Origin of the sequence: Erythrobacter litoralis (assembly GCF_001719165.1) — a bacterium.
GTDB lineage: Bacteria > Pseudomonadota > Alphaproteobacteria > Sphingomonadales > Sphingomonadaceae > Erythrobacter > Erythrobacter litoralis.
Genome location: NZ_CP017057.1, coordinates 450,570 through 507,886, shown reverse-complemented (window position 1 = coordinate 507,886; position 57,317 = coordinate 450,570). Strand labels below are relative to the sequence as shown.

At 59.1% G+C, this 57,317-nt stretch carries 48 protein-coding genes and 11 pseudogenes; 30 read left to right on the top strand and 29 right to left on the bottom strand.

The features are described 5' to 3' along the window. Nucleotides 1-39: 39 nt before the first annotated feature. The 3 genes from rpoZ to Ga0102493_RS02345 all read left to right on the top strand — a co-directional run bounded on the left by rpoZ (nt 40) and on the right by Ga0102493_RS02345 (nt 2,511). Nucleotides 40-384: a DNA-directed RNA polymerase subunit omega gene (rpoZ, locus tag Ga0102493_RS02355; RefSeq protein ID WP_034905319.1), complete on the top strand. Its 345-nt coding sequence runs from the start codon at nt 40-42 to the stop codon at nt 382-384. A 203-nt stretch (nt 385-587) separates the two neighbouring features. Beyond that, complete coding sequence (locus Ga0102493_RS02350) at nt 588-1,319, top strand: ParA family protein (protein WP_034905317.1); 732 nt, start codon at nt 588-590, stop codon at nt 1,317-1,319. 112 nt (nt 1,320-1,431) lie between these two features. Then, nucleotides 1,432-2,511, top strand: coding sequence for a DUF3667 domain-containing protein (locus Ga0102493_RS02345; protein ID WP_034905314.1), 1,080 nt, complete (start codon nt 1,432-1,434; stop codon nt 2,509-2,511). A 70-nt stretch (nt 2,512-2,581) separates the two neighbouring features. On the opposite strand, the gene ftsH is transcribed toward Ga0102493_RS02345, so the two are convergent. Then, nucleotides 2,582-4,558 (bottom strand): ATP-dependent zinc metalloprotease FtsH, encoded by a 1,977-nt coding sequence (gene ftsH, locus Ga0102493_RS02340; RefSeq protein WP_034905312.1) that lies wholly within the window; start codon nt 4,556-4,558, stop codon nt 2,582-2,584. Nucleotides 4,559-4,687: 129 nt separating this feature from the next. Continuing rightward, nucleotides 4,688-5,326, bottom strand: a complete 639-nt coding sequence (locus Ga0102493_RS02335) for a TetR/AcrR family transcriptional regulator (RefSeq protein WP_034905310.1) — start codon at nt 5,324-5,326, stop codon at nt 4,688-4,690. A gap of 92 nt (nt 5,327-5,418) precedes the next feature. Here Ga0102493_RS02335 and Ga0102493_RS02330 point away from each other — a divergent pair, with 92 nt between their 5' ends. The 4 genes from Ga0102493_RS02330 to Ga0102493_RS02315 are packed head-to-tail and all read left to right on the top strand — an operon-like array spanning nt 5,419 to nt 9,769. Further along, nucleotides 5,419-6,555, top strand: a complete 1,137-nt coding sequence (locus tag Ga0102493_RS02330; RefSeq protein WP_034905308.1) for an ABC transporter permease — start codon at nt 5,419-5,421, stop codon at nt 6,553-6,555. Further along, nucleotides 6,552-7,286, top strand: coding sequence for an ABC transporter ATP-binding protein (locus Ga0102493_RS02325; RefSeq protein WP_081845717.1), 735 nt, complete (start codon nt 6,552-6,554; stop codon nt 7,284-7,286). Before Ga0102493_RS02330 ends, Ga0102493_RS02325 begins: the two co-directional genes overlap by 4 nt. A 42-nt stretch (nt 7,287-7,328) precedes the next feature. Next, nucleotides 7,329-8,321: an efflux RND transporter periplasmic adaptor subunit gene (locus Ga0102493_RS02320; RefSeq protein ID WP_051698227.1), complete on the top strand. Its 993-nt coding sequence runs from the start codon at nt 7,329-7,331 to the stop codon at nt 8,319-8,321. Continuing rightward, nucleotides 8,318-9,769 carry an efflux transporter outer membrane subunit gene (locus Ga0102493_RS02315; RefSeq protein WP_034905306.1) on the top strand — a complete coding sequence of 484 codons (1,452 nt, stop codon included), beginning with the start codon at nt 8,318-8,320 and terminating at the stop codon, nt 9,767-9,769. Before Ga0102493_RS02320 ends, Ga0102493_RS02315 begins: the two co-directional genes overlap by 4 nt. Here the strand turns inward: Ga0102493_RS02315 and Ga0102493_RS02310 are convergent. Genes Ga0102493_RS02310 through Ga0102493_RS02300 form a run of 3 tightly spaced genes read right to left on the bottom strand, consistent with a single transcriptional unit; the run spans nt 9,737 to nt 11,914 of the window. Beyond that, nucleotides 9,737-10,336, bottom strand: a complete 600-nt coding sequence (locus Ga0102493_RS02310; protein WP_034905303.1) for an exopolysaccharide biosynthesis protein — start codon at nt 10,334-10,336, stop codon at nt 9,737-9,739. The two genes, Ga0102493_RS02315 and Ga0102493_RS02310, sit on opposite strands and share 33 nt — an antisense overlap. Before the next feature lie 37 nt (nt 10,337-10,373). Next, the gene (locus Ga0102493_RS02305) at nt 10,374-10,832 is read right to left on the bottom strand and encodes a MaoC family dehydratase (protein WP_034905301.1); all 459 of its coding nucleotides are present in this window, start codon (nt 10,830-10,832) and stop codon (nt 10,374-10,376) included. Next, nucleotides 10,832-11,914 (bottom strand): CaiB/BaiF CoA transferase family protein, encoded by a 1,083-nt coding sequence (locus Ga0102493_RS02300; RefSeq protein WP_034905298.1) that lies wholly within the window; start codon nt 11,912-11,914, stop codon nt 10,832-10,834. Before Ga0102493_RS02300 ends, Ga0102493_RS02305 begins: the two co-directional genes overlap by 1 nt. Before the next feature lie 383 nt (nt 11,915-12,297). Here Ga0102493_RS02300 and Ga0102493_RS02295 point away from each other — a divergent pair. The 3 genes and pseudogenes from Ga0102493_RS02295 to wecB form a co-directional block, all read left to right on the top strand. Continuing rightward, a pseudogene (locus Ga0102493_RS02295) lies at nt 12,298-12,779 on the top strand (transposase); the annotation flags it as partial. A 133-nt stretch (nt 12,780-12,912) separates the two neighbouring features. Continuing rightward, entirely contained in the window at nt 12,913-14,217 is a 1,305-nt protein-coding gene (wecC, locus tag Ga0102493_RS02290; protein ID WP_081845716.1) for a UDP-N-acetyl-D-mannosamine dehydrogenase, read from the top strand. Next, a complete protein-coding gene (wecB, locus tag Ga0102493_RS02285) occupies nt 14,214-15,383 on the top strand; it encodes a non-hydrolyzing UDP-N-acetylglucosamine 2-epimerase (protein ID WP_034905296.1) in 1,170 nt (389 codons plus the stop codon). Before wecC ends, wecB begins: the two co-directional genes overlap by 4 nt. Nucleotides 15,384-15,884: 501 nt before the next feature. Here wecB and rfbB read toward each other — a convergent pair. From rfbB to Ga0102493_RS02255, 6 genes are all read right to left on the bottom strand, one after another. After that, nucleotides 15,885-16,940 carry a dTDP-glucose 4,6-dehydratase gene (rfbB, locus tag Ga0102493_RS02280; protein WP_034905294.1) on the bottom strand — a complete coding sequence of 352 codons (1,056 nt, stop codon included), beginning with the start codon at nt 16,938-16,940 and terminating at the stop codon, nt 15,885-15,887. Next, nucleotides 16,933-17,790, bottom strand: a complete 858-nt coding sequence (gene rfbD, locus Ga0102493_RS02275) for a dTDP-4-dehydrorhamnose reductase (RefSeq protein ID WP_034905292.1) — start codon at nt 17,788-17,790, stop codon at nt 16,933-16,935. The genes rfbB and rfbD overlap by 8 nt, the downstream gene beginning before the upstream one ends. Beyond that, nucleotides 17,787-18,332 (bottom strand): dTDP-4-dehydrorhamnose 3,5-epimerase, encoded by a 546-nt coding sequence (gene rfbC / locus Ga0102493_RS02270; RefSeq protein ID WP_034905289.1) that lies wholly within the window; start codon nt 18,330-18,332, stop codon nt 17,787-17,789. The genes rfbD and rfbC overlap by 4 nt, the downstream gene beginning before the upstream one ends. Further along, nucleotides 18,329-19,234, bottom strand: coding sequence for a glucose-1-phosphate thymidylyltransferase RfbA (rfbA, locus tag Ga0102493_RS02265; RefSeq protein ID WP_051698224.1), 906 nt, complete (start codon nt 19,232-19,234; stop codon nt 18,329-18,331). The genes rfbC and rfbA overlap by 4 nt, the downstream gene beginning before the upstream one ends. A gap of 668 nt (nt 19,235-19,902) precedes the next feature. After that, nucleotides 19,903-20,112: a hypothetical protein gene (locus Ga0102493_RS02260; RefSeq protein WP_081845714.1), complete on the bottom strand. Its 210-nt coding sequence runs from the start codon at nt 20,110-20,112 to the stop codon at nt 19,903-19,905. 558 nt (nt 20,113-20,670) lie between these two features. Further along, nucleotides 20,671-21,003: a PEPxxWA-CTERM sorting domain-containing protein gene (locus Ga0102493_RS02255; protein WP_081845713.1), complete on the bottom strand. Its 333-nt coding sequence runs from the start codon at nt 21,001-21,003 to the stop codon at nt 20,671-20,673. A 360-nt stretch (nt 21,004-21,363) separates the two neighbouring features. Between Ga0102493_RS02255 and Ga0102493_RS02250 the strand changes: the two genes are divergently transcribed. Continuing rightward, nucleotides 21,364-21,744, top strand: a complete 381-nt coding sequence (locus Ga0102493_RS02250) for a hypothetical protein (RefSeq protein WP_051698222.1) — start codon at nt 21,364-21,366, stop codon at nt 21,742-21,744. A gap of 1,032 nt (nt 21,745-22,776) precedes the next feature. On the opposite strand, the gene Ga0102493_RS15620 is transcribed toward Ga0102493_RS02250, so the two are convergent. Continuing rightward, entirely contained in the window at nt 22,777-23,256 is a 480-nt protein-coding gene (locus Ga0102493_RS15620; RefSeq protein WP_161490032.1) for a GNAT family N-acetyltransferase, read from the bottom strand. Nucleotides 23,257-23,551: 295 nt separating this feature from the next. Between Ga0102493_RS15620 and Ga0102493_RS02230 the strand changes: the two are divergent. Both Ga0102493_RS02230 and Ga0102493_RS16590 read left to right on the top strand, forming a co-directional pair. Then, a pseudogene (locus tag Ga0102493_RS02230) lies at nt 23,552-23,903 on the top strand (IS5/IS1182 family transposase); the annotation flags it as partial. A 90-nt stretch (nt 23,904-23,993) separates the two neighbouring features. Continuing rightward, a pseudogene (locus tag Ga0102493_RS16590) lies at nt 23,994-24,796 on the top strand (IS5 family transposase). A gap of 245 nt (nt 24,797-25,041) precedes the next feature. Here Ga0102493_RS16590 and Ga0102493_RS02215 read toward each other — a convergent pair. The 5 genes from Ga0102493_RS02215 to Ga0102493_RS02195 all read right to left on the bottom strand — a co-directional run bounded on the left by Ga0102493_RS02215 (nt 25,042) and on the right by Ga0102493_RS02195 (nt 31,303). Next, on the bottom strand, nt 25,042-26,295 hold the full coding sequence (locus tag Ga0102493_RS02215; RefSeq protein WP_069297437.1) for a glycosyltransferase: 1,254 nt from the start codon (nt 26,293-26,295) through the stop codon (nt 25,042-25,044). Between the two features lie 179 nt (nt 26,296-26,474). Beyond that, nucleotides 26,475-27,653, bottom strand: a complete 1,179-nt coding sequence (locus Ga0102493_RS02210; RefSeq protein ID WP_081845711.1) for a DegT/DnrJ/EryC1/StrS family aminotransferase — start codon at nt 27,651-27,653, stop codon at nt 26,475-26,477. A gap of 156 nt (nt 27,654-27,809) precedes the next feature. After that, entirely contained in the window at nt 27,810-28,820 is a 1,011-nt protein-coding gene (locus Ga0102493_RS02205) for a glycosyltransferase family 2 protein (protein ID WP_034905272.1), read from the bottom strand. Nucleotides 28,821-28,917: 97 nt separating this feature from the next. Further along, nucleotides 28,918-30,093, bottom strand: a complete 1,176-nt coding sequence (locus tag Ga0102493_RS02200) for a glycosyltransferase family 2 protein (protein WP_081845710.1) — start codon at nt 30,091-30,093, stop codon at nt 28,918-28,920. Next, the gene (locus Ga0102493_RS02195; RefSeq protein WP_034905270.1) at nt 30,086-31,303 is read right to left on the bottom strand and encodes a glycosyltransferase family 4 protein; all 1,218 of its coding nucleotides are present in this window, start codon (nt 31,301-31,303) and stop codon (nt 30,086-30,088) included. Before Ga0102493_RS02195 ends, Ga0102493_RS02200 begins: the two co-directional genes overlap by 8 nt. A gap of 301 nt (nt 31,304-31,604) precedes the next feature. Here Ga0102493_RS02195 and Ga0102493_RS15610 point away from each other — a divergent pair, with 301 nt between their 5' ends. Next, a complete protein-coding gene (locus Ga0102493_RS15610) occupies nt 31,605-32,105 on the top strand; it encodes a serine O-acetyltransferase (protein WP_199796945.1) in 501 nt (166 codons plus the stop codon). Between the two features lie 158 nt (nt 32,106-32,263). Here Ga0102493_RS15610 and Ga0102493_RS16335 read toward each other — a convergent pair. After that, nucleotides 32,264-32,730, bottom strand: a pseudogene (locus Ga0102493_RS16335) (transposase); the annotation flags it as partial. Nucleotides 32,731-33,063: 333 nt separating this feature from the next. Continuing rightward, on the bottom strand, nt 33,064-33,915 hold the full coding sequence (locus Ga0102493_RS15605) for a DUF1996 domain-containing protein (RefSeq protein ID WP_081845707.1): 852 nt from the start codon (nt 33,913-33,915) through the stop codon (nt 33,064-33,066). Nucleotides 33,916-35,460: 1,545 nt separating this feature from the next. On the opposite strand from Ga0102493_RS15605, the pseudogene Ga0102493_RS02170 reads away from it, so the two are divergent. The 3 genes and pseudogenes from Ga0102493_RS02170 (at nt 35,461) to Ga0102493_RS02165 (ending at nt 38,181) form a co-directional block, all read left to right on the top strand. Then, nucleotides 35,461-36,227, top strand: a pseudogene (locus Ga0102493_RS02170) (IS5 family transposase). Between the two features lie 217 nt (nt 36,228-36,444). Next, entirely contained in the window at nt 36,445-36,684 is a 240-nt protein-coding gene (locus Ga0102493_RS16585; RefSeq protein WP_161782494.1) for an integrase core domain-containing protein, read from the top strand. A 216-nt stretch (nt 36,685-36,900) separates the two neighbouring features. Beyond that, nucleotides 36,901-38,181 carry a glycosyltransferase family 4 protein gene (locus Ga0102493_RS02165; RefSeq protein WP_034906974.1) on the top strand — a complete coding sequence of 427 codons (1,281 nt, stop codon included), beginning with the start codon at nt 36,901-36,903 and terminating at the stop codon, nt 38,179-38,181. 75 nt (nt 38,182-38,256) lie between these two features. Here the strand turns inward: Ga0102493_RS02165 and Ga0102493_RS02160 are convergent, their stop codons facing one another. The 3 genes and pseudogenes from Ga0102493_RS02160 to Ga0102493_RS15880 form a co-directional block, all read right to left on the bottom strand. Beyond that, complete coding sequence (locus Ga0102493_RS02160; protein ID WP_034906976.1) at nt 38,257-38,475, bottom strand: hypothetical protein; 219 nt, start codon at nt 38,473-38,475, stop codon at nt 38,257-38,259. A gap of 59 nt (nt 38,476-38,534) precedes the next feature. Next, nucleotides 38,535-39,170, bottom strand: coding sequence for a class I SAM-dependent methyltransferase (locus Ga0102493_RS15595; RefSeq protein ID WP_161490029.1), 636 nt, complete (start codon nt 39,168-39,170; stop codon nt 38,535-38,537). 445 nt (nt 39,171-39,615) lie between these two features. Further along, a pseudogene (locus Ga0102493_RS15880) lies at nt 39,616-39,763 on the bottom strand (IS5/IS1182 family transposase); the annotation flags it as partial. An 81-nt stretch (nt 39,764-39,844) separates the two neighbouring features. Here Ga0102493_RS15880 and Ga0102493_RS02150 point away from each other — a divergent pair. Then, a pseudogene (locus Ga0102493_RS02150) lies at nt 39,845-41,044 on the top strand (IS3 family transposase). 10 nt (nt 41,045-41,054) lie between these two features. On the opposite strand, the pseudogene Ga0102493_RS02145 reads toward Ga0102493_RS02150, so the two are convergent. Beyond that, nucleotides 41,055-41,359: pseudogene (locus Ga0102493_RS02145) on the bottom strand (IS5/IS1182 family transposase); the annotation flags it as partial. Nucleotides 41,360-41,444: 85 nt separating this feature from the next. Between Ga0102493_RS02145 and tnpA the strand changes: the two are divergent. From tnpA to tnpC, 6 genes are all read left to right on the top strand, one after another. Beyond that, on the top strand, nt 41,445-41,894 hold the full coding sequence (tnpA, locus tag Ga0102493_RS16580; protein ID WP_034905943.1) for an IS66-like element accessory protein TnpA: 450 nt from the start codon (nt 41,445-41,447) through the stop codon (nt 41,892-41,894). 2 nt (nt 41,895-41,896) lie between these two features. Further along, complete coding sequence (tnpB, locus tag Ga0102493_RS02135) at nt 41,897-42,253, top strand: IS66 family insertion sequence element accessory protein TnpB (protein ID WP_069297434.1); 357 nt, start codon at nt 41,897-41,899, stop codon at nt 42,251-42,253. A gap of 31 nt (nt 42,254-42,284) precedes the next feature. Next, nucleotides 42,285-42,419 (top strand): hypothetical protein, encoded by a 135-nt coding sequence (locus tag Ga0102493_RS16445; RefSeq protein WP_257784822.1) that lies wholly within the window; start codon nt 42,285-42,287, stop codon nt 42,417-42,419. A 136-nt stretch (nt 42,420-42,555) separates the two neighbouring features. Next, nucleotides 42,556-44,058 (top strand): IS21 family transposase, encoded by a 1,503-nt coding sequence (istA, locus tag Ga0102493_RS02130; RefSeq protein ID WP_034901634.1) that lies wholly within the window; start codon nt 42,556-42,558, stop codon nt 44,056-44,058. Continuing rightward, nucleotides 44,055-44,891 carry an IS21-like element helper ATPase IstB gene (istB, locus tag Ga0102493_RS02125; RefSeq protein ID WP_034901636.1) on the top strand — a complete coding sequence of 279 codons (837 nt, stop codon included), beginning with the start codon at nt 44,055-44,057 and terminating at the stop codon, nt 44,889-44,891. The genes istA and istB overlap by 4 nt, the downstream gene beginning before the upstream one ends. An 89-nt stretch (nt 44,892-44,980) precedes the next feature. Continuing rightward, on the top strand, nt 44,981-46,459 hold the full coding sequence (tnpC, locus tag Ga0102493_RS02120) for an IS66 family transposase (protein ID WP_034901639.1): 1,479 nt from the start codon (nt 44,981-44,983) through the stop codon (nt 46,457-46,459). Nucleotides 46,460-46,470: 11 nt separating this feature from the next. Here tnpC and Ga0102493_RS16575 read toward each other — a convergent pair. The 5 genes and pseudogenes from Ga0102493_RS16575 to Ga0102493_RS02110 form a co-directional block, all read right to left on the bottom strand. Then, nucleotides 46,471-46,749, bottom strand: a pseudogene (locus tag Ga0102493_RS16575) (IS5/IS1182 family transposase); the annotation flags it as partial. A gap of 74 nt (nt 46,750-46,823) precedes the next feature. Next, nucleotides 46,824-47,128: pseudogene (locus Ga0102493_RS16570) on the bottom strand (transposase); the annotation flags it as partial. 51 nt (nt 47,129-47,179) lie between these two features. Then, nucleotides 47,180-48,538, bottom strand: a complete 1,359-nt coding sequence (locus Ga0102493_RS02115) for a hypothetical protein (protein WP_034901642.1) — start codon at nt 48,536-48,538, stop codon at nt 47,180-47,182. Between the two features lie 154 nt (nt 48,539-48,692). Beyond that, nucleotides 48,693-48,868, bottom strand: a pseudogene (locus Ga0102493_RS15875) (IS3 family transposase); the annotation flags it as partial. A 295-nt stretch (nt 48,869-49,163) separates the two neighbouring features. Next, on the bottom strand, nt 49,164-50,546 hold the full coding sequence (locus Ga0102493_RS02110) for an oligosaccharide flippase family protein (RefSeq protein WP_069297433.1): 1,383 nt from the start codon (nt 50,544-50,546) through the stop codon (nt 49,164-49,166). 276 nt (nt 50,547-50,822) lie between these two features. Here Ga0102493_RS02110 and Ga0102493_RS02105 point away from each other — a divergent pair, with 276 nt between their 5' ends. The 6 genes from Ga0102493_RS02105 (at nt 50,823) to Ga0102493_RS02080 (ending at nt 55,843) form a co-directional block, all read left to right on the top strand. After that, nucleotides 50,823-51,869, top strand: coding sequence for a WavE lipopolysaccharide synthesis family protein (locus tag Ga0102493_RS02105; RefSeq protein WP_161490028.1), 1,047 nt, complete (start codon nt 50,823-50,825; stop codon nt 51,867-51,869). 35 nt (nt 51,870-51,904) lie between these two features. Further along, nucleotides 51,905-52,627 carry a PI-PLC domain-containing protein gene (locus Ga0102493_RS02100; RefSeq protein WP_083228513.1) on the top strand — a complete coding sequence of 241 codons (723 nt, stop codon included), beginning with the start codon at nt 51,905-51,907 and terminating at the stop codon, nt 52,625-52,627. A gap of 1 nt (nt 52,628) precedes the next feature. Next, on the top strand, nt 52,629-53,252 hold the full coding sequence (locus tag Ga0102493_RS02095; RefSeq protein ID WP_034901646.1) for an HAD family hydrolase: 624 nt from the start codon (nt 52,629-52,631) through the stop codon (nt 53,250-53,252). A gap of 10 nt (nt 53,253-53,262) precedes the next feature. Then, nucleotides 53,263-54,777, top strand: coding sequence for a glycosyltransferase family 2 protein (locus Ga0102493_RS15585; RefSeq protein WP_081845548.1), 1,515 nt, complete (start codon nt 53,263-53,265; stop codon nt 54,775-54,777). A gap of 155 nt (nt 54,778-54,932) precedes the next feature. Beyond that, nucleotides 54,933-55,478: a glycosyltransferase family protein gene (locus tag Ga0102493_RS02085; protein ID WP_236922277.1), complete on the top strand. Its 546-nt coding sequence runs from the start codon at nt 54,933-54,935 to the stop codon at nt 55,476-55,478. Further along, nucleotides 55,475-55,843 carry a nuclear transport factor 2 family protein gene (locus tag Ga0102493_RS02080; protein WP_034901654.1) on the top strand — a complete coding sequence of 123 codons (369 nt, stop codon included), beginning with the start codon at nt 55,475-55,477 and terminating at the stop codon, nt 55,841-55,843. Before Ga0102493_RS02085 ends, Ga0102493_RS02080 begins: the two co-directional genes overlap by 4 nt. Nucleotides 55,844-56,363: 520 nt before the next feature. On the opposite strand, the gene Ga0102493_RS02075 is transcribed toward Ga0102493_RS02080, so the two are convergent. After that, entirely contained in the window at nt 56,364-57,197 is an 834-nt protein-coding gene (locus tag Ga0102493_RS02075) for a 2OG-Fe(II) oxygenase (RefSeq protein WP_034901656.1), read from the bottom strand. Nucleotides 57,198-57,317: the final 120 nt, after the last annotated feature.

Here is a 57,317-nt window from a genome sequence, read left to right as displayed (position 1 = left end):
AAGCTTTCCCGTAGCCTCCGGACATGAAGAGACACGCCCATGGCACGCGTTACCGTTGAAGATTGCGTCGACAAGGTTCCGAACCGCTTCGACCTCGTCCTGCTCGCCGCCCAGCGCGCGCGCGAAATCTCCGGCGGGAGCGAACTGACCGTCGACCGCGACCGCGACAAGAACCCGGTCGTCGCCCTGCGCGAAGTTGCGGAACAGACGGTCCGCCCGAAGGACCTGCAGGAATCGCTCGTGGTCAGCCTGCAGAAGATCCTGCCAGACGACGAGGACGATGCCGACGAAATCGGTTCGCTCAGTCAGTCGGCCGAAGCGCTGCGCATTACCGCCTCGGCTCCGACCCGTTCGACCTCGATCGGGGCGGATTACGACGGTTGAGCGCCCGGCGCCCCGACGCGAATTGAAACAGGTGAAAGGCCGTCCTTGTGGCGGCCTTTTTCTTTGTGGCATCATCTTGCGCCGAATGACAACATTCTGACCCGATCGGGCAGCAGCTTGCCTTTGGCCCGCGAAGATGTAACCCGATCCGATGTAACCGAATTGCAACAACGGACCGGCGGCAAAGGAGCGCCAGCGGCCTCATGGCTACGATCGCGATCTACAGCGTCAAGGGCGGTGTCGGAAAGACGACCTTCGCGGTCAATCTCGCCTGGTGCGCGGCGCAGATATCGCGGCGGCGCACCCTGCTGTGGGATCTCGACGCCTCGAACGGCTCGGGCTTTTTGCTTGGGGTCGATCCCAAGAAGAAGCGCAGCGCCGACACCGTCTTCGCAGCGGAGCGCAATCCCGCAAAGCTGATCCAGAAGACCGCCTACAAGGGCCTCGATCTGCTCCCCGCCGACGAAAGCATTCGCACGCTCGGGCGGCAGTTCGACACGCTCGGCAAGAAGAAGCGCCTCGCCAAGCTGACCCAGACGCTGGGCAGGGATTACGACCGGATCGTGTTCGACTGCCCGCCGGTTCTCAACGAGGTGAGCTCGCAGGTGATGCGCGCCGCCGATCTGGTGATCGTGCCCCTGCCGCCCTCCCCGCTTTCCGCGCGTGCCTTTGATCTCGTGGTCGATGAGGTGCGCGGTTCGGGCAAGGGGCACCCTCCGATCCTGCCCGTGCTTTCGATGCTGGATCTTCGCCGGACGCTGCACAAGCAGGCGCGCGAGACCAATCGGAACTGGCCCGTCGTCCCGCTTGCGAGCGCGATCGAGCAATGCGCGGTCGAACGCAGACCCGTCGGCGCCTTCGCCCCGCGCGCGCCAGCGGCGCGCGCCTTTGCCCATCTGTGGGCCGCGATCGAGCGCAAGCTCGCCGACAAGTGAGGCTCTGAGCGGTGCGCGGATTTGGCATCCCAACCAGGCAGCCTATAAGGATGCGGGGGCGCCTGCACCGCAGATCCGCCTTTGACTTTCCATGTCGAGGCGGGACCAATTGATGAGCGATGTGACGGAAGGACTGGGAGGCGTCGTCGAGGGCGCGCTGGTCGGCGGCGCCGTCGAACCCGTGCGCGGCCGCCTTGCCGACCATGGGGAGAGTGTCACCTGCGCCAATTGCGCCGCCGTATTCATCGGGAATTACTGCCCCAATTGCGGCCAGAAGGCGCATATCCATCGCACCCTTACCGCGATCGCGCACGATCTCGTCCACGGCGTGCTCCATCTCGACGGCAAGCTGTCGCGCACGCTGCCGCTGCTCGCCTTCCGTCCGGGCAAGCTGACGCGCCGCTACATCGAGGGCGAACGCGCGAGCTTCGTCAGCCCGATGTCGATGTTCCTGTTCAGCGTCTTCGCCATGTTCGCGGTGTTCCAGATGGTCGGCATTTCGACGCCGACAAACATCGAGGTCGACCGCGCCGCGCTGGCGATCCAGGACAGGAGCGCCGAGGCGGCGAGCGAGCTTCGCACCCAGATCGAAGCGCTTGAGGAGGGCGATCCGCGACGCGCTGAACTCGAAAACGAATTACGCCTTGTCGAACGCATCGAAGCCGGCATGGGCTCGAACGGGAAATCGGAACAGGTCAGCGAGGATCCGGACCCCGACGCCGCGCTGGATTTGCGCGATCTGAAGCTGCAGGTGACCGGCGTCGACTTCATCGACGAGGGTATCGTCCAGAAATGGCGCGATAATCCTGGTCTCATGCTCTACAAGCTGCAGGCGAACGGCTACAAGTTCAGCTGGCTGCTGATCCCGCTCTCGATCCCCTTCGTCTGGCTTCTCTTCGCATGGCGGAGGAGCTTCAAGGCCTATGACCACGCGATCTTCGTGACCTATTCGCTCTCCTTCATGTCGCTCCTTTTCATCACGCTCTCGCTGCTCAATGCGGCGGGTCTCGAACTGGGTTGGACCGTCCTGCTCTTCGCCACCGCAGCGCCACTCCATGTCTACAAGCATATGAAGTACAGCTACGGATTGTCGCGCTTCTCAACCCTGTGGCGGTTTTTCGCCCTGCTGGTCTTCATCCTGTTCGTCCTGATGCTCTTTCTCCAGGCGCTGTTCCTGCTCGGAGGGTTCTGAGACGGCGCATGCGAAAAGGGCGCCCGGATCGCTCCGGACGCCCTTTGTCGTGTTACGGTGAAGCCTGGTTTCAGGCGCCCTGCGGTTCGGGTCCGCCTGCATCCTCGGCGCCCTTGCCGCCGAAGCGCTTGCCCGCCTTGGGGATCGCCGAGCCGTGTGGCGGCCGGGTGTAGGCCGGGCCCCTCGGCTCGTTCGGACGGTCGATCTTGCCGGTCTCCAGCAGCGTCTTGATCTCGTCGCCGGTCAGTGTCTCGTATTCGAGCATCGCCTGGGCAAGCAGGTGGAGCTGCTCTTCGTTCTTGGTCAAAATATCGGTCGCACGCTTGTGTGCACCTTCAACCAGCGACTTGATCTCGGCGTCGATCAGCTTGTTCGTCTCGGCGCCTGCCATGGTGCGCTGGGTCTGGCCCATGCCGAGATAGCCTTCCTGGCTGCTCTCGTACTGGAGCGGGCCGAGCTTGTCGCTCATGCCCCACTTGGTGACCATGTTGCGCGCCAGATCGGTCGCGTACTGGATGTCCGAGGACGCGCCCGAGCTGACCTTGTCGTGGCCGAAGATGATCTCTTCCGCCACGCGCCCGCCCATCGCGACCGACAGGTTCGCGTGCATCTTGTCGCGGTGGTAGGAGTAGCTGTCACGCTCCGGCAGGCGCATCACCATGCCCAGCGCGCGGCCGCGCGGGATGATCGTCGCCTTGTGGATCGGGTCCGACGCCTCTTCGTGGACCGACACGATCGCGTGGCCGGCCTCGTGATAGGCGGTCATCTTCTTTTCGTCGTCGGTCATGACCATGGAGCGGCGTTCGGCGCCCATCATGACCTTGTCCTTGGCGTCCTCGAATTCCTGCATCGCGACCAGCCGCTTGTTGCGGCGCGCGGCGAGCAGGGCGGCCTCGTTCACGAGGTTGGCGAGGTCCGCACCCGAGAAGCCCGGCGTGCCGCGCGCGATGGTGCGCGGGTTCACGTCGGGGGCGAGCGGGACCTTCTTCATGTGCACGCCGAGGATCTTCTCGCGCCCGTCGATATCGGGGATCGGAACCACGACCTGGCGGTCAAAGCGGCCCGGACGCAGCAGCGCGGGGTCGAGCACGTCGGGGCGGTTCGTCGCCGCGATGATGATGATGCCTTCGTTAGCCTCGAAACCGTCCATCTCGACGAGGAGCTGGTTCAGCGTCTGCTCGCGTTCATCGTTCGAATTGCCGAGCCCGTGACCGCGCGAACGGCCAACGGCGTCGATTTCGTCGATGAAGACGATGCAGGGCGCGTTCTTCTTGGCCTGTTCGAACATGTCGCGCACGCGGCTCGCGCCGACGCCGACGAACATCTCGACGAAGTCCGAACCCGAAATGGTGAAGAAGGGAACACCCGCCTCGCCCGCAATGGCGCGGGCGAGCAGGGTCTTGCCGGTACCGGGCGAACCGACCAGCAGCGCGCCCTTGGGAATCTGGCCGCCCAGCTTGGAGAAGCGCTGCGGGTCCTTCAGGAATTCGACGATCTCCTGCAATTCCTCGCGCGCCTCGTCGATGCCCGCGACATCCTCGAAGGTGACGCGGCCCGACCGTTCGGTCAGCATCTTGGCCTTGGACTTGCCGAAACCCATCGCGCCGCCGCCGCCGCCCTTCTGCATCTGGCGCAGGGCGAAGAAGGCGATGCCGAGGATCAGGATGAACGGCAGCGACTGGATCAGCAGGAACAGGAGCACGTTCTGCCCCTCGCGCGGCTTGCCTGAGAATTCGACGCCGTTTTCTTCCAGCAGGCGGGTGATTTCCGCGTCGTTGGGAACCGGGACCGTCTGGAACGTCTCGTTGTTGCGCAGCGTGCCGGTGATCATGTCCTCACCGAGCTGCACTTCCTGGACCTCGCCCTCGATCACCGCCTCGCGGAATTCGGAATAGCGGATCTGCGTGCCCGAAGGCTGGCCGGCATTGCCAAACAGGGAGACGACCAGCAGCAGGGCGAGAAAGATCCCGCCCCAGATCATCAATTGCTTCACCCAGGGGTTCGGCCCCTCGGGAGGCTGCTGGTTGGGATCGTTCTGGTCGGCCATCGGCTGGATTCCTTTCTCAGCTGATAATGTAGGTCCGCGCGAATGAATGGCAAGACAATGCGTGACCGCGTGCAACGTGCGCTTTTTCGCGGGCTCGGTTGCGGATTTTCGATGATGCCTCCGGCGACGCTAGCGCGGGCCGTAGGCTGCCAGGAAGACATCGACCGCCCGTTCGATCCGCCGAAGGCTTTCGCCGGGGTCGGCAGGCGCGCCGAAACGGCGGTCGAGATCGCCCATGCCCTTGCACATCGAGACGAATTGCTCTGCAGCGCTCGCCGGATCGTCGACAGCAAGTTCGCCCGCCTGCGACGCATGTTGCAGAAACGCCGCGCAGGCGCTTTTCATGCGCCAGGGCCCGGCCTCGAGAAAGGCGCGCCCGATGTCCGGATCGGTTTCGGTCTCCGCCGCGATCCGCCGTTCGAACTGGATCATCTCGGGGCGCGAAAGGAAGGCGACCATCGCCTTGCCGATCGCTTCGAGGCGCTGGCGGATGGTGCCCTCCCTCGCCTGCTCGATCGAGAAATGGCCCCGTATCTTTTCGCATTCACACTCGACCGAGGCGGCGAACAATGCGCGTTTGTCGCCGAAATGATTGTAGATGGTGACCTTGGAAACGCCTGCATGGGCGGCGACCTGTTCGATCGAAGTGGCGGCGAAACCATGTTCGAAGAAGCTGTCGGTCGCAGCCTCGAGAATCGCCGCGCGCTTCGCCCTGTCGGACGGGCGACCGATCCTTTTCGATGCAGGTGGCGGAGAAGCGATTGACAAAATGAACGACCCCGTTCAATTAAACGATGCCGTTCAATAATGGCGCGAGTCGCTCCATCACACAAGCCCGCCACGGACAGAAGGTTCCTCGCATGCTCTGGATCGCCATCCGAATGCTGACCGGCGATGCCCAGAAATTCTACGGCCTGCTGTTCGGTATCGCCTTCTCGACGCTGCTCATCACTCAGCAGCTGACGATCTTCGTCAATCTGGTCGAACGCGGGGCGAGCGGGGTCTACAACGCTCCCGAGGCGGAAATCTGGGTGATGGACCCGGTCAGCCGCACGACCGAGGTGAACTATGCCATGCCCTCGACCGCGCTCGACGAGGTGCGCTCGGTCGAAGGCGTCGAATGGGCCGTTCCCCACCTGCGCGCGCCGGCCTCGGTGCGCACCAGCACGGGCGATCTCGAAGGGGTCCAGATCATCGGGGTGGACGATGCCACGCTGATCGGCCTGCCCGAACGGCTGGTCATCGGCGACAAGCGCATTCTCTATCAGCCGGACACGGTGCTGATCGACGATTTCGGCGTCTTCAACCTGTTCGGCCCCGAAGAGGAGCCGATCGGCGCCCGGCTAGAACTCAACGACCAGCGCGCCGTCATAAGGGGCGTGACGGATTCGATCCCAACCTTCACGAGCCAGGTCACGCTCTACACAACCTACAGCCGCGCGCTGAACTATGTCCCAGGGACGCGCAACCGGCTCACTTTCGTGCTCGCCGGGGTGGGCGAAGGCGAAACGGCACAGGCGGTCGCCGCGCGGATCGAGCGGCAGACCGGCCTCAAGGCGGTGACCCGCCCCCAGTTCGCACAGAGCGGGATCGACTTCATCATCGAGAACACCGGCATCCCGCTCAATTTCGGGATCACCGTGGCATTGGGCTTCATCGTCGGGGTGGCGATCGTGGGACTGACCTTCAGCCTCTTCATCCGCGACAATATCAGGCAGTTCGGCGCGCTGAAGGCGATCGGCGTCACCAATGCCAAGATCGTGCGGATGGTCGCCGCGCAGGCGGCGATGGTTGGGTCGATCGGCTATGCGCTCGGCGTGGTCGGCACGGTCGCCTTCATCTGGGCCTTTTCAGGCAATCCGACCTTCAAGGGTTTCTACATCCCCTGGCAGATCCCGCTCCTCAGCCTGGCGGCGGTGGTGCTGATCCTCGCGCTTACCGGCTGGCTGGGCCTGCGCAGCGTGCTCAGCACCGAACCGGCGGCGGTGTTCCGTTGAGCGCGTCCGCGCCCGCCCCTGCCCGCACGCATGAAGCCGCGATCAGCGCGCGCGGCATAGTGCGCGATTTCGAGGCGGGACAAACGACGATCCGCGTCCTCCACGGGATCGACACCGACATCCGTTCGGGCGAAATGACTTATGTCGTGGGCGAGAGCGGGTCGGGCAAGACGACGCTGATCTCGATCATGTGCGGCATCCTCTGGCCGACCGAAGGAGAGGTGCGGGTCTTCGGCACCGACATCTACGCCCTTTCCGATACGGAACTCGTCAATTTTCGCCTGAAGAACATCGGCTTTATATTCCAGCAGTACAATCTCATCCCCTCGATCGATGTCGCCGCCAATGCCGCCGTGCCGCTGATCGCGGGCGGGATGGGTGTGAGCGAGGCGCGCGAGCGGGCGAAGGCGCTGCTCGACAAGCTCAACATCGCCGACCAGGCCGACAAGCTGCCCAACCAGCTTTCGGGCGGCCAGCAGCAGCGCGTCGCGATCGCCCGCGCGCTTGTCCACGAACCGCGCCTCGTGGTGTGCGACGAGCCGACCGCCGCGCTCGATGCACGCTCCGGCAGGCGGGTAATGGACCTGCTTCGCGAAGTCGCAGTGGCCGAGGACCGGGCCTGCATCATCGTGACACATGACAACCGCATCTTCGATCTCGCCGACCGCATCCTCGTGCTCGAGGACGGACGCGTCATTCATGACGGCGCCGACATGCCCGAGGATCAGTGATGCCCCGCCGCTTTTTCCAGTTCCCCATCCGCCGAGAAACGCATGTCCCTTCTTCCCGCTAATGTGAGCTTCTCCCGCCAGGTGCTGCCGCTGCTCGCGCTTGTAAGCATCATCTTCGGCGTACTCTACATCGCCTCGATCCTTCCCGACCGCACCACCAGCGAGCCTGCTGAACAGCCGCCCAAGCCCGCCGGCGCACTTGCCGAAGGTCCGCGCGTCGCAGGCACCGGTCTCGTCGAACCGGCGAGCGAAATCATCGATATCGGCTCGGCCCTGTCCGGCCTCGTCACATCCGTCCGGGTCGAGCCGGGCGATATGGTGACGGCGGGCGAGACGCTGTTCACAGTCGATCCGCGCGCCGCACGGGCCCAGCTCGCCGAAGCCGAAGCAGCGATCCGCGAGGCGCATGCCGCCATCGCCGAGGCAAGCGCCGCACGGGCGACGGCGCGCGAACAGCTCGCGCTCTACCGCGAGATCGACGACCCGGCCGCCGTCAGCCGCTCTGAGGTGATCCGCGCCGAGGGCGAGGAAGCCGCCGCGGCCAGCCGGCTCCAACTCGCCCGCGCACGGCTTTCCGTTGCGCAGGCTCGTGCCCAGAGCGTGCGCACCGAACTCGACCGCCTGACAGTGCGCGCGCCGATCGCGGGCGAGATCCTCGCGGTCAATATCCGCCCGGGCGAATTCGTCGCCACGCAGGGCGGAGGCAGCAGCGTGCCCTTCATCCAGATGGGCCGGACGGACCCGCTTCACGTCCGCGTCGATATCGACGAGAACGAGGCGGTGCGGGTGAGGATCGGAGCGCCCGCGATCATCTCCCCGCGCGGGGCGGCAAAAATCCAGGTGCGTGCGAATTTCGTGCGCGCCGAACCGCAGGTCGTGCCCAAGCGCCAGTTGACGAACAGCGCAGCCGAGAGGGTCGATGTGCGCGTGCTCCAGCTGATCTATGCGCTTCCCTCCGATGTGCCCGAAGCCGAAGCATTCCGGGTCGGGCAGCAGGTCGATGCCTTCATCCCGGCAAAGGGCGGCCAGGAGTGACGCCGCGCCCCTCCCCCCGGCTTGCGCTCGCGCTCGCGCTGCCTCTTGCGCTCGGCGCCTGCGGTCTCAAGCCTGCGCCCGAGATCGCGACGCCGCCGCCCGAGCTTCCCGGCGCTTTCTTCCACGCTCCCACGGGCGAGACGGGCGCATCGCTGGCGAGCCTGCTGCCACGCGAGGACCAAGCCTTCGCCGCCCTTGCCGAAACGGCGATGGAACGCGCTCCGAGCCTTGCCGAAGCGCTCGCCCGGATCGATCTGGCGCGCGGTCGCGCGGCACGCGCCGGGGCGGAACGCCTGCCCAATGTCACCGCCGATGCGAGCCTGCGCGAACAGCGCATCAACCCTGCGCAGTTCGGCGAAGCTGGAGCAAGCGGCCTGATCCCGCGCAACCTCACGCAATATGGCGCGAATGTCGCGGCAAGCTGGGACCCGGACCTTTTCGGCCAGCTGCGCGCGAAAGAACGAGCTGCGCTCGCCCGGATCGACGCTTCGAGCGCGCAGGCAGCAGCGGTGCGCAACGCGCTGCTGGCCGAGATCGCCGCGAGCGTGATCGACTGGCGCACGCTCGATGCGCGCCGCGCCGCGCTCGAGGCGGACGAAGCGGCAGCGTCGCGGCTCGCCGCGCTTGCCGCCACGCGCGAGATGGCTGGACTCGCCCCTGGCTTCGACCGGGTCCGTGCCGAGGCGCAGGCGAGCGCCTCGGGATCGCGGCTCGCTGCTCTCGAAAGCGAGCGGGTGCGGATCGTCGGGCGGCTGGTGGCGCTGACGGGCATGGACGCTGCGGGCGTCTCCTCGGCCCTCGCTGCCACCGGACCCGCCGCCGAAGTCCCCGAAGCGCCGATGGCGCTGCCCTCCGAATTGCTCGCCAACCGCCCCGACGTACTCGCCGCGAGCGCGGAACTGGCCGCGAGCGATGCCGATCTCGCCGCCGCGGCGCGCGCGCGGTTTCCGCGGCTCACCCTTTCGGCGGTCATCGGCCTGCTCGCCTTCGACCCCGAGAACCTGTTCGACAGCAATTCGATCGTCGGCAACCTTACTGCCGGAGTGGCCGGGCCGCTGCTCGATTTCGGGCGGATCGAGGCCGAAATCGACAGCGCCGCAGCGGGCAAGCGCGCCGCCTTCGCGGCCTATCGCGGCGCGGTGTTCCAGGCACTGGGCGATGCCGAGGCCGCCTACGGCCTGATCGAAGCGAGCGATGAAGAGGCGCAGAAGGCGGTCCGCGAGCGTGACCAGCTCGATCGCGCCGCCGCGCTCGCCGATGTGCGTTACCGCGCAGGGCTGGCCGATTTCCTCACGGTGCTGGAAGCGCGCCGCGCCGCCGATGCGAGCGGCGAACGCGCGGCAGCGGCGATCGGACGGGCCCGGCGCGCGCGGGTGCTGCTGTGGCAGGCGCTGGGCGGCGATCCGCCGGCCGCATCACCAAGCGAGGGTGGTGCCGCCGTAGAATAGCGCCGCGATTGCAAGCGCGCCTCCGATCAGCATCACCAGCCCGTCGCGCACCAGCATGGCGAGCGACAGGAGAGCGATGGCGAGGAAAGGCCCGGCGGCAGCGAAGGGCACGAACTCGAGCACCGGCACGAAACAGCACAGTACGACGATCAGCGCAGCGACGACGCGCAGCGCCGGCCCGCTGGCGAAGGCGGTGAGGCGCTTTTTTGCAAGACGGTCGAGCACATCCGCAACCTTGTGGAGCTTGCTTTCGCCCTTGCTCAGCCTGCCCGACCCGACCGAGCGGCCCCGGATGAAGTCCGGCAGCCAGATCGCCTCGCGCCCGAAGGCCTGCTGCCCGGCGACCAGGGCGATCGAAAGCGCGATGAAGGTTGGAACACTGGGGATCGTCCCGACCGGCGTGATCCCGACCAGCGCGAGGATGAGCATGAAAGGCGCGAAGCTGCGGCTGCCGAATTCGCGGGCGAGATCGCCCACGCCGACCGCATCCTCGCGCTCAGCGACATCCTCGATGCCGTCGACGACGTCGCCGATCGACCTGACGCTGCGACTTTGATCCTCGGCCATGCGCGTTCCTTCCGAAAAAGGAACGAACGCGGCACGGTTAGGTCCCCGAAGGTGTGCGCTGGAGCAGCGCCGTGCGCTCGCAGCGGCACACGGTCTCGCCACGCTGGTTCACCATTTCATGGAGGAAGGTGACGATCCCCGCATCGGGTCGCGACTTGCTGTCGCGCAATTCCTTCACCTCGGTCACAGCGTGCAGAGTGTCGCCGATGAACACCGGCTTGGGCGTCACGACATCGGTGAAGCCGAGATTGGCGACCAGCGTGCCCAATGTCGTTTCGCCCACCGACAGGCCGACCAACAGCGCGAAGGTGAAGGTCGAATTGACGAGGATCTGCCCGAACCCGCTGGCCTTCGCCGCCTCGGCATCGAGGTGGAGCGGCTGCGGATTGTGGGTCATGGTCGAGAACAGGAGATTGTCGGTTTCCGTCACGGTGCGGCGGATCGGATGCTCGATCCGTTCGCCCACCTGCCATTCGTCGAAGTACTTGCCCGCCATCAGGTGCCCGCCTTCCAGCGGGCGACCACCTCGGCCCCGTCCTCGGCGCTCGACCGGACCGCGCCCGGCGTCCGGCTGAAACGCGGGGCGGGGGCGGTGTGCCATTCGCCTTCATGTTCGACGAAGGTCTCGCGCGCTTTCATGTGGGGATGTTCGCGCGCCTCGTCCATGTCGAGCACCGGGGCGAAGCAGGCATCCGTCCCTTCGAGAAGTTCGCACCATTCGTCACGGGTCTTCGTCCTGAACAGCACAGCGAGTTTTTCGCCGTTTTCGTCCCATTTCGACAAGTCCATCTGCCCCTCGGCAAGCTCGACTGGCGCACCCGCTTTCGCCAGCATCTCGGCATAGAATTGCGGCTCGATCGAGCCCAATGAGATGTCCTTCCCGTCGGCGCAGGTAAAGCAGCGGTAGAAATGCGCCGCCCCGCCGAGCATACCCTTGCCCCTTTCAGTGGTAATGAAGGGCCGTCCGCGTACTCCGAAGAAGAAACTCATCAGGCTGGTCGCGCCGTCGACGATCGCCGCATCGACCACCTGCCCCTTGCCCGAACGTTCGCGCTCGTAGAGCGCGGCCATTATCCCGAAGGCGCAATACATCGACCCGCCGCCGAAATCGCCGACGAGGTTCTGCGGCGGGACCGGGGGTTCACCCGCTTTCCCCACCGCCGAGAGCGCGCCGGTCAGGGCGATGTAATTGATGTCGTGGCCCGCCGCGTGGGCTAGCGGGCCGTCCTGCCCCCAGCCGGTCATCCGGGCATAGACAAGACGCGGACTGGCGGCGAGCAGTTCATCGGGACCGAGCCCGAGCCGCTCCATCACGCCGGGGCGGAAACCTTCGATCAGGACGTCCGCCTTAGCCGCCGCCTCGCGGCAGAAGGCCGTACCCTCCTCGCTCTTCAAATCGACTTGGACCCGGTGCCGGGCGCGCTCTACGACCGGGTTCGACGCCGCGCTGCCGGGCCGCTCGATCTTCACAACCTCCGCGCCCAGATCGGCGAGCAGCATGGCGACATGCGGACCCGGACCGATCCCGCTGAACTCAATGACTTTCAGGCCGGAAAGCGGCCCCTTGGCTGCGCTCATTCAGATACTCCTCTCGTGGACGGCTTTTGGCGCGTGGCAAGAGGTAGGGCAAGGGGTTCTGCTAGGCCATTCCTGAACGGCTTGCTGATGTTTTCAAGCCCGCAAGAAAGAAGCAGCCAGAGCCTATTTGCAACCGGCTACAAGCCATGCCCGGTGGCAGGACCCATTCGATTGGGTTCGTTAAGAAATCGATGTTCCACCGTAGAGAATACCGTTTCAAATTAGTCATTCGTGCACCAGCGGCACCTGCTCGATACTGGCCTTGAATCAGTGGACGGCCCTCATCGCAAGTACTTCGATGGTTCCTGAGCCTAAGCCGGCGTTTGAGCAAGCCGCCGCGTGGCTTTCATCAATGGATGCGAAGCTGACGCGGAAGGCAACCAACGTGGACAGCCATCAACATGACCCGCAGCCATGGCCGCTGCCAGAAAGGCGCGCGTCTGCGCACGGGCTTGCCGCGCGGGCATCGCAAGCTAGTCGCCAGCCCTGCGTATGACCGGCGTGGCCGCGCCAAGGGCGCTCTACGGACCGATCAACGGCGACTGGTTCGAAGCCTACGTCACCCAGGTGATCGTGCCCTAGCTGCGCCCCAGTGACATCGTCATCATGCAAAGCCTCTCGAACCACAAGCGGGCAATCTTGCAGGAGAAGATCGAAACGGTCGGGAAAACCCTGCGCTTCCTTCCGCACTATAGCTCCGACTTCATTCCGATCGAGAAGGCGTTCTCCCGTCTCAAGGCAATGCTGCCAAATGCTGGAGAGCGCACCGTCAGGGCCGTGGGATCTAATCGGCAGGCTAGTCGACATCTTCCAGCCAGACGAATGCACCAACTACTCCAGATCATGCGGCTATAAACCGGAGTGATCGGAAAACGCTCTCACTTAGAGTGAATCGCCGGTTCGCTGTCTATGCGCGATGGTCAAAGCCGCGACAAGCCTAACGCGATCTTAAGCCCTGCCGGTCCATTGCGTTCGCACAAGACGGAAGCGATGGACCGATGAACGCACCCTTCGAGACAGCCAAGGCGCTGGACCCTGATGCGACACCGGGCGTGCGGATCGAACACGAGGTGGCCGTGATCGGGCTCGGCTATATCGGCCTGCCGACCGCGGCGGTGTTGGCCAGCCATGGCTGGAGCGTGTGCGGCGTCGACATTTCGGAGCGGGTCGTCGAGACCGTAAATGCGGGCGCCGTCCATATCGAGGAGCGCGATCTCGACAGGCTCGTGCGCAGCGCGACAAAGGCCGAGCTGCTTGTCGCATCGACCGAGGTGCCAACGGCGCATTTCTATATGATCGCGGTTCCGACCCCGCTCGGGCCGGACAAGACGCCCGACATATCCTTCGTGGAAGCGGCAGCGCGCGCGATCGCGCACCGGATCCTGCCCGGTGCATGCGTCATCATCGAAAGCACCTCGCCGATCGGGACGACCGAGCGCGTAGCGGAAATAATCTCCAAGGAGCGCCCCGATCTCGCCGTGCCCGAATTCGGGGACGATGAAGGCGGCGACATCGCGCTCGCCTACTGTCCCGAGCGCGTGCTGCCAGGCAAGATCGTCACCGAGCTGGTCTACAACGACCGCGTCATCGGCGGAATGACCGCGGCCTGCGCCGAACGCGCCGCGGCGCTCTATCACAGCTTTGTCAAGGGCGACTGTCTTGTCACCAATGTGCGAACCGCCGAAATGGTGAAGCTGGTCGAAAACAGCTTTCGCGACGTCAACATCGCCTTCGCCAACGAACTGTCGATGATCGCGGACGCGATGGAGATCGACGTGTGGGAGGTCATCCGCCTCGCCAATCGCCACCCGCGCGTCCGCATCCTCCAACCCGGGCCGGGCGTGGGCGGGCACTGCATCGCGGTCGACCCGTGGTTCCTCGTCGCCGCCGCGCCAGACAGGGCCCGGCTGGTGCGCACCGCGCGGGAGGTCAATGACAGCAAGGCCGTGCACGCTGAGCACCGGATCCGCGCCCTGCTCGATGCCGCGCCCGGTGGCAAGGTCGCCCTGCTCGGCATCGCCTTTAAGCCGGACATTGATGATTTCCGCGAAAGCCCAGCGCTAGAGATTGCCGTTTCGCTTGCCCGCGACCAAGGGGACCGGATCCTCGTGGTCGAACCTTTCACCGCGGATCTTCCTGAGGAACTCTCAGGGACGGGCGTCAGACTCGCAACGCTTGATGAGGCGCTTAGGGAAGCGGAAATCGTCGTCGTGCTCGTTGACCATACCGCCTTCAGACATCTCACACCCGAGGACCTCGCCGGGCGCATCGTGTTCGACACCAGGGGCATGCTCAAAAGATGAGCGCCGAAACCGGCCGCCCTCGCATGCTCGTGACCTTCGGCACGCGGCCTGAGGCGATTAAGATGGCCCCGGTTGTCGATGCGCTGCGCATGGACGGGCGGTTCGACGTGCGCGTGGTTGTGACTGCCCAGCACCGCGAAATGCTCGACCAAGTCCTCGAAATCTTCGGGATTGTGCCCGACCTTGATCTCGACCTCATGCAGCATGGGCAAAACCTCGACGAACTTTCGGCACGCATCGTCACCCGCTTCGGCGCAGCGCTCGATACGGAAAAGCCCGACCGTGTGCTTGTCCATGGCGACACGCTGACGACCATGATGGCCACGCTTGCCTGCTATTTCCGGCGCATACCGGTCGGTCATGTCGAGGCTGGGCTGCGGAGCGGGAATATTTACGCGCCATGGCCAGAAGAGGGCAACCGCAGGGTGACGGGAGTGTTAGCCGACCTGCATTTTGCACCGACCGAGTCTGCGGCAGATGCGCTTCGTGCCGAAAATGTTCCTGAAGACGCGATTCATGTCACCGGCAACACGGTGGTCGATGCGCTTCTGGCAACTCGCAACAGGCTAGCCAAAAAACCGGGTCTTGCACCAATAATCAATGCACTAAGGGATCAGTACGCGGATCGAAAGATCATCGCAGTCACAGCCCATCGGCGTGAAAATTTTGGCGAGGGCATGCGCCAGATCAGCGCGGCCATGCGACATCTGGCTCAACGCGGTGACGTTGCAATCATCTATCCGCTCCACCCCAATCCGAACGTGAAAAAGATCATGCGGTCAGAGCTTTCGCAGATCGCTAACATCGCCCTTATTGATCCACTCGACTATCCCGAATTCGTGGCCATGATGGAAGCGAGCGAGATCATAATCACGGATTCGGGTGGCATTCAGGAGGAAGCGCCCAGCCTCGGCAAACCGGTGCTTGTGCTGCGCGAGACGACCGAGCGGCCAGAAGGAATAAGTTTGGGCACGGCCAAGCTGGTCGGCACCGATAGCGCCAGGATTGTCTCCGAAGCTTCTCGGCTGCTGGATTGCCCTTCCGCCTACAAGGCCATGTCCTTGACGCACAATCCATACGGAGACGGCACTGCAAGCCAAAAAATAGCAGAGGTCCTCGCGCAGCAGTCAGGGCTACAGGTCAAGGACGCACAAGCCGTCTCTTGAGCTAGGGCGCCCAAGATGTGCTCTCGCTTGATGGGCTCGCTCTTACCAGTCTGCGAACCCACGCTCCTCCTTCTTCTGGGGAGGTTCCGGATTTGGCAGTCTGCAATGATAGGGACGATCCAAAAGTTCCGGATGACGATCAGATATCGGAACTTTCTTGGAAACTACAAAAGCGAGTCTATCGAATGAAGCGAAATCATGACTAGCACGATCAAAAGCACCATAATCACGCAGCACACGACGACAGATTGAAGGCGCAGCCACTTCTGGAGGTCTCTTTACGTCAACAGAAGAGGCAAGATGGAGGCCTTCCTGATGCTCCTCGACAACCGCATCCAGAACGCCGGCCGACTTGGCTCAGCCGATTACCTTGTGGATAGCGCGCGGTCGCGCCGGATCCGCCACCTATGTCAAGCAGGCGGTCGCTCGTTGGCACAAGGTGGACGATGTCTCGGCGAAACTTTGAATCATAATCTTGCGGGGTGCCAATGGTCTGGCCGGTCAATTGGCCGAGAGGATTGAGCGCCACCAATGCTCACTGTCGAGATACCAATGAAGGGTTTGCCGCAATCCCTCATCAAAACTGCGTTGAGCGGCGTAATTCAGTTCGGTCCGGACCTTTCGGTCGTCGATCGAATAGCGACGATCATGTCCGGCGCGATCGGTCACATAAGTGAGAAGGCTGTCCGTCTTTTGCCCGCGGGCGGCGGGCGCTTTTGGGAAGCGAGCAGCCAATCCGTCGACTTCTTCGAAAGCGCGATCGACCTCTCGGCAGATTGCCGCGATGACGTCAAGGTTCGGCAATTCGGCGCCCCCACCGATATTGTATGTCTCGCCAGGCTTCCCGCGCAAAAGACAGGCCTCGATCCCGCGGCAATGATCTTCGACATGCAGCCAGTCGCGCACATTCATCCCGTCGCCATAAATGGGCAGGTTGCGCCCATGCAGCGCGTTCAGGAGGAAAAGCGGAATCAGCTTTTCGGGATATTGGTAGGGCCCGTAATTGTTCGAACAATTGCTCGTGGTCACGTCCAACCCATAGGTGTGGTGATAAGCTCGCACCAGGTGATCGGAGGCAGCCTTTGACGCCGAATACGGCGAATTAGGCGCATAGGGAGTGGTCTCGGTAAAGGCCGGATCATCGGGGCCGAGAGAACCGAACACCTCATCGGTTGAAATGTGATGGAAACGATGCGGCTGGCCGCAGCCTGAAAGCCAAACTGCTCGCGCCGCCTTGAGCAGGCTATTGGTTCCGAGGATATTGGTATCAATGAAAGCATCCGGCCCGCTGATCGAACGGTCCACATGGCTCTCGGCGGCGAAATGGACTACCGTGCTGATATCGTAATCGCGCAGTAGACTTCCGACCAGATCGATGTCGCGGATGTCGCCTACCACTAGCTCGACATTGGGCACGCCTTCGATGGTCGAACGGTTTCCGGCATAGGTCAGAGCATCGAGCACGATTACTTCGTCACCGGGGTGGTTCGCATTCCAGTAGTGCACGAAATTGCCACCGATGAAGCCGGCGCCACCGGTGACGAGCAGATTAGCCAAGTTTCGCCTCCTCATCGAGCATCAGACGCAGATTATCGCGCCAATGACACGGCGTATCTCCCAGAAATGCGCGGGTTGCGCTGCAATCAAGCACCGAAAAAGCTGGCCGCCGCGCCGGGGTGGGGTAATCGGCTGTGGTGATCGGTCGTATCGAAGGGGCGCGAGGGATGAGGCCACGCTCAAGGGCTTCCTCCGCGATCGCGACGGCGAATTGGTGCCAGCTAGTGGTTCCCTCATCGCAGTGGTGGAACCTGCCAGTTGCTCCCTTTTCCACCAGCGCCCAGATGCTACGCGCAAGGCCAGTCGCCCAGGTCGGAGCGCCTATCTGGTCCGCGACGACAGAAAGCTCTGCGCGCTCTTTCATCAGCCGGATCATGGTGCGCACGAAATTCGCGCCGCCTGCTTCATAGACCCAAGCCGTGCGCACCAGCAGGTCTTCAGGTCGCAGGTGATCCTCGCCCTCCGCCTTGGTGCGGCCATAGGCCGATAGCGGATTGCGTTCGTCGTCGGGTCGGTAAGGACGGTTCGTCATGCCGTCGAACACGAAATCGGTCGAAACATGGACGAGCTTTCCGCCCGTATCAGCCATCGCGTCAACCATCGCGTGGACGGCCGCTGCATTGACAGCGTGGGCGACGTCTTCCTCGCTCTCAGCCTTGTCGACCGCTGTATAGGCTGCTGCGTTGAGAATCACATCAGGCGCTTCTACTACCAGCCGAGCGGTCAGCATCGAAGCTTCGGTAAAGTCGCAATCATCGGCGTCGATTGCGTTGACCTCCGCCCATGCTGGGGCGAGCCGCGTCAATGCGCCACCGAGTTGGCCATTGGCACCAGTAATCAAGACTTTCATGAATACACCGCTAGATCGGCAAGCGGGAGGCCCCGCGCGTCCTTTTCAGAGATGATGGGATCCAGGCCCTCAACTGGCCATTCGACCCCGACATCGGGGTCATCCCATGCAAGCGTATATTCGGCTTCAGGCGAATAGGGTGCCGTACACTTGTAGAGAAAATCAGTGTCGTCTTCGAGCGTTAGAAACCCGTGAGCAAAACCCTCGGGCACCCAGAACATGCGCTTGTTCTCAGCGCTGAGTTCGACCCCAACCCATTTCCCGAAATTCGGAGATGAGACGCGCAGATCAACCGCGACATCGAATACCGCGCCGTGAGTCACCCGCACCAGCTTGCCCTGAGCGCCCGGGTTCTGGAAATGCAGCCCGCGCAGGACGCCTTTCTGCGAGCGGCTGTGATTGTCCTGCACCCAGCGCATAGCGAGACCTGCTTTACGGAAAGCTGACTCTTTCCATGTTTCCATGAAGAAGCCGCGATCGTCACCGAAGACGCGAGGTTCGAGGATAAGAGGTCCAGATATGGCGGTCGCCACAACTCTCATGCCGGGCGCGGCTCACGGAGCAATTGCATCAGGTATTCGCCATAGCCAGACTTGCGCAGAGGCTGGGCGATTTCTTCGAGCTGAGCATCATCGATGAAACCCTGTCGCCAGGCGATCTCTTCCGGACAGGCAATCTTGAAGCCCTGCCTCTCTTCCGTGATCCTGACATAGGTGGCAGCGTCAAGAAGAGATGCATGCGTGCCGGTATCGAGCCACGCGAACCCGCGCCCCATGAGTTCCACGGACATCGCATCGTCATCGAGATAGAGCCGGTTGAGGTCGGTAATCTCCAGCTCCCCACGAGCCGAGGGCTTGAGTTCTCGCGCGCGATCGACAACGGTTTCGTCGTAGAAATAGAGGCCCGTAACGGCATAATTGGATTTGGGCCGGGATGGCTTTTCTTCGATCGAAACGGCCCGGCCCGAGGAGTCGAACTCTACGATCCCGAAGGCTTGCGGATTGGTGACACGGTAGGCGAAAATGCTGGCACCACAGTCGCTGGATCCTGCGCGTCTGAGCAGCTCGGGAAGTCCATGACCATAGAAGATGTTGTCACCGAGGATCAGCGTGCTTGGTCCTCCTGAAACGAAATCCGCTCCGATGTGAAAGGCCTGAGCCAACCCTTCTGGCTTCGGCTGTACCGCATAGCTCAGGCAAACCCCCAAGTCCGAACCGTTGCCGAGCACCCTTTGAAACTGATCCGCGTCCTCCGGCGTCGTGATGATGAGGACATCCCTGATACCAGCCAGCATCAAGGTACTCAGTGGATAATAAATCATTGGCTTGTCGAAGACGGGCATCAGTTGCTTCGAGACGCCGCGAGTAAGCGGATAAAGCCGGGTTCCTGAACCACCCGCGAGAATAATACCGCGTCTTTTCTTAGTGATAGCTTCGTTTTTCACGTCTTCGATACCCCCGAAGTCCGAGCGCGAACCACCGCATCGCAGTATGGCAAGCGGGGGTCAATGACCAACCGAAAAGCCCTCCAAGCGATTACGACGGAGGTGCCGAAAAACCAACCGGGAAAAGACTGCCTAGCGGCGGTCTTAGTTGAAGTTTTGTAGACCTAGGAAAGAAGGCCCGCACCCGTCCTCGGGAAGATGCAGTCTATTCTGCGCAAAGCTAGTGGCCGATCGGCCCAGGAACCACTAGATCCGGTGTGGAATCGTGGGTCGACGGATCGCTTGAGAACGGAACCATGCGTGGGAAACGATTACCGTTCGAGATGGCAAATCTGAGACGTCAACTGTCCCCAAACCGGGCGTAAAGCTCCAAGACAACCCATTCGCCGAGGCAGAGATGCGGCACTGCGAATTTCGGCCAAACCGATCTGGCGAAACTTGCAGACCGTCCGGTACGCGTGCTCCGTACTCGCAAAGCAAATTTAGCCGAGATTGAATGTGCGCAGGGTGCGAGCACTCAGCGAGGCGGAGCCTTGTAGACAATGCGGAGGCTGCGCTTCAGGTGAGCCTGCGCTTCTACGAGCTCGCCACGAACACGTAGATCATACGCCCTCGGCCGGTCGGACGACGCTTGGGGATGGTAAGCTGGACGCTCGAAAGCAAACAATTCACATTAGAATAGCGCGGAAGACTGCCATGCGGGATGGGCACCTTGCCTTTGGCGGGATGCAGGCGGCAGTGCCACGCTCGCCCGGGGCATGGCGGAACTTGTCGGCATCATAGCCCCGGCGGGCGAGCAACGCCTTGGCCTTGGGGAGGGCATCGATCATCAGCGCACCGCCCTTGTAGTCACTCACCTGCCCTTCGCTGAGCAGCATGATTAGCGGGTGCCCTTGCCGTCGCAAACAGCGTGAAGCTTGGAGTTCAAGCCACAATCGGTGCGCCCGATGCGTCGGGATAGAGCCTCCTTCCTGGCAGGCTTGCGGCCGTGCGATGGGCCTTCAGATGGGTGGTCAGATGGGTGGTGTCGATCATCAGCCGATCCGGCTTACCACCCTTGCCGTCAGCTCAGCGGAGATGGGGTTGAAGACGCCTAGCCGCTCTAGTGGATCAGCTGGCCGTAGATCGTACTGCGCGGGCCATTGGGACAGGCTTCTCGCGCCAACAAGGCCATTCCAGATCACGAAAATGATGCCGGTGGCGATATCTGCCGATGATAGACCCGCAGAATCCCGTGCGACAACGGAAAACAAGGCTTTACCCGGCGCATCTGGGCCTCGCTTAACAATTACAGCTCCGACATCAGTCGCACCTTCTCGATGCTGCGACTGGAGCCGAAAGAGTGCGAAGCACGATCAGTAGGCCGCCATCAATGCACGTAGTTTAATGGATTCTGGACCTAGGCGCAGCGACATACAAACCAAAATGTCGCCTGCTTAAGCAAACTGGTAACGGACGCGGTTAGAGCGCCGGCGGCGGAGTGCGAAAGCGACTGCTCCGAAGCCAAGAATCATGAGCGCCCATGTCCCCGGCTCACGGTCAGCCAACATTGGGCTCTGCCGCATCGCCGCCACTTGCTGACTTTGATCGGGGGCAGCAAGTCCGAGCGTGTCCGGAGTGGCGTTCACAGCCACGGTCAACTCCGGACTCTCGCCGCGGGCAACTCCATTAACAGTGCTGATTTTGGCCGTCGCAAATGCCAGCAACCCCACAATAACGACGACAAAAAGCATCGCCGCCCGAACGGACGGAATCCAAACACCATTCATTGTCAATTACCCCCAGAATCTAAGACCACAGCCTGACCAGCGCCCGCGGGATCTAACGTCCCTATGGTCTCCCGGCAGATTCAGTTCAGTGGCGCCCCGCACTCATCTGATTCTGCCGATTGGAAGGATTAGCACCATGTTAGCCCGAGTCAACAAATGGTGAATAACGTCCACCGTTCAGATGCGCACATGTGGGAAACCCTGTTTATCCCTATAATACAATGATTTGTGTCGATATTGCGACCTTGAATTCGCCACTGGAACCAAATGCGCGATTAACAGAACTTTTGTGTGAGCGTGGCAGTGCCCCATTCTGGAACAACAAAGTGTCCCAACGTGGGACAGTGAGGGCATTCTACCGTGACCTCGGCCGGAGAAAGCGGCGGACGGCTGCTGCGGCGGGTGATCGACATCAACAACATCGCCGCCGATACCCGGGCCGATAGCGCCTCTAGCAGCACCAAGAACGAGGCATGGCAAAAGGCCAACATGTTCAAGAGTTGCATCCATCGCCGCAAGCCCAAGGGCAAGCCGATGCCTCAGTACATGGCGCGCGCCAACTCGGCGAAGTCAGCGATCCACGCCAAGGTCGAGCATGTCTTCGCCCATCAGAATAACCGCTGTGGCCTCTTCATCCGCATCATCGGCATCGCCAGAGCGCAGGCCAACCTCACGCTTGCCAACCTCGCCCGAAACTTCGACCGACTGATCTTCCATGAGCGGTGTGCAGCCACGGGATAGTTCCGCCTGAAATCCGCAGAAGCGGCTGAAACACCCATCAAAACCAGCGCACAACGGACAACTTGACCGCACAAACGGTCATCCTGCAGGTATCAGGTGCACCACGGCCAATCATGTGGCCAAAAACTACGGTTCTCGCGAGTGTCCAGCTCCTCCAACGGCGGCGACACCGCGGGCATGAGAGCGAGGACCTCGCCAAGTTAAAGAGTGCCCGAAGACATCACGTTGAGCTGTGTAGGTAAAGCGACGCAAGGATCGGCCAACAGACCAAGCTCACACGGCTCTGGCCCTAGCGCGGTACACGTCCTCCGGCACTGCGCGATAAGCGGCGCTCCTCAGCATGGATATTCTGCGCTATCTCTCCCGCTGAAGGCAGGGTCCCCGGCCTCGCCATGCCTCGCTGCAACACCGCGACAATCAAAATGCACTTCGAGAAGATCGTCTTTCATGTCGCCTGTGGCGCCCAAGCTTTGGTTACCCTTGATCAGGCTGGATGGCATGGCTCCTGCGACCTCGTCCTTATGCCCAACCTTGCCCTGTTGCCGCTGTCGCCGTGATGTCCTGAGCTCAACCTGATCGAGAACGTCTGCCAGGTCAGGAAACACAATTGGCTGTCGAACCTCACCTTCAAATCCCTAGCAGACTACGTAGACCATGGCTTCTTCACTTGGAACAGCGACGCCAATCAACCTCGGCGTGTCATGTCTATCGGCATGTGTCAGTAAACCGATGGGTCCTGATCAGTGCTCCTCGCAATTAGCGGGATGCATGATTTGATGGTAACGTTAAGACGGCTTCCCCGTTACCGCGTCGCTACCAGTCTACCTATCCTCTAGGGTCGCATTTCAGAAACTGCATCCCAAAATCGACGTCGATCCGTGAGGAGATGTTCAAGCACAACTAGGAAATTATCAAATCCAATTTGACACCGGAACCGCTGCTGACGGCGCGACCTTCTTGATATGATCTTGCCTGTGGCTGTACAAGCTATTGACTCCCAAAGGGCAGCAGTCCGCCCGCGTTCTCGGCCAGCTAACGATTAAGCTGGATGCCATACACCTCGATGTTCGGATCCTGATCATCGACATTGGTCTTGTGGAACCCGGCTTTGAGGGCGATTCGCGCCGAAGCCGCGTTGTCGCGGTGGATGCGCGCAATAAGCATGGTGATTGACGGGAAACGCGCGGTGACCTCTTCGACATAGGCGGCAACCATGCGGGCGCCGATGCCACATCCCCAATGGTCACGGCCGAGCCAATAGCTGACCTCGGCACTTTCACGTACCGAATCAGCTGGCGCAAAGAAGATCCGAACCTGGCCGACGGGCACTCCATCCGCAAGGACAGCACGGACATCGTGGTGCTTGGTTTCGTTCGACAACTCAATCAGAGATGCCGCCAAGTCGTCGGTAAACGGGTCAGGATAGGGCTCGGGAAGAAGTGCCCAAACATACGGATCATCGAGAAGGGCCTTGTACTGCGCCAGATCTTGAGCCTGCCACCGACCAAACATGGTTATTGGCTCTCGAGCCGTATGTCTATTTTTATATTGCATGTAAAACTGAACGAATGGATCGCCTTTAGTAAAGACCTACTGTAGAGTCGGCTCATCATCGATATCGTCAACGCAGTTCAATGGCACCCACCCCTTTTGAAAGGGGATCATAAGCGACTTCGCGCCCGGAAGCCTTGAGCATTCCAAGTTGCGCCTTCGACAACAAAGCTTGTGAACGCAAAACCTGGCTCAAAGAGCTGCCAATTGGATTATTCAGAAAGACAGATTTTACTATCACAAGAAATGCCCATGGCTGCCCGAGCTCATCAGCAAGCAGAATATAGGCTCGGGGGCGTATTGCGGCGGACACAGCCTATCGGTCGAAGGAGAACGAGGCCTTCCTCGAGCGCGGCATGTTCAAGAGCAACATCCACCAGAGGCGCAAGCCGCGTAGACCTTTGCCCGAGCACGTCGCCCGAGCCAATGCCAGGCGCTCCGCTGTCCGCTCTGCGGTCGAGCACGTGTTCGCCGGGCAGAAGCACCGCATGGGGCTGTTCATCCGGACCATCGGTATCCAGCGTGCCCGGATCAAGACCGGGATGGCAAACCTCGCCGATAACTTCCAGCGCCTCGCCTGGCTCAAGGGGCGAAGTGCGCCTGCATGATGCGAAAAGGCCGCGCTGAGCGGCGCACCGGCCCAGAAAACCGAGGAAATGAGTCCCCAAAAGGCCGCCCCTCAAAGCCTGAAGTTCGTCATCAGACCACTCGCGCCGCAATCATGCCAGAAACAGCAGGTTCTTCGAGGTGTCCAGGTGATCGGGCCGCTGCTGCCGCCTGAGCGGGGACGTTGGGCGCGTCCCGCCGGGGATAATCGGCGCTTTCTCAATGGCATGCTCCACATGCTGCGGGTCGGCTGCCCTTGGCGCGACATGCACGAGCGCTACGGCAAGTGGAACTCGGTCTATGTCCGGTTCGGGCGCTGGGCCGAGCAGGGCGTCTGGGATGCGCTGCTGCAAACGCTGGTTGATCTTGGCCTGACCGACGACTGGCAGCACATGATCGACAGCACCGGCGTTCGCGGCCATGTCTCGGCAGCGGGCGGAAAAGGGGGGCTTGTGCGAATGCTCTTGGTCGATCACGCGGCGGCTTTACGAGCAAAATCCACGCCCGCTGCGACAATCAGGGACTGCCTCTCGGCTTCATCCTGACCGGCGGCGAGGCCACCGATTGCACCGCTGCTGAGCTGCTGATGGAGATCCCCATCGCCGCACCCAAGGCGCTGCTGGCGGACAAAGGCTATCACGGTGATCGCTTCCGGGAGAGCCTGCTGATCCGGGGCATCCTGCCAATCATCCCGCCCCGTTCGAACCGAAAGGTGCTCGAGCATCTCGACTATCGCCGCTATCGTGACCGCAACCGCGTCGAGCGGTGCTTCGGCAAGCTCAAGCAACAGCGCCGTATCGCCACCCGCTACGACAGGACGATCCTCTCCTTCGAGAGCTTCCTCAACCTCGCCGCCACTCGCCTATGGCTGAGGTCTTTTGTCAACACGGCCTAATCCCAGAGAGGCTTCCACGAGTTCTGACTCGGTGCAGCTTCCGGCGGCATAGATTTTACGGGAATTTCTATGCGAGATCAGGAGTTCCGCAAGGATGCCACGAACGCTTTCTCAAGGCCTTCTAGACCGGGCCGGCGCTGGTATTGGCGGCGGCAGGAGCATTTACCCCAGTTGCGTTAACGGGCCACAGCGCCGTAGCACGATTGACGCAGAAGGAAGTGGAGAACTTCTTTCGCATCCGAACATTATACAAAATCATTTTTTCTTGGATGACGGCTCAGATTCTTGAAGTGGTCAACTCTACGTGAAAACGTGGATTCGAAACAGTGCTGCTTAGAGAAGGAGACCCCTATCTGTGCAGCTCTGACAAGGCGATCGCGGTTGCGGTGTAGATCCGCAATGACACTTGCAAGTTTTTTTGAATCACCCATCGGGGCAAGGAAACCGGCCCCGGATATTTCCACGATGCCCTTAAAGGCCTCATTATCGTAGCCTGCGATTGGTACTCCGCACGCCATGGTCTCGGAATAAGTGCTCGATGGATCGCCTTGCATGTGGCAGCAAACGAATAGATCCGCAGACTGCTTCAAAAATGGCACCCATCCTTGATCGAAATCGACCGGCGGAAAGATCGAAATCTGATCCTCAAGCCCATAGCGAGAGATCGCCGAACGAAGTTTGCTCTCTTCTGGGCCAGCCCCGTAGATCGCTAACTCAAACGGGACGCCAGCTTGGCTTAGGTGTCGTGCAACTCGCGGGAGCTGCAGCACCCCCTTCATTGGGACAAATCTTCCGCCAAAGACCAGCCGAAGTGGTCTCCCGACTTGGACCTCCAGAGTTTTTCGAGCTAGCTTTTCAGATGTAATTATATCGGAGTTCTTTACGCGGTTGTCAAAAAATAGAAACGCGTCGGGACATATCTCGCGGTAGGCGCGATACGTAGGGACGCCATTACATTGCAAGCCTGCAGAGATGCCGATTAGATATTGACGTAGGCGCTCTGCTTTCCAAGCCCAGAGCTTTCTTCGGAGCTTCACGATGGGGTTCGCTCCGCTACTGTCTATGATCTGCCATTCTGTCCGCAGAGTGTACTCGGCCACATGGACGACGGGCACCCCAATGCGATTACAGATCTCTGTTGTCCCGACCTCGAATGGCGAAAGGAAGCCGACGACCACGGAGGCTGATTGAAGGCGTCGGGCGAGCACTTTAAGATCATTAGGCCGGATCTCGATAACGTGCCCACCAATGTCGTCAGCGACTTCTACGTGGTCAAGGTCAGTGGACGGCAATGGCGAAACCTCGAACAGACTGGTTACCGGCCCAGGCCAAGACTTGGCATACTCGGCGGCTCCGTTCAGGTATTTCTGGGTGACGATCAGACCCCCGGATGCAGCCTTCTGTGCTCTCAGCACAGGCAGCAGGATTAGTTCATTGGCCGATGATTCCGTATTAGGCACGAGGTAATATCTGACTTTCTTGCAAGCGATCTGAATCATCCGGATCGACTGAGGTTCCTCTTTCTTCCAGATTTCCGATCGGACGGTGAAACGCTCCCATTCTGCCAGCAGATAACCGCTTTCTTTACGACATATCTCCCCACTGCCACTGGCGAACTATTCGCTCGGCGCCTTCCTGTCGGCCGCCAAACTACAGCCCCCACGCTGTCGCGCGAGATTCAGGACAAAGGGTTTCGCACAATCTCAATTATGCGATTTTGAACGGCCAGATCGAGGCCGGGGAAGACAGGCAGACAAAGGACACTATCTGCAGCACGGCGCGCCACGGCGAGCGTTCCGGGACCTGTCGAAGGAGCGCCTGCGTATGGAGGTAAATCAGCGACACTCGGATAAAAATATTTTCTCGCGGAGATCCCTTTTTGCCTCAGGATTTCGCACAACTTATCGCGCGTGATCGGATAGTCCGGTTCGACAATAATCGGGAACATGTAACTGTTATGCACAACGTCGGACGACGGCTGAATAAAGCGCAACCCTTGAACGCTCGATAGAGCGCTTAAATACGCCTCGACAATCGTGCGACGCTTAGCAAGCTCATCCGACACATATGGCAACTGCGCCAAGCCAACAGCCGCGTGCAACTCGCTCATCTTGGCATTTAAGCCTATAGAATTAACGTTCTCGTTATCAATTATGCCGTTATTTGCAAGTTGCCCGATGGCTTCAACAAGTTGAGGATTTGACGAAACGATGGCCCCGCCCTCAAGGGTGTTAAAGACCTTTGTTGCGTGGAAACTGACGATGGAGCAGTCTCCGTAGGCTAGGACAGACCGCCCCCCGACTTTGACCCCAAAGCAGTGGGCCGCATCAAAAATGAGTGGGATGCCGCGGCGGTCCGCGATCGCTTGCAACGCCTCCACGTCACATGGAATGCCATAGCAGTGCACCGCTAGGATCGCTTGCGTTCGTTCTGTTATCTGTTCAGCGACGGCCGTCGGAGAAAGGTTCAAGGTCTCCGGATCGATATCCGCGAATATCGGGGTTGCGCCTGCAAGGACAATCGCGTTGGTGGTCGCGACAAACGTGTATGGTGAAGTGATGACGTCACCGGTTATGCCCAAAGCTCGCAGAGCCAAGAGCGTCCCTAGCGTACAGTTTGCCACAAGGCTAACGTATGGCACATCGAAATAACCCTGAAGTTCTTCTTGCAGCCGCCGGACGAAAATACCGTTATTCGTGAGATCCCCGGAGGCCCATATATCCCGAAGATATGGAAGCACGTCTTCCAAAGGCGGCATACTTGGCCGCACCACAGGGACTGGCTCAATTGACTGCGCATCCAGATTCGTGAGACGCGAAAGAACCAAGGAATTTTTTTGCGAAATAAGATGTTTCATTTTACTCACTATGCAGCACGGAGATTGCACCGCTAGCTCGCCGTCTCGACACCAAGCCGAGACAACGTACCCAGCCCAAGACCCTTACGCCTCAAGGCGTGCCAGACACCTTAACGCCAGACAATATCCTCGGGGAATTGGCTGAAGCACGATCCACTACTTATATTCGATCAATCCCGATTTCTGCCCGCGTATCATCGCTGACCAGCACTGCAGAACACCTGAGATCTCCGCAAATTTTCCCACCAGCACCAATCCAGCGTAAGCCGCTGAAAATCGCCACGGCCGGCCAGAACGCCGCTTTCGCCATGAAATACGAACGAACTGCAAAAGATAGATCAACAATACTCCAGCAAAAAACAAACCAGCTATAGCGGATCCGAACCCAAAAAACCCTGCTGCCATCACAAAAAGGATCGTCGGCAAGCTGAACCCCCAAAAAAGGATGCTAAATAGTGTACGACGCCAGCTGGTCAGTGAATGCTTACCATGACGCCAGACATGCATGGCATAGGCATACCCTGCGCGCCGCGCCCTTTTCCACCAATTCGAGAAGCGAAGTATATTCGCATCATGCAGCGTCATCGCGCCATCGATCCGCCGTACTTGCCAGCCCGCCCTGCCAAGCCGAAGGCATAGGTCCGGTTCCTCCCCTGCAATCAGATCATCACTGTAGCCCCCCGCTTCGCGCAACGCCGCTACCCGCATAAGAGCATCACCGCCACACGCCGTGGCGATCCCGACGGGCACATCCCATTCATCATCACATAGTCTATTGTAAATGCTCCGTTCGGGGAATCGCTCGCTTCGTCGGCCGAACACGATTGCGAGGCGGGCATCGGCCATGATCGCGCTTGAAGCTTTGCTGAACCACTCCGCTTCGATCTCGCAATCACCGTCAATGAATTGAACGAGGACTGTCTCAGGATCCTGCTCAAGCAACTGTCGCCAGCCAGCGTTCCGCGCCCTTGCTGCTGTAAAGCCTCTGTGATCTCCAAGCTCGACCACGACGGCGCCAGTCGAACGCGCAAACTCGACGCTGCCGTCACTGGACCCGGAATCTACATAGACCACCTGATATCCCGCAGGTATCGAAAGCAAGCACCGCTTGAGCCGCTCCCCCTCGTTACGGCCAATGACGACAACACCGATCCTCTCCGTACTCATTCGCGGGTCACTCTGACCATCAGGCGAGCGAATGCGAATCGAGATCTAATCTTTGGTCGAAGCATATCGGCACAGTCCTCGTACTCGCTGCACAAGCTTAGTCGCGATCAGTCCTTACCCAGCCGACGCGCTTTCGCGCGAAAAAGCGACCATAGATCGGCAACTTCCACATCAAGTAAAATGGCAAGGCCGCCAGCGCTTGCGGCGTCAACCAGCGACGTCCTTCGAGCGCCCAATTGACCAGGACGCCCATCAGAGCCGCCAGCAGAGATGTGACGAGAACGGCAAATGGATACCAGTTGTCTACAGATATAGCTGCAGCGAGAAGAAACGCAGCAATCAGAGCAGATAGCACCACGAGCAACGCAAGCGGAGGAACGATTAGATGGAGACCAAGCAGAAAAACCTTGCGGTCCATGGCTCTGAAACCATGCTTCAACAAAGCAAACGCATGGTTTGCGGCCACAGACAGAAGCCCGTGCTCCCAGCGTGATCTTTGGCCGATAGTTGCTTGCTCACCAGCCGAGGCACTTAGAACCTGCGCCTGCTCGAGAAAAAGTGGGGTTTCGCCAGATTGAGCAAGTTCCACACTAAGCGCCAGGTCCTCGACAATGCTCCCGGTCGCAAGAGTAACGCGATCGAAAATGCTCCAAGGGAAGGCCATACCGGTACCCGTAAGGATAGCACCTCCACCAACGCGAGAGACGCCTCTCTGACGGACTACGTTCTTAATCCAGAAGGCAAAGTTAGAGATTTGCACTTTAGGTGATGCGGCATGGTCCGGAACGAAAACATAACGTGCCTGCACCGCTGATTGCGTAGCACAACTGTAGCGAGCGACGTCGGCGATTGAACGCGGATCAGAATGACAATCCGCATCGACAACAACCACACATTCTGGCGGCTTAGCTCGCAGGTGATCGCGGCCGAAGGCAAGCGCAAAACCCTTGCCTCGTTTCTCCAAGTTAAAACGCTCAAGCACCTCGAAACCGTGTTCGCGCGCGATCGCCGCAGTATCATCTGTGCAGTTATCCGCCACGACCAGTACCCTCACCGAAGGGCCGAGGATCGCGCCAAGCCGCGCGAGGGTTTGGCCGATGATCTTCGCCTCATCGTGGGCCGGGATAAGAATGCAGGTGTTTGGCAACTGCCCGTTTAATGTAATTGGCTTCGTTCTCCAGATACCGAGCCAGACCTCTACGGCCAAAACTAGTAACGGCAAGGCGGCTGCAGAGGCGAATAGCCACATAAGTGTAACTATCACTTCATTCATGAGCTTGGACTGCCTTGCTAAAGAGCTTGTTTAACTGCTCCCCATTGACCAATGAGTTGTGCAGCCGCGAGACACGTGAACGGCCAACCTCACCCATGAGATTGAGATACTCAGGCGACGCACCAAGAGCATCACGGATCGCTTCAACGAGCGCGCCGACAGACCCCGCAGAAACCAACCAACCGCAATCCTTGTTTACGAGTTCAGGCGTACCCGCAATTGCTGATACAATGACGGGTCTAGAAAGAGCCAACGCTTCCATTATTACAACTGGCAGCCCCTCAGCAAAACTCGGCAGTACCATGGCGCGTGCATCGAGGAGATGCTCAATTACCTCGCCCGATGACGCCACACCCACGAGTTTAACATCATCGCTTAGTCCGAGACTGTCGATAAGGCCTTCCACCTCAATCCGCATTTCGCCTTCGCCGACAATTGTAAGAGTGCAGGGTTCACCGGCCCTCTTGAGAACTGCGAGCGCTTCCAGGAGTAGCGGAATGCCTTTTTGGGCGCTTAGCCGCGCAACCGTGCAGATGTGTGGCACCTCCGGCACACTCGTGGCCCGAGGGCCTCGAAGAAAGCTGTCGTCAACTCCACAGCGGACGACTTCAATTTTCGACCAGTCGGAATAGGCACTCCAGCGCATCAGCTGACTTCGGCCGAAACTGCTTATTGCTACACAAAATGCACAATCAGCAACCTTGCCTTTCAGGTCCAGTTGGATGGGCGCATCGAACTCATCGGGGCCATGAACTGTGAAACTGTAAGTGACGCCGGACAAGATACTGGCCAGCCGGGCGACCATCGCCGAATTAGTGCCGAAATGCGCGTGCAGATGATCGATTGAATGCGACTTCACTTTGATCGCCAATGCGGCCCCTTCTACAAAATATGCTGTGCGCTTGATCATACTCGTCGCTCGCCGGTCATTTCCGGCGAAAGCAACCGCAAGCGCGCGCATGCTGCGAAGGGGGCACGTCACGAAAACCTTGATCGCGTCAATCATGAGGCGCGCAAACCCCATTTGTAGTAGCGCTTCTGTTTGCAACTGTTCTTCGCGATCTCGCTGGTCAGGAACTTCGGAGGCACTGACACGACGGATCGAAAAGCGGACAACCTCGGTGCCTTCTGCTTCAACAGCGTGAATCTCACGGCGTATGAAGCTGTGACTTGCCGTCGGATATCGATTCACCAGATAACCTATACGCAATTTCCACCCCGTGGTAAGTTTACGTGGGTCTACTATGTTTACCCATCAATGCAATGCTGCTGTTTGGAAGATGCCAGAAATTGAATCCCCAACGAGTGCCGCTTGCCCAAGGAGCCGAAGCCGGCGATTGATGTAGGCCTTGCGGAACGCTAGGCAATAAAGCTTATGAGATTCGATTAGGACAGAGCTTGTTGAGTGCAATGCTTTCTCAAACAGCACAAATGGTGGAGGATTTTTTGGAGCGCAATGCAACATCATCAGCTTTGGCAGCGTCGCTTTCCGACTGGGCATGGGGCGTCGAGTGAATGCCGTTGATTTTTCGGCCGCCGTCTCGGCTACAGAAGCCGACTGGGATAGAGAGCGTATTCGCGGCTTTTGGGATCCTGGACGAAAGCTGCTTCGTTCGATCCGAAAATACCAGGCTGCGAAGCACCGTGAAACAGCCTTCGCCAACCTAATTGCTAGATATTGGGCCCTGAATCACTGGTTTTGGTCACTTGTTACGCAGTCGGAGATTCATCTCAACTGTAGTATCGCGGGTGGATTGCTATTACCCCATCCAACTGGGATCATCATTCATCCAGCGTGTGAGATCGGGCCTAACTGCCTAATCTTCCATCAAGTCACGCTGGCAGGAGCAGTCAAGCTCGACGGCCATTGCGATATTGGAGCTGGTGCAAAGATTTTGGGTCCCGTGAGATTGGGCCGGCACGTTCAAGTGGGAGCGAATGCTGTTGTGCTCCAGGACGTAACGGACGGCAACATCGTCGTTGGCATCCCAGCTCGGCCGGTTTCATCTTGAGCCTCTTTCATTCAAGCCGGCTCGGCTGTGGGGCGCCTGGCGCCCGTTCTGGCACTTGCGGCGCAGCGCAAAAGCACGGAATCGCTGGCGTCTTTTTCACCGCCTTGGAAATCATGGGTTTTGAGGTTGAAGGACTGGGCTCGGGGTTTCAGGCAGCGTTACCGCACCGACCATATAGGCGCAGGTTTGAGAGCGAGAACGATGGTGCGCAGCAGATCGGCATCCGGACAGGCGAGGGCGAACACGACGCGGGTAGGGGTGGTGCTTTCCATCACACTGGCAGCGACCTTGAGCAGCCGCAGTTGCAGGGTTGGTGAAGTCAGCTGCGGTCCTCAGTTATTGGCATTGGCTGCTGGACGTGCCGCAGCAGCCAGTAGGCAGCGGTGTGCAGGACGAGGCGCAATCTCTGGGTGGCGTTCGCCGACCGGCACGATGTGCGGTCACCGGCAATCTGGGTCTTGTGCAACTTGATCAGGTTCTCGGCCTGCCCGCGCGCGCAGTAGAGCATGTCCTACATCTACTCGGCCTAATACTCGGCCTAACCTTTGGTCAGCGACGCGACGACGTAGCGAATATCGATGCCCAGCGCGCTAGCCTCGATGCGCGCCGCGATACGGCGCTGGCAGCTCTAGCTATTCGTCGTAGCGGGTGTCGGTATAGCTGTGCTGCACCACCGTGCCTTCCTCAGCGCGGGCGCCTCTGGCGTAGAGCGCCCGATATGCTGACCCAGACATGCGCTAAAGCTCCTCGGCAACTAATGCCGACGTCAATCGCAGCGATAGCTCTGTCCCCAAATCCTGTATAAGCACCTGTTTCACCGTGCTCACCGTCGTCCCCAACAAATAAACTTGGAGGCGAGGGTGAGCGAAGCATGATCAGAAACGTGTCGTTAAGAGAATCACCGCCGCGTCAGAACGTGGGGAAAGCGCTATATCGCATGCTATGGTTAAGCGCGCATTTAGTGGTCGCCGTGCCCTTGGTGACCAACAGCGCCACCGGAACGCATTGGCGGTAGCTCACTCCCAAAAGGCGTCCGATCAGTTTCATCCAGTAAACTGACACTGTCTCGGTACATTTGTCCTGATGGACCAAAAAAACGATCGGGCAGCTGAGCGCGTCCGCCCTCATCAAATCCACAGCTCCGTGCCTCCTGGACGCATCGCAAGATCGCTCGATTGGCGGATGGCTCCGCACCAAACATATAATCCCCGTGAAGCGTCGACATCGGGGGAGCATCTGCCATTGCGTCTGATGACAGATAAGGCTCGTTCCCTGTCTCATTGGTGTCGAAAAAGATTAGGAATTGCGGCGTTGGGAAACGATAAGGATGGCTTGCCGGGCAATCAACTTCATTACCAAGGCTTGGATAAGACACATGACTATTGACCTGATTTGCAAGATTTCCTGGCATGTCCCGGTGTGAAAGTATTGGATTTCCTGTAATCTGACCGTTGTCGGTCGCCACACACGAAGGGAATGTTATGTTCAACACCAATGCGCTAAAGCCATTGTGCGGAAAATTCTGTACTCTTATCAGGCCCTCGTCGAAATGAAGAGTGTCAGGGGATGCTAACATTTGCAATCCAAGAGGCACCTCTTGAACCATGCCATAATTCATAGATGGCGAGCCAAAGGTCTTGTAGTAGACGAAAATTTCTTCGGGCACTACGACCTGACCACCAGAATTGTACAGCGCGGGGATCCAACCGCCAACAGCATAATTGGTGCCGCCCTCGCATGAACTCAACCCAGTGGTAAGGATCGATTCTGAGGTAGTAAAAGCGTTGAGTGCGGTGTTGCCAAAGAACATGTGGAGATGAGCTTCTCCGGGTGCATCCGGGTAGATTATAGGATCGTCATACGAAAAATGACTTACCACGCAATAAATTCTATTGCCGTGGCCCGACCGCGTCGTTAACTCCCTAACTTGATAAGAGCTCACGTCAGCTGTACCGAAAGTAAAATCGAACCGCTCAGATTGAGTGGGAGTCGGAGTCGGAGTCGGAGTCGGAGTCGGAGTCGGAGTCGGAGTCGGAGTCGGAGTCGGAGTCGGAGTCGGCTGACCTCCAAGCGGAGGCGGCGCTTGGCCTGCTTCGTCACCACCACAACCTGCCAACGCTGCCCAAAAAAGCGCGACCGTGAGACCGCCCGCTTTGCGAAGATAAGTCATAAATACTTCCTTGCCTTGTGAACCATGCCAGCTTGAGAAACGCTTGCGTCTCTAACCTCACATGGCGAGGCGATGTTTTTAAATTTTGTTAGCTCGAAACTTACGAAGAATTGGTTACCAGATCCATAAGATGGGGCGTCACCGAAACGCTGCGCGAACACCAGTATCTTTTGGCGAACTCGAACCGACGCCCATGATTCGCCTCCAAGATCAACGGCGGAGGCCACTCACGGCGCATTTGCCCCTGAGAATCGGGCTCGCAAGTAGGATTGCGATGACTTGCCCTATTAGAGTGGTCCAACGGTTGAATCGGGGTTTTTTCGGTCGTGATCGCTCTAAAGGGATAGAGTGCTCTGCCCCCCCCTAAAAACTGGACCATCCGCAGTTAAAGGTTCCCACCGTATGTATCATTGGCTGGGCGAGGAGTTTCGGCATGAAGGAATCGAAGGTCACGGACGCGCAGAAAACGTTCGTCACCAATCAAGCCATGACGGGTCGCCGGTCGCTGAGATCTGCCGCAAGGCTGGGGTCGGCGAGGCGACCTATTTCAACTGAAAGACGCAGTACGCGGGACTGCTGCCATCAGAGATGCGGCAGCTGCGTGAGCTGCAAAATGAGAACAGCCGCCTGACCCGAGGGGCCGCGATCGTCGCGGACCTGACGCTCGATCGTGAGATGCAGCAGGACATCATTAAGCGGAGTCGAAGACGGCGGAGCGAAGCGTAGACAAAGCTCTGAGGCCGGATCGCAAGCGCGAGATCATCGACGCTGTTCGGCAGGACTGGCAGGTGATGATCCCCAGGGCGTGAGCCGCACTGCACTTTGATCGTTGGAGCTATCATTACAGTCTGGCCGGACCGATCGGGCCTGCCTGAAGAGGCGCGTAACGGAAAGCTGCGAGACGCACGACCGCTATGGCTAACGGCGGGTTTATTGCATCCTGCGCCGAGATGGCTGGGCCGTGAACATGAATAAGGCCTATGGCTTCACAGGGAGTTGGGCTGGCAGCTATGCAACAGGACGCCAAGGCGGTGGGGCAAGGCGAAGCTGCACGAGCATCGCGGGCTACCGATCCGGCCGAACGATGTGTGGGCAGTGGACTTTGTGCACGACTAGGTTCTGAACTCATAAATCTTGCGTATTTTGGGAGAGGCTGATTCAAGGTTTGCGGAAGGAGCCTTGGAGATGGCGCGTTTTGATTTGTCGGATGCCGAATGGGCGATCATCGAGCCTTTGTTGCCGAACCGTCCGCGCGGTGTGGCGCGAGTGGATGACCGGTGAGTGCTCAATGGGATCTTCTATGTGCTGCGAACCGGATCGCCGTGGCGCGATCTGCCCGAGCGCTACGGTCCGCACACCACGGTCTACAATCGTTTCAACCGGTGGGCGAAAGCGGGCGTGTGGCTGCGTGTATTCGAGGCGCTTGCGGCGCGAAGTCCGCGTTCGATGGCTTTGATCGACAGTTCGATCATCCGCGCGCATCAACACGCCGCGGGGGCAAAAAAGGGGGTCCGGATAACGCCATCGGTCGCTCTCGTGGCGGATTGAGCACCAAGATCAATGCGGTCGTCGACGAGCGCGGACTGCCCGTTCGCCTGATCCTCTCTCCCGGTCAGCAGCATGACAGTCGTGCAGCAGGTGCCTTGCTCGCCGATCTTAGGCCAGGTGCCGTTGTAATCGGGGATCGCGCGTACGACAGCAATGCCCTGCTCACGCTGGTCGCAGATGCCGGAGGGCAAACCTGCATTCCGACGCCCCGCTATCGCAAACAGCAGCGCGTGATCGACGTCGAGCTCTATCGTCAGCGCAATCTAGTCGAGCGCTTCTTCAATAAGCTCAAGCACTTCCGCCGCATCGCCACTCGATACGACAAACTCGCTAGCAACTTCCTCGCAGCCGTAGCCCTCGCAGCCATCCGGCTCTGGACCAGAAATTATGAGTCCACGACCTAGCCGGCGACGGGTCGCAGCTGCGCATCCTGACGGTGGTCGATACCTACTTCCGGCTATCGCCGGTGGTCGATCCGCGATTTAGCTACCGCGGCGCGGAAGTGGTCGCGGCTCTGGATCGGGCATGCAGGGACATCGGCCACCCCAAGACGATCAGGGTGGATAACGGTAGTGGAAGCGCAGCTTGCGAAGCACAATTTATCTCTCGGCATACGGATCCGTGGACTCAACAGCGCGGTGTCATTTTGGATTTCTCGCACTTGGTGAGCCCGCGGACAATGTGTTCATCGAGGCCTTCAAAAGCAAGCCGCGCAGCGAATGCCTGAACGCGCACTGGCTCCTGTCGCCGGAAAATACTTGCGAAAAATTGGACGCTTGGCGTAGACACTTCAACAAAGAGCGACCGCACAGCGCAATAGGGAATACCCCCCCGATCATGCTGGCGAAATCAGCTGGTTAAACCAGCCCACCGGATCTGAGCAAGGCGGAAACTCCAGATCCGAGTGGGCCCAAGGTTCAGTAGCCGTGCAGAACGGCAGAGGGCTCTACTCCTGGCCGGGGGAAACTTCGGGCTCAGACCAACCCCACCAAGAGACTCATCAGATAGACGCAACTATAATTGTTGCGTAACTTCCTCGCTTCTGTACCGTACTTAAGGAAGGAGATGGGTTGGTGAATGACTGAGAATGCCGCGATATTGATCGTTGCGCCGAATGCCTCCACTCGCTTCGGCGGGGAGGCAATCATTCCAGTCCATTATTTTCGTGTGTTGCGCGAGCGAGGCTTTCGCGTCAGCCTCTTGGCCCATGTGCGAAATCGAGAGGATCTGAAAGAGGCTCTCGGTCCTGATTGTGACGGCATTTTTTTTATCGAAGACACCATCTGGCATCGGCTGATTTGGCACATGGGGCGTATGTTCCCGCCCCGCATCTCGGAAGGTCTGTTCGCAACGTTGCTCAATATGATCAACGAAAACTACCAAAGGCGGTCCATACGTCGACTGGTGGCCGCCTCCAGAGCCGACATCATCCATCAGCCAATTCCAGTCTCCCCGATGATGCCCTCATCGCTTCAAGGGTTCGGAGTCCCGGTTGTGATCGGACCAATGAATGGCGGCATGACCTATCCCTCAGGGTGGGAGGCACTGGAGGGCACATCGGAGAGGTTTTTTGTTCGCCTTGCTCGGTTGCTTTCCCCAATATTGAATCGGCTTATCGCTGGGAAGAGCAAGGCAGCCGTCTTAGTGGTCGCGAATGAGAGGACGCGGGCAGCCCTCCCCATACACCACCCTAAGGTCGAATTGTTGGTTGAAAACGGAGTTGATTTGTCAACGTTTCGTTTGTTAAAAACCGCACCTCTAGCAAATAAGAACGGCTTCCGTCTCGTGTTCCTCGGTCGGTTAGTGGCGTGGAAAGCGGTCGACGTTACATTGGCGGCCTTGGCTGAGGGACGGGCGCGCGGCCTCGATCTAACGCTTGATATCTTGGGCGATGGACCCGAGCGCGAACGTCTTGAACGCTTGACGCGAGATCTCGAGCTTGAAGAATGTGTGCGATATCTCGGATTTCGCCCACAGCCGGAATGCGTGGAAATTCTTCAAGCTTCAGACGCGCTGATCCTGAATTCCGTATTTGAATGCGGGGGGGCGGTGGTGCTCGAAGCAATGAGTCTGGGCCTTCCGGTAATCGCGTCGGACTGGGGCGGCCCTGCGGACTATGTTACCGAATCGACTGGGATTTTGGTCGCGCCCGAGCCCCGTGTCACCTTTGCAGAGCGCTTGGCTGACGCTATCGAGAAACTTGCTGTCGATCCGGGTCTGTGTGCGCGGCTTGGAGAGGCTGGCCTCGCCCGGGTGCACGAGTATTTCGATTGGGAGCGCAAGGTTGATCGCATGCTTGAGATATATCAGGAGGCGTTATACTCGTCAGAGACCGCTCTGGCGCATATGAACCCGTAGATAATCTCAGCGACTTGGGCATCTGATGCAGCTCGAGGTCGTCCCGCGCGATACTCGTCAATCAGTCCCTCAATCTCAGCTTGCACGAATGCCGCCGCCATTTGCCGACCGCATGCCCATGAACACCAAGGTGTTCAGCAACTTGCTTGCTCTGGAGCCCGCCGGCACACAGGAAAACCATCTGGCAGCGATCCAACAGCGAGCGCGGCGCCTCTTGGCGGCGAACTTCAGCCTCAAGAAAGTGTCGATTTCGACGCTCAGCACGACCAGATCCGCCTGCTTGCCCGCGATCATCGCTCCTCCCGTTCTTCGAGGAGCAGCCCTTCAATGATATTTACACCGGTTCTGGTAGACTAAAGAGAACCTCGATAAAACGGTGTATCGACTAATTCAACTCCGATTGGGTCATCGAACAAATCCAAGAATCGCCGCGGTGAGTTCGTACGTCGAAGAAGGTAGAAGCTGCTGACAGCCAATCTCGGCATCATGTTCGCGACCAAGCGAGCAATTTTGGGTCCGAAAGGATAGAAGTTTGATCCACCCACTCGTTCGACCTTCAAACTACCTGCAGCCTCGAAAAACTTACGCAGGCCAGGCACAGTGAACCCCCTCACATGCGGGCCAAGCACGTGGATGGCTGCTGGTTGCTGACCTGCCAACAAGAGCAAACGGTTGTGGAGCGATCCCAAGTTCGGTACGCCGATAATTGCCGCTCCATCCGGCCTGAGCACACGCTCGATTTCAGACGTCAGCCAAAAAATCTCTTTCAAGTGTTCGTAGACCTGATTACAGATAATTAGATCGATCGACTCAGATTCAAACGGGAAAACCGATTTTTCTATATCGATTTCTGAAACACTAACATCATTTTGCTTCAGGAATTCAATTGAGACCGGAAAAGTTTCGATTGCTTGGAGGCTCGCTCCTGGAAGCTGTTCGCGGATGGTCAAAATATCTTCACCGCGTCCCGCACCGATGTCTAAGATCACCGGTGCGTCCCGAGATCGGCAAACCTCGATACTCCAATCTCGAATCAAATGACGCCCGTGTGATTCCCCGGCAGAGAGTCCTTTGAAAGACTTTAACAAATTATACAAAAGCGTTCCTTTGGTACGGGCAGCATGCAAAGCGCTGAACTCGAAGATTCTGATTTCCTACAGGGCAAGGTGTAAATGCTATCGCATCCGGAGATCAATGAGCTTTTTCATGACAACAAAATGATGTGCTCGCGCGGTGTGGACTTGGGCTTCTCCCACCATGGCAAGCTCGGACCCGAAAGTGGTTCAAGTGGATGCGTCGAACAACCGGTTTTTTGCGGTATTTAGTGTAGCATGAGGGGTCTGATGGCGGCCCGTGTAAAGCGAGGGTTTGCTTTTCGGCCTGATTTTCTAGTTTTCTTTGGAGTGGTGCGCCGTTCAGGGCGCCGTTTTCGTGTTAGGCGGGCGCATTTCGCCACTCGAGCCAAGCGAGCCGCTCGAAGTTATAGGCGAGATTAGCCACCCCCAATCTTGATTCGGGCACGGGCGAGACCGATGGTGCGGATGAAAATCCCTATTCGGTGCTTCTCACCTGCGGACAAGTGTGCTCTGCCACCTGAAAACTGGACCATTCGCGGCTAGAGTTTTCCGCTGTAGACGTCCTTGGCTGGGCGAGGAGTTACGGCATGAAGGCTTCGAAGTTCACGGACGCTCAGAAGGCGTTCGTCATCAAGCAGGGCGAGGAAGGAACGCCGGTCGCTGAAATCTGCCGCAAGGCAGTGCACAGCCAGGCGACCTACTTCAACTGGAAGAAGAAATACGCGGGGCTGATGCCATCGGAGATGCGGCGGCTGCGTGAGCTGGAGGACGAGAACAGCCGGCTCAAGAAGATCGTCGCGGACCTGACGCTCGACCGCGAGATGCTGCAGGATGTTATCAAGCGGAGTCGAAGACGGCGGAGCGAAGCGTAGACAAAGCTTTAAGGCCGGATCGCAAGCGCGAGTTTATCGACGCTGTTCGGCAGGAGTGGCAGGTGACGATCCGCAGAGCGTGTGCCGCGCTGCACTTCGATCGATCCACTTACCACTACCAGTCCCGCCGAACCGATCCGGCCTTTCTGAAGAAGCGGATCAAGGAGATCTGCGAGACGCATGTCCGCTATGGCTATCGGCGGGTCTATTACATCCTTCGGCGGGATGGTTGGCATGTGATCCTGAAGAAGGTCTATCGGCTTTACAGGGAGTTGGGGCTGCAACTGCGCAACAAGACCCCCAAGCGGCGGGTCAAGGCGAAGCTGCGCGAGGATCGCGCGCCAGCAATCCGGCCGAATGATGTCTGGGCGATGGACTTCGTTCACGACCAGCTGGCAACGGGACGCAAGCTGCGCATCCTGACGGTGATCGATACCTACTCCCGGCTATCGCCCGTGGTCGATCCGCGGTTCAGCTATCGCGGTGAGGATGTGGTCGCGACGCTGGAAATGGCTTGCCGGAAGATCGGCTATCCCAGGACGATCAGGGTGGACAATGGCAGCGGAAGCGCAGCTGTGCGAAGCACAATTTATCTCTCGGGACATGGATCTGTGGGCTTACCAGCGCGGTGTGATCCTCGACTTCTCCCGCCCTGGCAAGCCCACAGACAATGCGTTCATCGAAGCATTCAACAGCAAGCTGCGCAGCGAGTGCCTGAACGCTCACTGGTTCCTGAACCTGCAAGACGCTTGCGAAAAGCTGGAGGCCTGGCGTAGACGCTACAACGAAGAGCGACCGCATAGCACGATCGGGAATATCCCCCCGATCATGCTGGCAAACTCAGCCGGTGAGACCAGCCTACCGGACCTGAGCAAGGCGGAAAACTCTAGACCCGAGTGGTCCGACGTTGGGTAGCAGTGCACTAGGCGGTCTGCTCGGGCAGCGGCCTACGCTGCTTGCAATTCTGGTGGATGGCACTCTTCAGCATGCCGCGCTCGCGGAACGCCTCGCTTTTCTTCGACCGATAGGCCGTGTCCGCCCGCAAGCCCGAGCCTGTGTTCCGCTTACTGATAAACTGAGGCAGCCGCGCCCCTTTTTTGGCATTGGCCGCACTGGCATCCCAGGTGCGGATCAGCTCGCGAGCCCGGTCGATGCCGATGTGGTTCTTGTAGTCAAACATTGGGAGGCAAGATCGACCGGCTTGAACGCCTTGGGATAGGAGCCCTCCTTCGTAAGCGATGTCCCGTTCCCACCTTGCGCGGTTGATAGGAAGCGCCGAGTTTCCGCTCCCTGATTGTTGAGGGGCGTTGGTGCTATGACGATGTCATGTGATGATGCTGGCACTAGCGGTGTTCAGCGTTTCGAGGTCTTCACCGGCGTTGGCAAGCGCCGGGACTGGCCGCCGGAGGTCAAGGCCTCGATCGTTGCGGAGAGCTACTCGGGCAGAGAGAGCGTGAGCGCAGTGGCGCGCCGTCACAGCGTCTCGGTATCTCAGCTCTTTACCTGGCGCCGCCTGATGCGCAAGCAGATGGAGGAGCGCGGCATCGCACTGCCTGTGGCATCCCGGCAGGCTCCCGCATTCGTGCCGGCGGTGATCGCGCCCGACGATACGCCGGAGCCTGCGCCTGACCCTGTCAGATCACGTCGCCGTCGGCGGGCCGAGCCCGCGGCGATCGAGCTGGAGATCGGCGGCGCGCTGGTCAGGATCGGCAGCAGTGCTGATGCTGATACGATCACCGCAGTAATCACCGCCCTTCGAGCATAACGATGATTGGCCCTGCACCCGGCGCAAAGGTGATGGTGGCAACCCGTCCGGTGGATTTTCGCAAAGGAGCGGACTCGCTCGCGGCGTTGGTGGCGGCCGAGTATGGCGGCAAGCCCTATTCCGGCGTGATCTATGTGTTCCGCGCCAAGCGCGCTGATAGGATCAAGCTCATCTGGTGGGATGGAACAGGCCTGTGCCTAATGGCCAAGAAGCTGGAGCAAGGCGCGTTCAAGTGGCCCCGGATCCAAGAGGGCGTGATGCGGCTGACCCCTGCCCAACTGGGTGCTTTGCTCGAGGGTCTGGACTGGCGCCGCGTCCATGGCGGACGCCGTCCGATCGCGCCCCAGATTGCTGCTTGACGGGGTGCGCACAGACTGATTCAACCTACACATGCTGATGGAAGCGGACCTTCCCGATGACGTCGATGCGCTGCGCGCGCTCGTCCTCGAACAGGCCCGCGCACTGGCCGATCTCAGCGATGTGTCGCGCGACAATCAGGATGAGAAAGCGCGACAATCAAGATGAGAATCCGGTGTGGGGGAACCGGCGCAGGGCGTAGCCCGTAGCCGGTTCCCCCACACCGGGGCGCCCTTTGCTGGGCTGCCGAGATGATCGCGGTGTCAGGTATGGTTGGGTTTTCCTTCTGCGGAGGACCTGCCGTGTGCCTGGCCGTCACATAACCGATCATCAGATGAGGCTGTTCATGACATTGAGGAAAGATCACTCGGTAGCGCAGGCTGCGGTGAAGGCCGGGATGAGTCCCGCGACGGGCTATCGGCTGTTGCAGGATCCGCAGCGGCCGTTGCAGACGAAAGCGCCGCGCGGGCGGCGGCGTCCCGATCCGCTGGCAGGATACTTTGACGAGGAGGTCGTGCCGTTGCTGGAAGCAGCGCCCGGGCTTCGTCCGATCGCGATCTTCGAGGAGCTGCGCCGCCGGCATGGCAGCCTGCCGTTTGCGCGCCGGACGCTCGAGCGACGGATCAGGGCCTGGCGTGCGCTGCATGGGCCCGAACGCGAGGTCATCTTCCGGCAGTTGCATGAGCCTGGCAGACTTGGCCTGTCGGACTTTACCGATATGGGCGATTTTGATGTCACGGTCGCCGGCGTGCCGCTTGAGCACATGCTCTATCACTTCCGGCTGACCTATGGCGGGTTCGAGCACTGCCATGTGATCCTGGGCGGCGAGAGCTTTGTTGCCTTGGCCGAGGGGCTGCAGAATGCCTTGTGGTCAGCGGGCGGCGCACCGCGGCTTCACCGGACGGACAGCCTGTCGGCGGCGTTCCGCAATCTTGCTGCTGATGCCCGGGCTGATCTGACCACGCGATATGATGCGCTGTGCCAGCATTACGGGATGGAGCCGACCCGCAACAACACAGGGGTGGCCCATGAGAACGGTTCGATCGAGAGCTCTCATGGCCATATCAAGGCTGCGGTGAGGGATGCCTTGCTGCTGAGGGGAAGCAGCGACTTTGCCGATCTGGCGGCGTATCGCTGCTTCATCGATGAGGTCGTGACCGCGCGCAACCGGCGTCATGCTCCCTCGATCGATGCCGAGCGCCGCACCTTGCAGCCGCTGCCTGACACGCGCACGAGTGATTACGAGGAGGTGCTGGTCGCGGTCACCTCATCGGGCGGCTTCACCTTGCGCAAGGTGTTCTACACCGTGCCCTCGCGGCTGATCGGACACAAGCTGCGCGCGCGGCTTTACGATGACCGGATCGACCTGTTCCTGGGCGGCACCCAGCTGATGACCCTGGTGCGCGGCCGCGCTGGCGACAATGGCAAGCATGGTCATATCGTCGATTACCGGCATGTGATCCACTCGCTCAGGCGCAAGCCGATGGCGCTCATGGGGCTGGTCTATCGCGACAGCCTGTTCCCCCGCGAAGCCTACCGGCGGATGTTCGAGCATCTGCTGGAGCAAGAAGGCGAGCGCTCGGCTTGCAGGATCACCGTTGATCTGCTGGCCATGGCGCACGAGCGGGCCTGCGAGGCTGAACTTGCCGGACTGCTCGAAGCCGATCTTGCCGCGCGACGATGCCCTGACATCGGCGCCCTGCGAAGCCGGTTCTCCCCCGATCCCGCTCAGCTGCCCGCGGTCACGGTCAAGCTCGGCGGGCTTGCATCCTATGACAGCCTGATCGGATGGGGAGAGGCGGCATGAGCACAGGTCCGATGATCGATGCCCAGCGCCTCAGCCTGATGCTGAACGAGCTGCGCTTGCCGGCAATCAAGCATATCTGGGGCGACTTTGCCGCGCGCGCAGACAAGGAAGGCTGGCCTGCGGCCCGGCTTCTGGCCGCGCTCGCCGAGCATGAGATCGCCGAACGGGATCGGCGGCGGACCGAGCGGCATCTGGCCGAAGCCAAGCTCCCTGCCGGAAAGACCCTCGATACCTTCGCGTTCGATGCCGTGCCAATGGTCTCCAAGGCGCAGGTCATGGCGATGTGCGCCGGCGACGGATGGCTCGAGCAGGGTGCCAACCTCATCCTGTTCGGCCCTCCTGGTGGCGGCAAGACCCATCTGGCCGCTGCCATCGGCCTCGCGCTGGTCGAGAATGGTTGGCGCGTCCTGTTCACGCGCACGTCCGATCTGGTGCAGCGGCTCCAGATCGCCCGGCGCGAACTGGCGCTCGAATCCGCGCTGGCAAAGCTCGACAAGTATCATCTGCTGGTGCTCGACGACTTCGCTTACGTCAGCCGGGACCAGGCCGAAACCTCGGTCCTGTTCGAACTGATCAGCGCCCGCTACGAACGTCGCTCGCTGCTGATCACCGCCAACCAGCCCTTCGGCGACTGGAACAGTGTCTTCCCGGATCCGGCCATGACGCTCGCCGCGGTGGATCGTCTGGTCCATCACGCAACAATCTTCGAGATGAACGTCGAAAGCTACCGGCGACGAACCGCCGAAGCGCGTCGCTCAGGCCCAGGCCGACCAGCGACCTACACGACGCCCAAGGTCCTCGAAGCCGTCCGCGACAATCAGGACGACAAATAGCCCTTGCCAGCGACAATCAGAATGCGCACAAACTGTCGCGCCGCGACAATCAACTTCTCATCCTGATCGTCGCGCAACTCTCACCTTGAATGTCGCGCTACAGCGATGCCAAGAACAAGGCCGATGCCCGGATTGATCGCCTGCAGGCGATCATCGAAGCGTTCCAACGGCACCGTTTTGGCCGCAAGTCCGAGCAGCTCGATCCCGATCAGTTCGAGCTGGCGCTGGAGGATATCGAGACCGCGCTCGGCAGCGCGCAGGCTGCACGTGATGCCGCGGTGCCCAAGGCCAGGGGCGAACGCCCACGCAAGACCAACCGCGGTGCGCTGCCAGCGCATCTCGAACGGATCGAGCAGATCGTCGATGTCGAGGAAGTTGATGGTCTTCGGGCATGCCCCTGCTGCGGCGGTGCTCTCCACCAGATCGGCGAGGATGTAGCCGAACGCCTCGATGTCGTTCCCACCACCTTCCGCGTGCTGGTCACTCGCCGTCCGCGCTATGGCTGCCGCTCATGCGAGAGCGCGGTCGTGCAGGCTCCAGCCCCGTCCCGGATCGTCGAAGGCGGCATCCCCACAGAGGCGCTGATCGCACAGGTGCTGGTATCCAAGTATGCCGATCACCTGCCGCTCTACCGGCAGGCGCAGATCTATGCCCGGCAAGGCATCCAGTTAGACCGCTCCACCCTTGCAGACTGGGTCGGACGTGCGGCTTGGTATCTGCGCCCCTTGCGCGATCACATCCTCGAGCGATTGCGACGATCCGAGCGATTGTTCGCCGACGAGACCACCGCGCCTGTGCTCGATCCCGGGCGCAAGCGAACGAAGACCGGCCAGATCTGGGCCTATGCCTGCGACGACCGACCTTGGGGCGGTAGTGATCCGCCGATGGTGGCCTATGTCTATGCCGCCGATCGCAAGACCGAGCGACCCGAAGCGCATCTCCAGGGCTTTGCGGGCATCCTGCAGGTCGACGGCTACGGCGCCTATGCCGCGCTTGCCCGGCGTCATCAGCAGATCCGCCTCGCGTTCTGCTGGGCGCATGTGCGCCGCAAGTTCTACGAGCTGGCCGAGAGCTCGCCGGTGGCCGCCGACGTGCTGCGCCGCATTGCCTCGCTCTACGCCATCGAGGACGAGATCCGCGGCCTGTCTGCTGCCGAGCGTCGTGACGCTCGCGACCAGCGCAGCCGTCCGATCGTCGACGACCTGCACAAGTTTCTCGAAGCACGCGGCCGACAGGTCAGCGCCAAGAGCCGTCTGGGCGAGGCGATCCGCTACACGCTTCCGCGCTGGGACGGTCTCATCCGCTTCCTTGACGATGGCCGCATCGATCTCGACAACAACGCCGTCGAACGCGCCATCCGTCCCCTCGCTCTCAACCGCAAGAACGCCCTGTTCGCAGGCTCCGACGAGGGCGGCGACAACTGGGCGGTGATCGCCACGCTCATCGAAAACTGCAAACTCACCGGCATCAACCCGCACACCTGGCTAACCGCGACGCTCACCAGCCTCGCCAATGGTCACCCGGCATCGCGCATCGACGAGCTCCTGCCACACGCTAACGTGGGCTGAGAACACCGCTTACCCTCCTTCACCTTGGCTTTGCTGTACTTCGGGCTCCAGCCCGCATCGCGATCCTTCTGGCAGAGCTTGGCGGGATTCTCGTTCCAACGCTGCGGGGTCTTGCTCTCGTTGATCGCTGCCTGTTCGTCTTCAATATTGCGCTGCTTAGGCGCAGGAACCAACGTTACATCGACCATCTGTCCAGCCATCCGCAGGTAGCCGCGATCGGTCAGCGCCGCGTCGAAGTGCGCGGAGAGCGTGTCGATTGCCTTGGCCTACACCAGCCTCTCCTGAGAGAGGAGGCGACTGGCCTTCCAGAGGAAGGCTCTAAAGTCGAGCCGAACCTAGGCGGCATAAAGCACCCTACCATTGAGCCTAGCCCTAGGAACCGCTGGGACGAGAGCCGATCCTTGATCTGGAATTCGGTCGCCTCGTCAGACAGCGAGTAAAGCAACTGCAGCACCAGCACCTTAAAATCATCACCGAGTCGAACGGTAATCAGCCGTCTTTGCTACGGGCGCCCCCCCCCCGCAGCGCTGCCAACAGCAGCCCGCGGAACACTTCGTAATCCACCACCGCCGCCAATCACTCCAGCGGATCGCCCGCCGCACTTAACGCCGCATAACGGTCCGACACATCAAAGAAGCCGGCTGGCCCACCATCATTTCCTCCGCTCAATGCAAAGACATTGAACTAGGGCGGGCGCTCAAATTCTATCAGCTTTTCGAGCTACCCAAATGATTTGAAGCGTTTGCTTTGCCTTGCTTGATCTGTCTTTTGTGGAATTGCGGCTAAAGTCCCCGCTAAGAGCCACGTAAGAGGAGTAAGCGAAGAGTTGGGCAATAGATCTAAAAGATTAACGACCATTATAAGAGATAAAGCGGCACTAGCCGCGCTCAAAGGTGAACCCCTCCACCATGTCCTCAACATCGGCAGGCACAGAAGCCCGAAAGTAGAAATATAACCAATCCAGCCGCTATTTCCGATAACGATAACCCAAGTCCCATCGGTTATACTCAGATCCTTGCCAGTGTCTTCATCGTAAATCCGGTTTCGACCATATCCGCCCCAACCGAACAAGAAGCGTTGACCCGCGCGCTCGAGAAGACTATTCTCATTGTCAATTCTTGTCTGAAAAGAGGAGGCGCGCTCGGAGTTCGCAGCGGCCACTTGATCGGCCAAGGCCTGTACTGGCACCACATCCGCTCCGCGCATCATCGGATACACCAATACGGTAATCGCTATCAATGCGCAGATGAGTCGGATAGCTTCCCGTCGCATGAAGAGTGCCACAGGTAGCGCTGCGATGGTGAGAATTAGCGCCCCTAGCGACTTGCAAAGAACCATGATGCCCATAAGGTATGCCAGCCAAAACCATGCAGAAACGCCCAATATTTGGCCTCGTTGCCGCGCGATGTAGGCCGCGGCGATAATCGTCATGCTGGTTAAGATAGCGACCAACAATCCGTGGCCCAGAAAAACGACCGGTCTGAACCCTCCGTCCCGCATTTGCTGACCGAAGCTATGTGGAAAGAAACCATAGATCCACGTATGTAATTGCGGACTCAATCGGATTTCGATCAGCATTAAAAGGCTGTAGCAAAGCATCGCCGCGACTAAGGCCCGCAAGAGATAATCGTGTGACCGGTCAGTCTGGAGCATGTTGTATCCCAGCAGGAAAGGAATGAGGTCGACACCGTTGTAGGCAGCTGCAGAAAACGCGTCGTAAGGCTTCAATCCCGGAAGCATTACGCTGCCGAACACTAGAGGATCAGGGTTAGTCAGGACGGTAAGCATGGGCGACAAGACGTAAAGGGCCATCAGGCCCATTAACCACCATTTGCGAGGCAACCGTAGTACGACGGGCCCCACGAATAGGAGCGCCCCGATCAAAGCTGCAATGCTCGGGATAGAGGTCTTATCGAGCGCTGGGATCCCAGAAATATCAAATCTCGTATTGACTGGCAATACTAGGTACCCTCCCAGCAGTGACCAAATTAACGCGTGGGCTGGCCGCAGTTTTGCGAATAGTGCCAGGGTCACGGCTGGCCAAATGATCAACATGGCATAGGCGATCGTATTAGGCATTGATCGGAATCATTCCATGATTGTGCGTGCTGCGTGCAGATAACAGGCAGATTGCAAATTCACTCAAGTATTCTGTCTATTATCAGTCGTCAGAACATTTGGCACAGCTCGCAGCGTAGATCAGCGGAGTGTGGGCCTCGTTTGGATTTGAGGTTTAGGCGGCGAGCTTGCAGTGTTGCAAGCGCCGATATTCGAGTGTCTGTCGTTTGATCCTTTCTCTTCGCTTGATGATTGCTGTCGCCCTGCCGAAGTAGGCGTCGGCGAGTGGGAAGTTGTCGAGGCTTCGTGGTAGCGATGCTCGACGAAGACCTCGATCTGGTTCTGAAGATCGGTAAGACCGTATGTCCACCTTGGTGTTTGAGGTGGTTCGCCCTAAACTGTGTCTCCGAAGGTTGCTCAAGACGGGCTAGCCGATCCTCATCACAGGTTGTCGACCAATGGAATGCGATGCGACAGTAGGAAGTGGGTTCAATGCGCCGCTTCTGCGCCTCGCTCAACAACCACAATTCGGAGACCAACAGCACCTACCTGATGCTGCCATTGAATTATTCAATTTCTTCAAGTGAAAGCGATTTAATGGGTCCTGAGCCCAATTTACCAGCATTCCATGGACGTTGAGCTTCGGTCATAATCCACTGGCAAGAAAAGCCGTCAAGCCATCCCTATGCACGAGTACAGCCCCGGCACTGAGCACGAAAGCCCCGCTGATAATAACACCGTCGTGCATGGGGTCCCAACACTTATGTTTTCGCGCAAGTACGATAGATCCAACATGTGCTGCAAGCAGCGCAAACCCCTGCCCGATCAAGGCACCCGCAACACCGAAAATCGCGGCACCAACCCAGAGGAAGATGGTCTGCAGCACAGCTCGCACAGCTACGACGATGAAAAAGCCACGGGAATCACCATACGCAAGCGCAGCCTGATCGTATACCTTGCTCGCCAGGCCCATCATCTGGGCACAGGCGATCAGGACCACGATCAGACCAGCGGACGCGTAACGCGGATCATAGAGCAACTCGATTATGACCGTTCCACCGAACGCAAACAGGCCTAGCAGTGCTAGGCCCCCGCAAGACAGCAGCAGGCGCAGGCGGTGGACAACGCGCGCGTCATTGCTGCTCGTGGCTGGGCTCGCCTCGCGATAGAGAGGAATCAACACCTTGCTTTGTACGACATCGGTCAGCTGCGCAGCGAAAATGCCCATGAAATACCCAATATTGTAGATGCCGAGGGCCGCAAGCGAGAGGTATGCACCTAGCACCGCTTTGTCGCCTTGTAGAACGACGAAACCTGATATTGAGCTCAGGAAAATCCACCTACCGAACGTGAGTATCTCGGAGGCATCCTCGCGGTTGATGCGAAACTTGTCGACATGGCCGTCAAGGAAAGCATGTAACAGCCCGACACGCGCTGCAGCCCCAAGGATTGTACCGAATACGAGCGCCCAAACCGACTGAAGCCACCATGCCAAAACAATTACCAGCGCGATGCTGATGGCTTGGCTTCCGAGATCGAGCAGCGTCACGCGCGTAACTCTGAGGTGTCTGAGATATGTCTCGTATCGCGTCGGAGCTAATCCGGCGATCAGCAGCGAAATGCCAGTAACGGGCAGGAGCTGAGCCAGCAAAGGCTCATCATAAAGCCTTGCGACCGGCGGCGCGATAGCGATTGTAAGTAGCCACAGAAACACGCCCCGCAGGACTTGAAGCGACCACACCGTATTCAGGAATCGGGGCATATCGCCGCGCTCGTGGCGCATAATCGACGGGCTGGTCCCCGCGTCAGATAGCATATGGAGCCCGGTGATGAACACTGTCACCAAAGCCATCAGACCGAACGCTTCGGGAAAAAGAAGTCTCGACAGGGCGAGATTTGACACTAAGCGCAACGCTTGCGAAGCACCGTTACCGATGGCGATGCTCGCGGAGCTTCTCACCACGCGGACCCCGATGCCGTCACCATTTTTCAAGCGTTCGAGAAGAGTGCGGTTTGCTGCGTTTGCCATTTGCCCCCGGGATGGTTTCCGACAAAACCATAGCCTTATGATCATTTGGATACAATCTATCCGCCCCACGTTAGCACCTTCACCTATCGCTCAGGCGCCTCTTCGTGCTTTCCTCAGCAAGCTGGACACCCTCTTGGCATGACGTTATTTCCGGAAGGGAACCTTCGATTTCTTTGCGGCGGTCGATTGTAATTCATTCGCAATTGTTAAGGCCAAGGGTTATCGGGATAACAGATGCCGAAGCGTTCTCTTACCAACCGGATACGGCGACGAGTCATGCGCCACGTTCTTTTCGCCGAAACGAGTAAGGGCTCGCATTTCATGACGAGCCGGGCGCGGCCCAAGGCATCCGTCGAATTAGGGCTGGGCGCAGATTCTTCGCCAAGATACTCCCTTCAGCCCGCTGTGCGGCCTGAAAAAGCAGCCATCGTCCTACAAGGGCCGATCTGGTCTGCAGAGAATTTCTCGCTTGAAACCGTGCGCATCTATCGCCGCCATATGCCAGATTGCAGGCTAGTCCTTTCGACTTGGAAAGACGCACCTCAGACAGATTTGGACCGGATTGCCAAAGAGGGCGTCGACATCGTTCTCAACGATAAGCCGGCCACTCCCGGCCCCTATAACGTGAACATGCAAATAGTCAGCTCTTCCGGCGGAATGCGGAGGGCGGCGGAGTTGGGCGTGGAATGGGTTATCAAGTCGCGCACCGACCAGCGATTGTATCAACCCACAATTATGAGCAGCCTGATCTCGCTGGCGCAGCTCTTCCCGCCGCTGGGAGCGGCGGCTACAACACAAAAATACCGGGTGTTTGGCATGGCTGGAGGGACCTTCAAGTTCGCACCCTATCATTTGAGCGACCAGACGGTCTTTGGTCATATCGACGATATGCTTTCATACTGGTCTCCGCCTTTGCGCGAAAGTCCCTTACCCGAGGATTTTCCGACCGATCCGTTGCGCCTATTTTTGGAGGTGCCCATCGGCAAATTTTGCCGCTACGCCGCGGCCGAGACCTATTTTGCAAGTCAGTTCCTTCTGCGGCAAGGGCGTTCCTTGGAATGGACCATTTCCGACAGTTGGGCGGCGCTCAGAGATCATTTTGGTGTGGTAGACCAGATGTCGTCTGACATCTATTGGGTCAAGGGGCAGCACTACACGATGCGCGACGTGATGGGGAGCTACGCGGCGCTATCCAACATCGGGGAGTTGGGCTTTCTTGAATGGGTGCAGCTTGTGGCGGGTGCGTTGTCGCCTGAGACGGCCGGCGCATACGAGCGAGTGCTGGATGAATGCATAACGCCCTTCGATCCAGGGTATCCGTGATGCTCCGTCGGCCGGAAATGCGCACAAGCAATGCGATGAACCGCAGAGCTGCGCGGCTCAGGATTGCCCGAGACCTCGACCGCATAGATAACACGGAGTTTGAAGTGAAAAGGGGCAACATTTTGGCCCACCGTGGTCTTTGGAGCGATCCTGCCGACAAGAACAGCCGAGATGCCCTGGTCGCAGCGCTTGATCTCGGGTTTGGGATCGAGACCGATCTACGGGACTCGGAAGGATTACTTTGGATCTCCCACGATCCGGTCATAGCAGAGGATGGCGCCATCCGTGCGGCTCAATTCTTTGAGGATTGCGCAGTTGAGAACCGGAACGGAAGGCTGGCCCTGAACATAAAAGCAGACGGCCTTCAGCACATGATTGGCGATGCAATCGAAGCGGCCCGTATCCCGATGGAAAGCCTGTTCGCATTCGATATGTCGACACCGGATGCACTCGGATACATCCGTCGCGGATTTCCTGTTTATTCTCGGGCAAGCGAGTACGAATCTGATCAACCGTTCGCCGATGTCACGCACGGGGTATGGGTGGACAATTTCACCGGCAGCTTTCCACAGGTGCAGAAGGCCATAGAACTGCTGGATTCAGGGCATCGGGTCGCGATGGTGTCACCCGAGTTGCATGGTCGTCCTCACGAAGCATTATGGCAGGAAATCTTGCGGAACGGCCTTCATTTATGTGCGGGCTTCGAGCTTTGTACGGATTTTCCAAACGAAGCGTATGGTATTTTTGGGGCGGACTAAAATGATCAAGGCAATCCTGTTCGACATGGACGGCGTTCTGATTGAAGCCAAGGACTGGCATTACGAAGCTCTCAACCGTGCACTGGGTCATTTCGGCTTTACGATTAGCCGTGAAAGTCATCTGTCTACATTCGACGGGCTGCCGACCCGGGCCAAACTGAAAATGCTTTCCAAGTCTCGTGGCCTTCCTGTGGGGCTTCATGATTTTCTCAATGAACTGAAGCAGAACTATACGCTCGAATTCAGCAACTTGCGCTGCAAACCAGTTTTCAATCACCAATACGCGCTAACACGATTAAAGGCGGACGGGTATCTGACAGCCGTTTGTTCCAACTCGGTTCGCCAATCGGTGGAAGAGATGATGCGGCTGTCTGATCTCAAAGGCCATCTCGACCTGTTGATGTCCAATGAGGATGTAACCAATGGTAAACCAGATCCTGAGATGTACGTGGTCGCGATGGAACGGCTCAGTGTTCGACCCGAAGAATGCTTGATCCTCGAGGATAACGACCACGGCATTGAGGCGGCAATTGCCAGCGGCGGGCATCTGATGAAGATCGGAGTGCCAGATGACGTGACCTACCGTGCGATCAAGGCGCGCATTCACGAAATAGACGGTAGGTGAGGAAATCCAAATGCAGATTTTGATCCCGATTTCCGGCCGCACGTCCTTTTTTCCGGAGGAGGAGTATTTCTTTCCCAAGCCTCTGATCGAAGTGGCCGGTCAGCCTATGATCAAGCTAGTGATTGACAGCCTAAAACGCGACTTCCCAGACGCTGATTTCACCTTCATCGTCGATCGCGAAGATGCGCGAGGGTTCTCGCTCGATCGGGTGCTTAAACTGGCTGCTGGGGAAAGCGCGACGATTGTCGAGCGATTGGGCGAAACGTCTGGGGGCTTATGTTCCTGTCTCCTTGCGATCGATGTCCTTGATGCGAACCGTGAGCTTCTGATCTTCAACAGCGACCAGATCATCACCGACAATCTGGCGGGACATGTGGCGCGGTTCAATAATTCGGAGGCAGATGCTGGTGTCATCACCTTCGATGCCGTTCATCCGCGATGGTGTTACGTTGTAGCGGAGGACGGGCACGAAGTAGTTCAGGCCTTCGAGAAAAAGGTCATGTCGCGAAACGCTGTTGCCGGCTTCTACTATTTCCAAAAAGCGGAGACCTTCCTCCTGGCAGCGCAGAAAGCGGTACTCAATGACGTGAATGTCAATGGTCTGTTCTACATTAGCGCGTCATTGAACGAAGCTCTTTTGATGAACCGTCGCATCATGCTGTCCCCGATCGATGCGCGAGACTACCACAGCTTTTTCGAGCCGTCCCGGATCACTGCGTTTGAACGCTCACCCGCGGCCGCGTTGATACGCGAACGGCCACACGCCGGCGCGCGCATCAACGTGATCCTGCCGGCAGCGGGTGAAGGAAGCCGGTTTGCCAAGGCCGGCTGGAAAAAGCCGAAGCCATTCATTGACGTTCTCGATCAGCCGATGCTGTCCCACGTCATCGACAACGTTTCGCCGAGTGACTCGCAAGTTACCGTCCTTCTGCGCAAGCAGCACCAGGATGAACAGACCCAAGCGGTTCTTGATCTGGAAGCGAAGGGAGTCACGGTCATCCCGGTCGAAAATTTGACCGAAGGTACGGCATCGACCGTGTTGCTGGCCCGGCGCGTGTTCGACGACGATCGGCCGATGATGGTGGCCAACACCGACCAAATCGTCGATTTCAACGTCTCCGATTTTATAGAAGATTGTTTCAATCGGCAACTCGACGGCTCGATCCTTGTGTTCCGGGACCCGGAGATGGACCCGAAATGGTCCTTCGCTCGTGTGGGTGCCGACGGGTTAGTTCAGGAGGTGGCCGAGAAAAAGCCGATCTCGGATCTAGCGACGGTCGGAATCTATCTATTTGCGCGCGGCCGGGATTTCGTTGGCGCCGCTGCGGACATGATGGCGGCCAACCAACGCGTGAACGGGGAGTTCTATACTTGTCCGGTCTATAACTTCATGATTGCACAAGGCGCACGGATCGGGGTCTACGAAGTCCCGAGGAATGCGATGCAGGGCCTCGGGACACCGGACGATCTAGAAGCCTTTCTAACGAGGCAGGGCGTCGGTCCGTCACCTGACGCGCCGGATTGATGCGGGTCGTTGTGCCCTTGGCGGGACCGGATTTCATTCGGCCTGACGGATCGGTGAAAGCCGAGCTCATCGTTCAGGGTCAACCGATGCTGCGCGCCGCGCTCCGGTCTCGGCCATGGGCCGCTGACGTCGCTCCAGAGAGGCACGTCTTCGTCATGGCTGACAGGCCGGAAACCCGCGCTTTTGCGACTGGGTCGCTCGCGCGCTGGTATCCGGGCGCCGCACAGGTATTTCTCGGTCAGTATACTCGGGGCGCCGCTCTGAGCGCAATGGCCGGTGTCGCGATGAGTATCGCCGACGACGGCCCCTTGATCGTCGATCTCGCAGATATTCTCTATGCAAGCGACCTGAACCCTGGGGCAGTTTTCTCGCGAGATTCGGATTGCGGCGCCATTGCCCTCGCCTTCCAAAGCAGATCGCCGAGCTACAGTTACTTAAGGCTCGATCACGATGGCATGGTGGTTGAGGCAGCCGAGAAACGAGTGATCTCTAGCAACGCATCTGCGGGCACGTATGTCTTTGCCGACGTCTCGGTTTATCTCACCGCTATGGCACATGCCCTCCGTGATTTCGATAAGCAGCAGCACAATGGCCTTCTTTATGTCTGCCCTTTGTTCAACGGCGTGTTAGCTGCGGGCTACAATGTGGAACTCGCGCCGGTGACTGAGGTCGTTGACATCAAACAAGGTGATTTCCAGTGAGCCAAGATATCCGTACTTTGACGCACGCATACATCACAGCATTCCACAACAGGGACATCGAAGGCGTTGCGGCACTCATGCACGAAGATTTTGTGTTGACCGATCCCGAAAACGAGGCGTTGGGTCCTCGAGAGACCGTGCTAAGGTTCATCTCGGGCCTGTTCGAGCGCGCGGGCACCACTCTGACGTTTCTGCCTCGAACGGTGCTCGTAGATGGGGCGCGCAGCGTCATCGAGTTCGGCCTGACGATCGACCAAGACTATCTCGAAGGAATCGACCTTATCGAGTGGCAAGACGGACGCATGATCTCCATGCGTGCACATCTAACGCAGCGGAACCAACAAATAAGAGAACGTGACCATTGACCAAAGGCCCTGACTCTGTTCAACTTTACTTGGCATAGGGGTGCGAAGCCATCAACATGAATCACTTTCTGATAACGCCAGAAATGTTTACATTCCCTTGTATTTTGGCAATGTCTATTCGGTAGAAACGTAGGATTCAGCAAGCAGTTTGCGCAGCAAGGAAGGGAGCGACGCCAAACTCAAGCAAAGCGACCCCATCACCAGATAAGGCTCAAAATTCGATGGAGCCTTTCCGGAAGGGCTCCGAAGAGAGAATCGGACACTTCCGAGGATCTGGAATCTTTGAATCCCGATTTGATCAGTCGATTTCTGGCTTCTGGACAGGCAATGCCGGATTAGCATTGCGCCACGGTTCTCAAGTATTTCTGATGAGTGCGATGGGTCCATCAATGCGCTGCACACGCCTATCGTGTCGTCACCGTGCCTTTCGCGTCACCTTTAATCCCGGCGTCCAAAGCACCTAACAGTCTGATTTGAAGCTAGAACGCGCTGGCTCCTCTTTCTCGTGTGATGCTCGTAGTCAGAAGCCGAGCTTGTGTAGTCTCGGCGCCAACTTGCGATGTAGGATCGGTGGCAGAAGGTCCGCGAGCAGCTCCTTACGCAAAATCTGACGATCGCTCCGGTCACTTGTACCTGGACGCGGCTTGAAACGCGTCGTGTGCGGCTTCCGCGTCGCGTCCCATGTTGCAGTGTAGTAGTAGAGCGCGATCGACATCCGAGGCTGCCCTTTGGGATGGTTCACGGGCTCGGGATTGCCGTGCCAACTTGTTGAGGATGTATTGAAAATGCACATGCGGTTGAATTGCGGCACGAACCCCTCAACTTTCACGGTCATGTCTTCGTTCCAGACCTCGAATGAGCCTCCATATTCGTTTTTCCAGTTCTTGTTCAGATAGATCAACATGTTTACTCTGCGCTCTAAGTTGAGCGCGGCATGGTGATTGAAGTCGGCGTGGATGTCGAGATGGCCGCCATTGCGAACTACATGAATTCCGCCCCCGGCAAAGTACGGATCTGGGATCAAGCCCTTAATACCGGTCAGCTCCTCAAGGAATGCGATAACGGGACGCGAATTTAGCGCATAGAAGAGGTGCCGCGTATACTCTGGCAGGCGCTCCGGCATATAGCTGGTCTTTAGCCGTTCCTGTGGGCGATCAAAGCTCGTGTCCGCCTCTGGCAGCACCTTCAGCTCCTCCTTGACGCGGTCTAGAATCTCCGGAGCAAGGAAATTGTCGTAGCAGCCGTACGGAAATGGCTTACGAACCTGGTATTCTTTTGAATGCGGCGCCGCGGCAGCGCGCGCCTCGTCAGTGGGCAGGAGCAGCGTGTCGGGATCGAGGGGCAATATGGACATAACGGCAGCCTTGGCGAATGATTTCAGAGACCGGGACGAATGAGATTGGAAGTCGTCGTGCTATCCAATAAGTCTTTCCTAATTGACTGATGTCGGATGAATTATTGCCACCTGGATAAT

Bases quoted from the DNA above. Each gene is read 5' to 3' on its own strand.
- rpoZ (WP_034905319.1), top strand. From the start codon at position 40: ATGGCACGCGTTACCGTTGAAGATTGCGTCGACAAGGTTCCGAACCGC.
- Ga0102493_RS02350 (WP_034905317.1), top strand. From the start codon at position 588: ATGGCTACGATCGCGATCTACAGCGTCAAGGGCGGTGTCGGAAAGACG.
- Ga0102493_RS02345 (WP_034905314.1), top strand. From the start codon at position 1,432: ATGAGCGATGTGACGGAAGGACTGGGAGGCGTCGTCGAGGGCGCGCTG.
- ftsH (WP_034905312.1), bottom strand. From the start codon at position 4,558: ATGGCCGACCAGAACGATCCCAACCAGCAGCCTCCCGAGGGGCCGAAC.
- Ga0102493_RS02330 (WP_034905308.1), top strand. From the start codon at position 5,419: ATGCTCTGGATCGCCATCCGAATGCTGACCGGCGATGCCCAGAAATTC.
- Ga0102493_RS02320 (WP_051698227.1), top strand. From the start codon at position 7,329: ATGTCCCTTCTTCCCGCTAATGTGAGCTTCTCCCGCCAGGTGCTGCCG.
- Ga0102493_RS02310 (WP_034905303.1), bottom strand. From the start codon at position 10,336: ATGGCCGAGGATCAAAGTCGCAGCGTCAGGTCGATCGGCGACGTCGTC.
- Ga0102493_RS02305 (WP_034905301.1), bottom strand. From the start codon at position 10,832: ATGGCGGGCAAGTACTTCGACGAATGGCAGGTGGGCGAACGGATCGAG.
- Ga0102493_RS02300 (WP_034905298.1), bottom strand. From the start codon at position 11,914: ATGAGCGCAGCCAAGGGGCCGCTTTCCGGCCTGAAAGTCATTGAGTTC.
- wecC (WP_081845716.1), top strand. From the start codon at position 12,913: ATGAACGCACCCTTCGAGACAGCCAAGGCGCTGGACCCTGATGCGACA.
- wecB (WP_034905296.1), top strand. From the start codon at position 14,214: ATGAGCGCCGAAACCGGCCGCCCTCGCATGCTCGTGACCTTCGGCACG.
- rfbD (WP_034905292.1), bottom strand. From the start codon at position 17,790: ATGAAAGTCTTGATTACTGGTGCCAATGGCCAACTCGGTGGCGCATTG.
- rfbC (WP_034905289.1), bottom strand. From the start codon at position 18,332: ATGAGAGTTGTGGCGACCGCCATATCTGGACCTCTTATCCTCGAACCT.
- Ga0102493_RS02260 (WP_081845714.1), bottom strand. From the start codon at position 20,112: ATGCTGCTCAGCGAAGGGCAGGTGAGTGACTACAAGGGCGGTGCGCTG.
- Ga0102493_RS02255 (WP_081845713.1), bottom strand. From the start codon at position 21,003: ATGAATGGTGTTTGGATTCCGTCCGTTCGGGCGGCGATGCTTTTTGTC.
- Ga0102493_RS15620 (WP_161490032.1), bottom strand. From the start codon at position 23,256: ATGTTTGGTCGGTGGCAGGCTCAAGATCTGGCGCAGTACAAGGCCCTT.
- Ga0102493_RS02215 (WP_069297437.1), bottom strand. From the start codon at position 26,295: ATGATTCAGATCGCTTGCAAGAAAGTCAGATATTACCTCGTGCCTAAT.
- Ga0102493_RS02210 (WP_081845711.1), bottom strand. From the start codon at position 27,653: ATGAAACATCTTATTTCGCAAAAAAATTCCTTGGTTCTTTCGCGTCTC.
- Ga0102493_RS02205 (WP_034905272.1), bottom strand. From the start codon at position 28,820: ATGAGTACGGAGAGGATCGGTGTTGTCGTCATTGGCCGTAACGAGGGG.
- Ga0102493_RS02200 (WP_081845710.1), bottom strand. From the start codon at position 30,093: ATGAATGAAGTGATAGTTACACTTATGTGGCTATTCGCCTCTGCAGCC.
- Ga0102493_RS15605 (WP_081845707.1), bottom strand. From the start codon at position 33,915: ATGTTCTTTGGCAACACCGCACTCAACGCTTTTACTACCTCAGAATCG.
- Ga0102493_RS02165 (WP_034906974.1), top strand. From the start codon at position 36,901: ATGACTGAGAATGCCGCGATATTGATCGTTGCGCCGAATGCCTCCACT.
- Ga0102493_RS02160 (WP_034906976.1), bottom strand. From the start codon at position 38,475: ATGATCGCGGGCAAGCAGGCGGATCTGGTCGTGCTGAGCGTCGAAATC.
- tnpA (WP_034905943.1), top strand. From the start codon at position 41,445: ATGACGATGTCATGTGATGATGCTGGCACTAGCGGTGTTCAGCGTTTC.
- tnpB (WP_069297434.1), top strand. From the start codon at position 41,897: ATGATTGGCCCTGCACCCGGCGCAAAGGTGATGGTGGCAACCCGTCCG.
- Ga0102493_RS16445 (WP_257784822.1), top strand. From the start codon at position 42,285: ATGCTGATGGAAGCGGACCTTCCCGATGACGTCGATGCGCTGCGCGCG.
- istB (WP_034901636.1), top strand. From the start codon at position 44,055: ATGAGCACAGGTCCGATGATCGATGCCCAGCGCCTCAGCCTGATGCTG.
- tnpC (WP_034901639.1), top strand. From the start codon at position 44,981: ATGTCGCGCTACAGCGATGCCAAGAACAAGGCCGATGCCCGGATTGAT.
- Ga0102493_RS02115 (WP_034901642.1), bottom strand. From the start codon at position 48,538: ATGCCTAATACGATCGCCTATGCCATGTTGATCATTTGGCCAGCCGTG.
- Ga0102493_RS02110 (WP_069297433.1), bottom strand. From the start codon at position 50,546: ATGGCAAACGCAGCAAACCGCACTCTTCTCGAACGCTTGAAAAATGGT.
- Ga0102493_RS02105 (WP_161490028.1), top strand. From the start codon at position 50,823: ATGCGCCACGTTCTTTTCGCCGAAACGAGTAAGGGCTCGCATTTCATG.
- Ga0102493_RS02100 (WP_083228513.1), top strand. From the start codon at position 51,905: ATGAACCGCAGAGCTGCGCGGCTCAGGATTGCCCGAGACCTCGACCGC.
- Ga0102493_RS02095 (WP_034901646.1), top strand. From the start codon at position 52,629: ATGATCAAGGCAATCCTGTTCGACATGGACGGCGTTCTGATTGAAGCC.
- Ga0102493_RS15585 (WP_081845548.1), top strand. From the start codon at position 53,263: ATGCAGATTTTGATCCCGATTTCCGGCCGCACGTCCTTTTTTCCGGAG.
- Ga0102493_RS02085 (WP_236922277.1), top strand. From the start codon at position 54,933: ATGGCTGACAGGCCGGAAACCCGCGCTTTTGCGACTGGGTCGCTCGCG.
- Ga0102493_RS02075 (WP_034901656.1), bottom strand. From the start codon at position 57,197: ATGTCCATATTGCCCCTCGATCCCGACACGCTGCTCCTGCCCACTGAC.